At 72.4% G+C, this 57117-nt stretch carries 48 protein-coding genes, 1 tRNA gene and 1 pseudogene (1 of these 50 only partly in view); 37 read left to right on the plus strand and 13 right to left on the minus strand.

Going from position 1 to position 57117, the window contains the following annotated elements:
* The 3 genes from ACIPSE_RS25140 to ACIPSE_RS25150 all read left to right on the plus strand — a co-directional run.
* Positions 1-298, plus strand: a 298-nt coding sequence (locus ACIPSE_RS25140; RefSeq protein WP_401666109.1) for a CoA transferase, incomplete at its 5' end; no start/stop codon positions are given.
* A gap of 65 nt (positions 299-363) precedes the next feature.
* Positions 364-969 carry a beta-class carbonic anhydrase gene (locus tag ACIPSE_RS25145; RefSeq protein ID WP_401666111.1) on the plus strand — a complete coding sequence of 202 codons (606 nt, stop codon included), beginning with the start codon at positions 364-366 and terminating at the stop codon, positions 967-969.
* Between the two features lie 96 nt (positions 970-1065).
* The gene (locus ACIPSE_RS25150) at positions 1066-1884 is read left to right on the plus strand and encodes an acyl-CoA dehydrogenase family protein (RefSeq protein WP_401666113.1); all 819 of its coding nucleotides are present in this window, start codon (positions 1066-1068) and stop codon (positions 1882-1884) included.
* Positions 1885-1923: 39 nt separating this feature from the next.
* Here ACIPSE_RS25150 and ACIPSE_RS25155 read toward each other — a convergent pair whose 3' ends face one another.
* A complete protein-coding gene (locus ACIPSE_RS25155; RefSeq protein WP_401666116.1) occupies positions 1924-2604 on the minus strand; it encodes a GntR family transcriptional regulator in 681 nt (226 codons plus the stop codon).
* A 226-nt stretch (positions 2605-2830) separates the two neighbouring features.
* On the opposite strand from ACIPSE_RS25155, the gene ACIPSE_RS25160 reads away from it, so the two are divergent.
* The 5 genes from ACIPSE_RS25160 (at position 2831) to ACIPSE_RS25180 (ending at position 9033) form a co-directional block, all read left to right on the plus strand.
* Positions 2831-3310 (plus strand): formate dehydrogenase subunit gamma, encoded by a 480-nt coding sequence (locus ACIPSE_RS25160; protein ID WP_401666118.1) that lies wholly within the window; start codon positions 2831-2833, stop codon positions 3308-3310.
* Complete coding sequence (locus tag ACIPSE_RS25165) at positions 3307-4911, plus strand: formate dehydrogenase beta subunit (RefSeq protein ID WP_401666120.1); 1605 nt, start codon at positions 3307-3309, stop codon at positions 4909-4911. The genes ACIPSE_RS25160 and ACIPSE_RS25165 overlap by 4 nt, the downstream gene beginning before the upstream one ends.
* The gene (fdhF, locus tag ACIPSE_RS25170; protein WP_401666123.1) at positions 4908-7730 is read left to right on the plus strand and encodes a formate dehydrogenase subunit alpha; all 2823 of its coding nucleotides are present in this window, start codon (positions 4908-4910) and stop codon (positions 7728-7730) included. Before ACIPSE_RS25165 ends, fdhF begins: the two co-directional genes overlap by 4 nt.
* Positions 7727-7939 (plus strand): formate dehydrogenase subunit delta, encoded by a 213-nt coding sequence (locus tag ACIPSE_RS25175; RefSeq protein ID WP_401666125.1) that lies wholly within the window; start codon positions 7727-7729, stop codon positions 7937-7939. Before fdhF ends, ACIPSE_RS25175 begins: the two co-directional genes overlap by 4 nt.
* Before the next feature lie 161 nt (positions 7940-8100).
* Entirely contained in the window at positions 8101-9033 is a 933-nt protein-coding gene (locus ACIPSE_RS25180; protein WP_401666128.1) for a LysR family transcriptional regulator, read from the plus strand.
* Between the two features lie 286 nt (positions 9034-9319).
* Here the strand turns inward: ACIPSE_RS25180 and ACIPSE_RS25185 are convergent, their stop codons facing one another.
* Positions 9320-10930 (minus strand): FadD7 family fatty acid--CoA ligase, encoded by a 1611-nt coding sequence (locus ACIPSE_RS25185; protein ID WP_401666130.1) that lies wholly within the window; start codon positions 10928-10930, stop codon positions 9320-9322.
* 256 nt (positions 10931-11186) lie between these two features.
* Between ACIPSE_RS25185 and oxc the strand changes: the two genes are divergently transcribed.
* Positions 11187-12935 (plus strand): oxalyl-CoA decarboxylase, encoded by a 1749-nt coding sequence (gene oxc, locus ACIPSE_RS25190; protein WP_401666132.1) that lies wholly within the window; start codon positions 11187-11189, stop codon positions 12933-12935.
* Positions 12936-13005: 70 nt separating this feature from the next.
* Positions 13006-14262 (plus strand): formyl-CoA transferase, encoded by a 1257-nt coding sequence (frc, locus tag ACIPSE_RS25195; RefSeq protein WP_401666134.1) that lies wholly within the window; start codon positions 13006-13008, stop codon positions 14260-14262.
* 89 nt (positions 14263-14351) lie between these two features.
* Here frc and ACIPSE_RS25200 read toward each other — a convergent pair whose 3' ends face one another.
* The gene (locus tag ACIPSE_RS25200) at positions 14352-14747 is read right to left on the minus strand and encodes a PAS domain S-box protein (RefSeq protein WP_401666137.1); all 396 of its coding nucleotides are present in this window, start codon (positions 14745-14747) and stop codon (positions 14352-14354) included.
* A 486-nt stretch (positions 14748-15233) separates the two neighbouring features.
* Here ACIPSE_RS25200 and ACIPSE_RS25205 point away from each other — a divergent pair, with 486 nt between their 5' ends.
* The 3 genes from ACIPSE_RS25205 (at position 15234) to fusA (ending at position 18546) form a co-directional block, all read left to right on the plus strand.
* A complete protein-coding gene (locus tag ACIPSE_RS25205; RefSeq protein ID WP_401667224.1) occupies positions 15234-15908 on the plus strand; it encodes a GntR family transcriptional regulator in 675 nt (224 codons plus the stop codon).
* A 138-nt stretch (positions 15909-16046) separates the two neighbouring features.
* A tRNA-Leu gene (locus ACIPSE_RS25210) sits at positions 16047-16131 on the plus strand.
* A gap of 351 nt (positions 16132-16482) precedes the next feature.
* Positions 16483-18546, plus strand: a complete 2064-nt coding sequence (gene fusA, locus ACIPSE_RS25215; RefSeq protein WP_401666140.1) for an elongation factor G — start codon at positions 16483-16485, stop codon at positions 18544-18546.
* A gap of 70 nt (positions 18547-18616) precedes the next feature.
* Here the strand turns inward: fusA and ACIPSE_RS25220 are convergent, their stop codons facing one another.
* Positions 18617-20362, minus strand: a complete 1746-nt coding sequence (locus ACIPSE_RS25220) for a coagulation factor 5/8 type domain-containing protein (protein WP_401666142.1) — start codon at positions 20360-20362, stop codon at positions 18617-18619.
* 208 nt (positions 20363-20570) lie between these two features.
* On the opposite strand from ACIPSE_RS25220, the gene ACIPSE_RS25225 reads away from it, so the two are divergent.
* The 7 genes from ACIPSE_RS25225 to ACIPSE_RS25255 all read left to right on the plus strand — a co-directional run bounded on the left by ACIPSE_RS25225 (position 20571) and on the right by ACIPSE_RS25255 (position 30423).
* A complete protein-coding gene (locus ACIPSE_RS25225; RefSeq protein WP_401666145.1) occupies positions 20571-21887 on the plus strand; it encodes an ABC transporter substrate-binding protein in 1317 nt (438 codons plus the stop codon).
* Between the two features lie 4 nt (positions 21888-21891).
* Positions 21892-22884, plus strand: coding sequence for a carbohydrate ABC transporter permease (locus ACIPSE_RS25230; RefSeq protein ID WP_401666147.1), 993 nt, complete (start codon positions 21892-21894; stop codon positions 22882-22884).
* Complete coding sequence (locus tag ACIPSE_RS25235) at positions 22877-23731, plus strand: carbohydrate ABC transporter permease (protein WP_401666150.1); 855 nt, start codon at positions 22877-22879, stop codon at positions 23729-23731. The genes ACIPSE_RS25230 and ACIPSE_RS25235 overlap by 8 nt, the downstream gene beginning before the upstream one ends.
* A 94-nt stretch (positions 23732-23825) precedes the next feature.
* On the plus strand, positions 23826-25184 hold the full coding sequence (locus tag ACIPSE_RS25240; RefSeq protein WP_401666152.1) for a GH1 family beta-glucosidase: 1359 nt from the start codon (positions 23826-23828) through the stop codon (positions 25182-25184).
* Positions 25185-25334: 150 nt separating this feature from the next.
* Positions 25335-27209 carry a discoidin domain-containing protein gene (locus ACIPSE_RS25245; RefSeq protein WP_401666155.1) on the plus strand — a complete coding sequence of 625 codons (1875 nt, stop codon included), beginning with the start codon at positions 25335-25337 and terminating at the stop codon, positions 27207-27209.
* 97 nt (positions 27210-27306) lie between these two features.
* A complete protein-coding gene (locus ACIPSE_RS25250) occupies positions 27307-28149 on the plus strand; it encodes an alpha/beta fold hydrolase (protein WP_401666158.1) in 843 nt (280 codons plus the stop codon).
* Between the two features lie 69 nt (positions 28150-28218).
* A complete protein-coding gene (locus ACIPSE_RS25255) occupies positions 28219-30423 on the plus strand; it encodes a DUF4132 domain-containing protein (RefSeq protein WP_401666160.1) in 2205 nt (734 codons plus the stop codon).
* Here the strand turns inward: ACIPSE_RS25255 and ACIPSE_RS25260 are convergent.
* Both ACIPSE_RS25260 and ACIPSE_RS25265 read right to left on the minus strand, forming a co-directional pair.
* Positions 30410-30802, minus strand: coding sequence for an SCO5389 family protein (locus tag ACIPSE_RS25260; protein ID WP_401666162.1), 393 nt, complete (start codon positions 30800-30802; stop codon positions 30410-30412). The genes ACIPSE_RS25255 and ACIPSE_RS25260 overlap by 14 nt on opposite strands.
* Positions 30803-30854: 52 nt before the next feature.
* On the minus strand, positions 30855-31796 hold the full coding sequence (locus ACIPSE_RS25265; RefSeq protein ID WP_401666165.1) for an ATP-binding protein: 942 nt from the start codon (positions 31794-31796) through the stop codon (positions 30855-30857).
* Positions 31797-31961: 165 nt separating this feature from the next.
* Between ACIPSE_RS25265 and ACIPSE_RS25270 the strand changes: the two genes are divergently transcribed.
* Genes ACIPSE_RS25270 through ACIPSE_RS25285 form a run of 4 tightly spaced genes read left to right on the plus strand, consistent with a single transcriptional unit; the run spans position 31962 to position 37002 of the window.
* Entirely contained in the window at positions 31962-32507 is a 546-nt protein-coding gene (locus ACIPSE_RS25270) for a GNAT family N-acetyltransferase (RefSeq protein WP_401666167.1), read from the plus strand.
* On the plus strand, positions 32504-33988 hold the full coding sequence (locus ACIPSE_RS25275) for an ABC transporter substrate-binding protein (RefSeq protein ID WP_401666170.1): 1485 nt from the start codon (positions 32504-32506) through the stop codon (positions 33986-33988). The genes ACIPSE_RS25270 and ACIPSE_RS25275 overlap by 4 nt, the downstream gene beginning before the upstream one ends.
* Positions 33989-33991: 3 nt before the next feature.
* Positions 33992-35776 (plus strand): ABC transporter permease subunit, encoded by a 1785-nt coding sequence (locus tag ACIPSE_RS25280; RefSeq protein ID WP_401666172.1) that lies wholly within the window; start codon positions 33992-33994, stop codon positions 35774-35776.
* On the plus strand, positions 35776-37002 hold the full coding sequence (locus ACIPSE_RS25285; protein ID WP_401666174.1) for an MDR family MFS transporter: 1227 nt from the start codon (positions 35776-35778) through the stop codon (positions 37000-37002). The genes ACIPSE_RS25280 and ACIPSE_RS25285 overlap by 1 nt, the downstream gene beginning before the upstream one ends.
* Before the next feature lie 85 nt (positions 37003-37087).
* On the opposite strand, the gene ACIPSE_RS25290 is transcribed toward ACIPSE_RS25285, so the two are convergent.
* Positions 37088-37852, minus strand: coding sequence for a CDP-alcohol phosphatidyltransferase family protein (locus ACIPSE_RS25290; protein WP_401666177.1), 765 nt, complete (start codon positions 37850-37852; stop codon positions 37088-37090).
* A gap of 107 nt (positions 37853-37959) precedes the next feature.
* On the opposite strand from ACIPSE_RS25290, the gene ACIPSE_RS25295 reads away from it, so the two are divergent.
* The 5 genes and pseudogenes from ACIPSE_RS25295 to ACIPSE_RS25315 all read left to right on the plus strand — a co-directional run.
* Positions 37960-38943, plus strand: a complete 984-nt coding sequence (locus ACIPSE_RS25295) for a zinc-binding alcohol dehydrogenase (protein ID WP_401666179.1) — start codon at positions 37960-37962, stop codon at positions 38941-38943.
* A gap of 117 nt (positions 38944-39060) precedes the next feature.
* Positions 39061-39459 (plus strand): 6-pyruvoyl trahydropterin synthase family protein, encoded by a 399-nt coding sequence (locus tag ACIPSE_RS25300; RefSeq protein ID WP_401666181.1) that lies wholly within the window; start codon positions 39061-39063, stop codon positions 39457-39459.
* Complete coding sequence (locus tag ACIPSE_RS25305; protein ID WP_401666183.1) at positions 39456-40655, plus strand: glycosyltransferase family 4 protein; 1200 nt, start codon at positions 39456-39458, stop codon at positions 40653-40655. The genes ACIPSE_RS25300 and ACIPSE_RS25305 overlap by 4 nt, the downstream gene beginning before the upstream one ends.
* Positions 40652-41665: a class I SAM-dependent methyltransferase gene (locus tag ACIPSE_RS25310; RefSeq protein ID WP_401666185.1), complete on the plus strand. Its 1014-nt coding sequence runs from the start codon at positions 40652-40654 to the stop codon at positions 41663-41665. Before ACIPSE_RS25305 ends, ACIPSE_RS25310 begins: the two co-directional genes overlap by 4 nt.
* Positions 41662-42918: pseudogene (locus ACIPSE_RS25315) on the plus strand (YbhN family protein); the annotation flags it as partial. The gene ACIPSE_RS25310 and the pseudogene ACIPSE_RS25315, both read left to right, overlap by 4 nt.
* Before the next feature lie 80 nt (positions 42919-42998).
* Here the strand turns inward: ACIPSE_RS25315 and ACIPSE_RS25320 are convergent.
* Positions 42999-43778: a creatininase family protein gene (locus tag ACIPSE_RS25320; protein WP_401666187.1), complete on the minus strand. Its 780-nt coding sequence runs from the start codon at positions 43776-43778 to the stop codon at positions 42999-43001.
* A gap of 48 nt (positions 43779-43826) precedes the next feature.
* Between ACIPSE_RS25320 and ribA the strand changes: the two genes are divergently transcribed.
* The 4 genes from ribA to ACIPSE_RS25340 all read left to right on the plus strand — a co-directional run bounded on the left by ribA (position 43827) and on the right by ACIPSE_RS25340 (position 47907).
* Entirely contained in the window at positions 43827-44486 is a 660-nt protein-coding gene (gene ribA, locus ACIPSE_RS25325) for a GTP cyclohydrolase II (protein WP_401666190.1), read from the plus strand.
* Positions 44487-44556: 70 nt separating this feature from the next.
* A complete protein-coding gene (locus ACIPSE_RS25330) occupies positions 44557-45696 on the plus strand; it encodes an NAD(P)/FAD-dependent oxidoreductase (RefSeq protein WP_401667226.1) in 1140 nt (379 codons plus the stop codon).
* The gene (locus tag ACIPSE_RS25335; protein WP_401666192.1) at positions 45693-46754 is read left to right on the plus strand and encodes a saccharopine dehydrogenase; all 1062 of its coding nucleotides are present in this window, start codon (positions 45693-45695) and stop codon (positions 46752-46754) included. Before ACIPSE_RS25330 ends, ACIPSE_RS25335 begins: the two co-directional genes overlap by 4 nt.
* Positions 46747-47907 (plus strand): saccharopine dehydrogenase family protein, encoded by a 1161-nt coding sequence (locus tag ACIPSE_RS25340; protein WP_401666194.1) that lies wholly within the window; start codon positions 46747-46749, stop codon positions 47905-47907. Before ACIPSE_RS25335 ends, ACIPSE_RS25340 begins: the two co-directional genes overlap by 8 nt.
* A 6-nt stretch (positions 47908-47913) precedes the next feature.
* On the opposite strand, the gene ACIPSE_RS25345 is transcribed toward ACIPSE_RS25340, so the two are convergent.
* Positions 47914-49143, minus strand: coding sequence for a serine hydrolase domain-containing protein (locus ACIPSE_RS25345; RefSeq protein ID WP_401666196.1), 1230 nt, complete (start codon positions 49141-49143; stop codon positions 47914-47916).
* 202 nt (positions 49144-49345) lie between these two features.
* Between ACIPSE_RS25345 and ACIPSE_RS25350 the strand changes: the two genes are divergently transcribed.
* Both ACIPSE_RS25350 and ACIPSE_RS25355 read left to right on the plus strand, forming a co-directional pair.
* Positions 49346-49783: a PPOX class F420-dependent oxidoreductase gene (locus ACIPSE_RS25350; protein ID WP_401666199.1), complete on the plus strand. Its 438-nt coding sequence runs from the start codon at positions 49346-49348 to the stop codon at positions 49781-49783.
* A 284-nt stretch (positions 49784-50067) separates the two neighbouring features.
* Positions 50068-50478, plus strand: a complete 411-nt coding sequence (locus ACIPSE_RS25355) for a VOC family protein (protein ID WP_401666201.1) — start codon at positions 50068-50070, stop codon at positions 50476-50478.
* An 83-nt stretch (positions 50479-50561) separates the two neighbouring features.
* On the opposite strand, the gene ACIPSE_RS25360 is transcribed toward ACIPSE_RS25355, so the two are convergent.
* Positions 50562-51920 (minus strand): MFS transporter, encoded by a 1359-nt coding sequence (locus ACIPSE_RS25360; protein WP_401666203.1) that lies wholly within the window; start codon positions 51918-51920, stop codon positions 50562-50564.
* Between the two features lie 221 nt (positions 51921-52141).
* Positions 52142-52807: a TetR/AcrR family transcriptional regulator gene (locus ACIPSE_RS25365; RefSeq protein WP_401666206.1), complete on the minus strand. Its 666-nt coding sequence runs from the start codon at positions 52805-52807 to the stop codon at positions 52142-52144.
* A 156-nt stretch (positions 52808-52963) separates the two neighbouring features.
* On the opposite strand from ACIPSE_RS25365, the gene ACIPSE_RS25370 reads away from it, so the two are divergent.
* On the plus strand, positions 52964-53839 hold the full coding sequence (locus ACIPSE_RS25370; RefSeq protein WP_401666209.1) for a shikimate dehydrogenase: 876 nt from the start codon (positions 52964-52966) through the stop codon (positions 53837-53839).
* 53 nt (positions 53840-53892) lie between these two features.
* Positions 53893-55689 carry a bifunctional sugar phosphate isomerase/epimerase/4-hydroxyphenylpyruvate dioxygenase family protein gene (locus ACIPSE_RS25375; RefSeq protein WP_401666212.1) on the plus strand — a complete coding sequence of 599 codons (1797 nt, stop codon included), beginning with the start codon at positions 53893-53895 and terminating at the stop codon, positions 55687-55689.
* A 46-nt stretch (positions 55690-55735) separates the two neighbouring features.
* Here ACIPSE_RS25375 and ACIPSE_RS25380 read toward each other — a convergent pair whose 3' ends face one another.
* Positions 55736-56323: a histidine phosphatase family protein gene (locus ACIPSE_RS25380; protein ID WP_401666214.1), complete on the minus strand. Its 588-nt coding sequence runs from the start codon at positions 56321-56323 to the stop codon at positions 55736-55738.
* A gap of 7 nt (positions 56324-56330) precedes the next feature.
* Positions 56331-57117, minus strand: the 3' portion of a protein-coding gene (gene gnd / locus ACIPSE_RS25385; RefSeq protein WP_401667228.1) for a phosphogluconate dehydrogenase (NAD(+)-dependent, decarboxylating). It continues 92 nt past the right edge of the window; only the last 787 of its 879 coding nucleotides appear in the window; the start codon falls outside the window, past its right edge — the gene reads right to left on this strand; its stop codon occupies positions 56331-56333.

Genomic DNA, 57117 nt, shown 5'->3' on the forward strand with positions numbered 1-57117 from the left:
CCCCAAGTGGCAGGTCCTCGCGGAACTCAACGCCCACAACATCCCCTGCGGGCCGATCCTCTCGACCAAGGAGATCATCGAGGACGCCTCCCTGGTCGCCAACGAGATGGTCGTCGAGGTGGACCACCCCGAACGCGGCACGTTCGTCACGGTCGGCAACCCCATCAAACTCTCCGACTCCCGCGCGGAGATCACCGCCTCGCCGCTCCTCGGGGAGCACAACGAGGACATCTACGTCCGGGAACTGGGGCTGTCCAGCGCCGAGTTGCCGGGTCTCAAGGAGGCGGGCGTCATCTGAGAGGGCGACGGCCCCGCCCTGCTTGAGGCATGCGTCAGCGACCACCGACCGGAGAGGCAGCCACCATGTCGACGTCAGCACCCCGTCTCGACCGACCAGCCCGGAGCGCGTCGGAGGAGTCCCGTTCGGTCATCGACCGTCTCGTGGAGTCCAACCGGGCCTACGCCACCGACTTCTCCGACCCGGGCATGGACGCCCGCCCGGTGCTCCGGGTCGCGGTCGTGGCCTGCATGGACGCCCGGATCGACCTGCACAAGGCGCTCGGCCTCGAACTCGGCGACTGCCACACCGTCCGCAACGCGGGCGGTGTGGTCACCGACGACACGATCCGCTCCCTGGCGATCAGCCAGCGGGCGCTCGGTACGCGCAGCGTCGTGCTGATCCACCACACGGGCTGCGGACTTCAGGCACTCACCGAGGACTTCCGGCACGAACTGGAGCTGGAGGTCGGCCAGCGCCCGGCCTGGGCGGTCGAGTCGTTCAGCGACGTCGACCAGGACGTGCGGCAGTCCATCCAGCGGGTGCGCACCTCGCCGTTCCTCCCGCACACCGACGACGTGCGCGGGTTCGTCTTCGACGTGACGACGGGCCTGCTGCGGGAGATCACCCCGCCGGAACGCCCGCTGCCGGGCCGTGGACCGGCCCCCGCGCCGGGAACTCCCGGAAACTGACCGCCCGTTCCCTCTGGCGCACAGCTTCGAATGCAGAATACTGTATGCAATCATTGCTCGACCGTGGACGAGAAGCCGCTCCCAGGGGGTCGCCCCGTGCCGTACCGCTCCGCTCTCTCAGAAGTCCTGACCGACGCCGTTGTCCCCGCAGCCCCGAAGGCCCGTGCGCAGGGCCGGTTCCCTCGTGGTGCCGTGACCGCCCTGGGGCGCTCCGGGCTGCTGGGGCTCACCGTCTCCACCGAGTTCGGCGGAGGAGGGCTGGGGCTGCCGGAGGCCGCCGAGGTGGTCGCCCGGACCGCGCGGGTCTGCCCGGCGACGGCGGCCGTGCTCCAGTCGCACTACGCGGCCGTCGCCGTCATCGAGGCGTACGGCGGCCGGTGGGTGCGCGGCGAGATCGGCGCAGGCCGCCACCTGAGCAGCCTGGCCCTGGCGGAAACGCCCGGGGAGGCGGCCGAGGGGGCCGCGGGTGCCTGGCCCGGCGTCGAGGCGCAGCTCCTGATGCCCCGCGCCGGCGCGGCCCGCTCGCTCGACGTGGTCGCCCTGCGCGGGCGCAAGCGCCAGGTGGTCGCGGCGGGGGAGGCCGACAGCTACGTCTGGTCCACCCGGCCGCTGGCCGCGCCCGGCGGGCTGACGCTGTGGCTGGTCCCGGCGCACGCTCCCGACCTGTTCGTACCGGCCCGGCCGGACGGCGCGGGGCCGGACGGCAGTGCGACGTCCACGGTGTGCGCCGACCCGGTGCTGGTGCCGTCCGACGCGATGCTGGGCGAGGACGGCGCCGGACTCGACGCCGTCCTGCGCAGGGTGCTGCCGTGGCTGCTCGAACTGCGGGCCGCCGCGGGGCTGGAGACGCCGCGCCGGGCGGCCGTGGAGGTCGACCCGGCCCGCAGGCCCGCGGATTCGCTGGCCGCGTCGTGAACGGCGCCCGGAGCGGGGGGTCTTGGCGAGGCCGCCGGCTCAGTCCTTGGCGGCGAGCCGGCGGCGGTAGAAGTCGGTCGTGCGCTCGGTGTGCTTGCGCATCACGTCGGCCGCGCGGTCGGCGTCACCCCTGGCGATGGCCTTGATGAGCTGCGCGTGCTCGTTCCAGGCCTCCTTGCCGCGGGGCTTGGCGATCGGCGTGTAGTACCAGCGCACCTTCTGGCCCACCTGCGCGAGCATCTCGGTGAGCACGTCGTTGGCGGCCAGCGAGGTCAGGAAGGAGTGCAGGGCGGTGTTGGCCGTGACCAGACCCTCCCCGTCCCCCGTGGTGAGCGCGTCGACGCCGTTCTGCTGGAGCTCCCACAGGCGCTCGACGTCCTCGGGCTTCGCGTTCTGCGCGGCGAGCCGGGCCGAGTAGGTCTCCAGGACCGAGCGGACGCCGAGGAGCTGGGCGGCCTCCTCCTCGGTGGGGGAGTGCACGAAGGCGCCCTGGGCGGGCCGCAGATCGACCCAGCCGTCGGTCTGGAGCCGCTGGAGGGCCTCGCGGACCGGCTGGCGGCTGACCCCGAGGTGCTCGGCGAGCTCGGCCTCGACCAGATGCTGGCCGGGCTTGAGCGAGCCGCTGACGATCAGTTCGGTCAGGGCGTCGTACACGGCCTGACGCAGTGGTGCCGGGCGGGCGACGCGTCGGGTCGCCGCGGCGGTGAGTGCCTCGCGCATGGTCTTCCCGTTCCGCCGCCCGGCCGGGGAGCCGACGGCTTTGCCAAGTGAGGCCGCCGGGAGGGTTGCGGACGGCGCCGTCAGCATACAGGTTTTGGTATGCAACATGGCGTGAGGCCCCCTCCGTCCTCGCGTCTGACTACTGTATACAGAAGCCTGTATGGGGTATCGTTCCAGTCTCCTGCACCCCTCGCCGGGGACCCGTGTGACGGAAGGCGAAGCGATCATGACGACCAGCGGGAGCGATGTGACGGTCGAGAGCGTGGTCCGAAGAGTGGTGGCCGAGCACCACGGCCACCGAGGTCCCCTGCTCCCCGTACTGCACGCGGTGCAGGCCGAGTTGGGCCATGTGCCCCAGGAGGCGATACCGGTCCTGGCCGACGCGCTCAACCTCTCCCGCGCGGACGTCCACGGCGTCGTGACCTTCTACCACGACTTCCGCCGCGAGCCCGCGGGCCGCACCACGGTGCGCATCTGCCGCGCCGAGGCCTGCCAGGCCCAGGGCGCCGACGGCCTGTTGAAGCACGTGCGCGAGTCGGGACTCTCCCTCGGGGAGACCACGGCCGACGGCGCGCTCACCGTGGAGCAGGTCTTCTGCCTCGGCAACTGCGCGCTGGGACCGGCGGTGGAGGCGAACGGGCGGCTGTACGGCCGCGTGGGCCCGGCCCGGCTGGGCGCGATCCTCGACGGGACGGTCTCCTCATGAACAACTCCCCGCACACCAGGGCCACGATCTACGTCCCCCGGGACTCCGCGGCCCGCTCCGTCGGCGCGGACGAGGTGGCGCAGGCCCTCCGACAAGCTTCCGAACAGGGCGATGTCGACCTCGACGTGGTGCGCAACGGATCACGCGGCATGCTGTGGCTGGAGCCGCTGGTCGAGATCGTCACCCCCGAGGGCCGCGTCGGCTACGGACCGGTCGCCCCGGAGGACGTCGACGGCCTTCTCGCCGCCGGACTCCTCGACGGCGCCGACCATCCGCTGCGCCTCGGCCTCGTCGACGAACTGCCCTGGCTGGCCCGCCAGAACCGGGTCACCTTCGCCCGGGTCGGCGTCACCGACCCCCTGTCGACCGACGACTACCTCGCCCACGGCGGCCTCACCGGCCTGCGCGCCGCGCTCGCCCTCGCACCCGCCGACGTCGTCGCCGAGGTCACCGCGTCCGGACTGCGCGGCCGGGGCGGCGCCGGATTCCCGGCCGGCATCAAATGGAAGACCGTCCTGGACTGCCCGGACGAGCTGAAGTTCGTCTGCTGCAACGCCGACGAGGGCGACAGCGGCACCTTCGCCGACCGCATGGTGATGGAGGGCGACCCGTTCCTCCTCATCGAGGGCATGACGATCGCGGCGTACGCGGTCGGCGCGCGCGAGGGCTATGTGTACGTCCGCTCCGAGTACCCCGACGCCATCGCCACCCTGCGCACGGCCATCGACATCGCCCGCGCCCACGGCTGGCTCGGCGAGGACGTCCTCGGCTCCGGCCTCGACTTCGACCTGCACGTACGCGTCGGGGCGGGCGCGTACATCTGCGGCGAGGAGACCTCCATGCTGGAGAGCCTGGAGGGCAAACGCGGCATGGTCCGGGCCAAGCCCCCGATCCCCGCGATCGAGGGCCTGTTCGGCAAGCCGACCGTCGTCAACAACGTCCTCACCCTGACCACCGTCCCCGTCGTCCTCGCCGAGGGCGCGAAGGCGTACGAGAACCTCGGCGTCGGCCGCTCCCGCGGCACCCAGGTCTTCCAGCTCGGCGGCAACATCGCCCGCGGCGGCATCGTCGAGACCGCGTTCGGCATCACCCTGGGCGAACTCGTCGAGGAGTACGGCGGCGGCACCCGCTCGGGACGCCCGGTGCGCACCGTCCAGGTCGGCGGCCCCCTCGGCGCCTACCTGCCGACGTCGATGTTCGAACTCCCCATGGACTACGAGGCGTTCGCCGAAGCCGGCGCGATGCTCGGGCACGGCGGCGTGGTGGTCTTCGACGACACCGTCGACATGGCCGCGCAGGCCCGCTTCGCCATGGAGTTCTGCGCCGAGGAGTCCTGCGGCAAGTGCACCCCCTGCCGCGTCGGCGCCGTCCGCGGGGTCGAGGTCATCGACCGGATCGTCGCCGGAACCCACCGGGACGAGAACCTGGCGCTCCTCGAAGATCTCTGCGACCTGATGACCGACGGCTCGCTGTGCGCGATGGGCGGACTGACCCCCATGCCCGTGCGCAGCGCGCTCAGCCACTTCCCCGACGACTTCCTCGGCGGGCGCACACTCCTGGACATCCACCCCGTGAACACGAGGACGGAGGGCACGGTATGACGCTCCTCAAGGAACCCGACTTCGGCACACCGGAGCGACCGGGCCCGGCCACGGTCTCGGTCGAGATCGACGGCCTGCCGGTGACCGTGCCCGAGGGCACCTCGGTGCTGCGCGCCGCCGCCGAGGCGGGGGTCGACATCCCCAAACTCTGCGCCACCGACAGCCTGGAGGCGTTCGGGTCCTGCCGGCTGTGCGTCGTCGAGATCGACGGCCGGCGCGGCACCCCCGCCTCCTGCACCACCCCCTGCTCCGACGGCATGAAGGTGAGCACCCAGACCCCCAAGGTGGAGAAGCTCCGCCAGGGCGTCATGGAGCTCTACATCTCCGACCACCCCCTGGACTGCCTCACCTGCCCCGCCAACGGCGACTGCGAACTCCAGGACATGGCAGGGGTGGTGGGGCTCCGCCAGGTCCGCTACGGCTACGAGGGCGAGAACCACCTCGACGCCGAGAAGGACACCTCCAACCCCTACTTCGACTTCGACCCGGCCAAGTGCATCGCCTGCTCCCGCTGCGTGCGGGCCTGCGGCGAGGTGCAGGGCACGTTCGCGCTCACCATCGAGGGCCGCGGCTTCGACTCCAAGGTGTCGCCGGGCGCGGGGGAGTCGTTCATGGACTCCGAGTGCGTCTCCTGCGGCGCGTGCGTCCAGGCCTGCCCGACCTCCACGCTCCAGGAGCGCTCGGTCGTCGAACTCGGCATGCCCACCCGGTCCGTCGTGACCACCTGCGCGTACTGCGGTGTCGGCTGCTCCTTCAAGGCCGAGCTGCGCGGCGACGAACTCGTGCGCATGGTCCCCTACAAGGACGGCGGCGCCAACGAGGGCCACTCCTGCGTCAAGGGCCGCTTCGCCTTCGGGTACGCCACCCACCCCGACCGCGTCCTCAAGCCGATGGTGCGGGACCGCATCACCGACCCCTGGCGCGAGGTCGAGTGGGACGAGGCCATCGGCACCGTCGCCCGCCGGATGCGCGAGATCCAGGACCGGCACGGCTCGGGCGCGGTCGGCGCGATCACCTCCTCGCGCTGCACCAACGAAGAGGTGTACGTCGTCCAGAAGATGGTCCGCGCGGCCTTCGGCAACAACAACGTCGACACCTGCGCCCGGGTCTGCCACTCCCCGACGGGCTACGGACTCAAGCAGACCTTCGGCGAGTCGGCCGGCACCCAGGACTTCCGCTCGGTCGCCGAATCCGACGTCATCATGGTCATCGGAGCCAACCCCACCGACGGGCACCCGGTGTTCGCCTCTCGGATGAAGCGCCGTCTGCGCGAGGGCGCCGAGCTCATCGTCGTCGACCCGCGCCGCATCGACCTCGTGCGCTCCCCGCACATCGAGGCCGCGCACCATCTCCAGCTCCGCCCCAGCACCAACGTCGCCGTCGTCAACGCCATGGCGCACGTCGTCGTCACCGAGCGCCTGGCCGACCGGGAGTTCGTGGACGCCCGATGCGAAGGCTTCGACGAGTGGGCCGAGTTCGTCGCCCGCCCCGAGAACAGCCCCGAGGCCGTCGAGCCGGTCACCGGTGTCCCGGCGGCCGAACTCCGCGCCGCCGCACGGCTCTACGCGGGGGCCCGCAACGGCGCCATCTACTACGGCCTCGGCGTCACCGAGCACAGCCAGGGCTCCACCATGGTGATGGGCATGGCGAACCTCGCGATGGCGTGCGGCAACATCGGCCGCGACGGCGTCGGGGTCAACCCGCTGCGCGGCCAGAACAACGTCCAGGGCTCGTGCGACATGGGCTCCTTCCCGCACGAACTCCCCGGCTACCGGCACGTCTCCGACGACGCGGTCCGCACCGTCTTCGAGGACCTGTGGGGCGGAACCCTGCTGGCCGAGCCGGGACTGCGCATCCCCAACATGTTCGACGCGGCCATCGACGGCACCTTCCGCGGCCTGTTCGTGCACGGCGAGGACATCGCCCAGTCCGACCCCAACCTGAAGCACGTCACCGCCGCCCTCGCGGCCATGGAACTCGTGGTGGTCCAGGACCTGTTCCTCAACGAGACCGCCAAGTTCGCGCACGTCTTCCTGCCCGGCGCCTCCTTCCTGGAGAAGGACGGCACCTTCACCAACGCCGAGCGCCGCATCAACCGGGTCCGCGCGGTGATGAAACCGAAGACGGGCAAGCACGAATGGCAGATCGTCGCCGAGATCGCCACCGCCATGGGCTACCCGATGGCGTACGACCACCCCGGGCAGATCATGGACGAGATCGCCTCGGTCACCCCCACGTTCACCGGCGTCTCCTTCGACCTGCTCGACAAGCTCGGCAGCGTGCAGTGGCCGTGCAACGAGGAGGCCCCCGAGGGCACACCCATCATGCACGTGGACGAATTCGTGCGCGGCAAGGGCAAGTTCGTCGTCACCGCGTACGTGCCGACCAACGAGCGCAGCACCCGGCGCTTCCCGCTGGTCCTCACCACGGGGCGCATCCTCAGCCAGTACAACGTCGGCGCCCAGACCCGCCGCACCGGCAACGTCGCCTGGCACCCCGAGGACATCCTCGAACTCCATCCCCACGACGCCGAGGACCGCGGCATCGTGGACGGCGACATGGTGACCCTCGCCAGCCGCGTCGGGCGGACCACGCTGCGCGCGCAGATCTCCGACCGGATGCCGACCGGGGTCGTCTACACGACCTTCCACCATCCGGTGACCGGCGCCAACGTGGTGACCACGGAGAACTCCGACTGGGCGACCAACTGCCCCGAGTACAAGGTCACCGCCGTCCAGGTCGGCCTGGCCCGCCCGGACCGGGGCGCCGACGCCGAACGGGAGCACGACGGGCTCGTCACCGCGGTGGAGCGGTCATGACGGCCACCGTGCCGTCCGAGCTCAGGATGGCGAACGACATCGCGGCCAACCTCCGCCACCTGCCCGAGCAGGAGGCCGTGGAGGCGATCGCGGGCCACATCGGCAGATTCTGGGACCCGCGGATGCGGGCGCGGCTGTACGCGTTCACCGACGCCGGAGCGGAGGGCCTGGACCCGCTCGTGGCCGACGCGGTGAAACTCCTGCGCTGATCGTCCTCCCGTACTGATGGTCCTCCCGCACTGATGGTCCTCCCGCACTGATGGTCCTCCCGTACTGATCGCCGCTCGGCAGCGAAGACGACTGTTCTCCCTCTGTACAACTCCAAATACTGCATACAGTATGGAGATGTTCGGAGGGAGAGGAGTCGCGCATGCTGTTCCGGCAGCTGGAGTACTTCGTGGCCGTGGCGAGGGAACGTCACTTCGCCCGGGCGGCCTCGGCCTGCTACGTGTCCCAGCCCGCGCTCTCGGCGGCCATCGCCAAGCTGGAGCGGGAGCTGAACGTCACCCTGATCAACCGGGGGCACACCTACCAGGGCCTGACCCCCGAGGGGGAGCGCCTCGTCGTCTGGGCGAAACGGATCCTCGCCGAACAGGACGCCTTCAAGGCCGAGGTGGCCGCCGTGCAGTCCGGCATCACCGGAACCCTGCGCCTGGGCACCGACCCCACCGCCTCCACGACCCTCGCGCTCCCCGTCGCCGCGTTCTGCGCCGCCCACCCGCTCGCCAAGGTCCAGGTCCGCTCCCGGCTGTCGACCAAGGAACTCCACCGCCAGCTGCGCGACTACGAACTCGACGTGGCCATCGCCCACTTCGACCCCGACGACCAGGAGGGCCTCCAGATCGTCCCCCTCTACCAGGAGCGGTACATGCTCCTGGTCTCGGACGACCATCTGGCCGCCCAGTCCGCCACCGTCAGCTGGGCCGACGCCGCCGAACTGCCGCTCGCGCTGCTGACGCCCGACATGCGCATCCGGCAGATCGTCGACACCGTCTTCGCCGAGAAGGGCTTCGTGGTGACCCCGCAGGTGGAGACCGACTCGATCGCCTCCCTGTACGCGCACGTCGGCGGCGGCGAGTGGGCGAGCATCGTGCCCCACACCTGGCTGCGCGCGATGCCCGTGGTCGGCCGCATCAGGGCGCTGCCGCTGGTGGACCCCGAGGCCGGCGCCCAGGTGTCGGTCGCGATCCACGCCGCCACCCCGGGCCCCGTCGCGGCCCGCGCCTTCGTCAACGCGGCGACCGGCCTCTCCCTCGACGACTTCTTCGCCCGTCCGCTGCCCGCGGGCCACGGGGTGCGCTGAACCGGGCGGCCGGGCCCTTCGGGCATGCCCGGCGAAGTCCCGCCCGCCCCGCGCCGCCGTTCCCGCGCACCCGGCGCGGGACGTTCGGCCCGGACATGCGGACGGACACCCAACTCGGGGCCGCCCTCCATGCGGACGGACACCCAACTGGGGGCCGCCCTCCATGCGGACGACGGGACTCCGCGGTCACACTTGTGCCCGCGTTCCGGTTGCCCTCCGACGGGCCCGGGGGCCGTGTCTGCCAAGTCACACCGGCCCGGGGGCGGCGGGGCTTCGCGGACGCGACCTAGCCCGGAGGGTCAGGTGCGTGCCCCGCATCCGGCCCCGGCGCGTACCGCGCCTGGAGTGCCTTGCGGTCCAGGCCGCCCTTCGCCGTGTACGGCAGCGCGGCGACCAGCTCCAGACGGTCCGGGACCTCGAAGGGGGCGAGGCGGTCGCGGCAGTGCCGCAGGATCTCCCCGGTCTCGACGCCCTCCCCGTCCCGCAGGACCACGGCGGCCCCGACCCGCTGCCCGTACACGGCGTCCGGCAGCGCGTACACGGCGGCCTGCGCGACCCCCGGGCAGCCCACGAGGACGTCCTCGACCTGCTCGGGGGAGATCTTCTCGCCGCCCCGGTTGATGAGGTTCTTGATCCGCCCGGTCAGCGACAGATACCCGTCCTCGTCCAGGATGCCCAGATCGCCGGTGCGCAGCCGGTCCCCGACGAACGTGGACGCCGTCGCGTCCGGGTCGGCGAGATAGCCGCGGGCGACCGTCGGCCCCGACACCCACACCTCGCCCTCGACGCCCGGCGGGCACGGCACCCCGTCCCGGTCCACGACGCCGACCTCCACGCCCGTGGCCCGGCCGACCGAGCCGTGCTTCAACGCCCCCCGCCCGGGCGGCGGTTCACTGGTCGCCTGGTGCGAGGACTCGGTCATCCCGTACGCCGACAGCAGCGGCGCGCCGAACGTGCGCTCAAGGGCCCGCTGGGTGGCCGGGTTCAGCGGCGCGGAGCAACTGCGCACGAACCGCAAGGGCGCCGACCGGGCGTCCGGGCACTCCCGCTCCGACCGGTCCAGGAGGATCTCGTGGATGGCGGGCACGGCCGTGAACCAGGTCGCCGACACGGCCCGCATGTCGGGCCAGAACGTGCCCGCGGAGAACCGCCCCCGCTCCGGCAGCAGCACGCAGCCGCCGCTCGCGAGGGACGCCAGCAGCGCCGCGAACAGCCCGTGCCCGTGGAAGAACGGCATCACCGCGACCGTCGCGTCGCCGGGCCCCAACTCGTAGGTGGCGCAGATGGTTCGCACGGAGGCGGCGACATTGGCGTGGGTCAGCGGCACCATCTTCGCGCGGTCCGTGGTCCCGGCGGTGAACAGCACGAGCGCGTCCCGCTCCGTCAACTCGCCCGCAGCGCCCCGCGACCGCGCGACCGGCCCCGGCCGCAGCGTCACCGTCGCCGTCCCCGCGCGGGAGGCGGCCACACGCAGCGGCCACACCGGCACGTTCAGCGGACCTGTGGCAGCGGATGGCCCGGCCAGCACCGCCCCCACCCCCAAGGCCGCCGCACGAGCCGTCAGCTGGGACCCGGGGAGCGCCGGATCCAGCGGCGCCACCACCAGCCCGGCCCGCGCCGCACCCAGCAACGCGACGACGAACTCCGCGCTGTTGGCCGCGAGCAGCCCCACCGCGTCCCCGCGCCGCAGCCCGCTCCCGCGCAGCCGCACGGCCACGTCGTCCGCCAGCCGCGCGAGCGCCCCGTACGACAGCGGCACCCGCTCGCCGGTCACCACCAGGGCCCGGGCGTACGGGCGTTCGCGGACCTGCCGGTCGAGCAGATCGGCCAGGCCGGTGAGCGCCGGAGGCCGGTACGGGTCCGTGCCGCGCACGGGCCGCGCCGCCACAGCGGCCATGTCCCCACCCCCCAGCGCCGGTTTCGATGAAGCGGTCCTCTGCGAGCGTGGGGCGGCCCGTCGGGCCCGTCCAATACCCACTGGCGAACGGCCGATAGCGAGCGTCTATCAAGCGAGCCGGGAGGCCCCTCACCTGCCGTCGATAGACGCTGGTTATCGGCTGGTCGCCGATGGGTCTTGGACGCGGTCCGGCGCGCTGCGGATGGTGAGAGAAGTAGCCGCTCCGGCAGGACCTGCCCAAGGAGGACCTCGGACCATGACCGCACCCTCACCCCTGGAGACCGCGGCAGCAGCCGACGTACCGACCGAGCTCACCGACGGCTACCACCTGGTCGTCGACGCCCTGAAGATGAACGACGTCGACACCATCTACGGGGTGGTCGGCATCCCCATCACGGACCTCGCCCGCCTCGCGCAGGCGCAGGGCATCCGCTACATCGGCTTCCGGCACGAGTCCAACGCCGGCCACGCCGCAGCGGCGGCCGGATACCTCACCAAGAAGCCCGGCATCGCGCTGACCGTGTCCGCGCCGGGCTTCCTCAACGGCCTGGTCGCCCTCGCCAACGCGACCACCAACTGCTTCCCCATGGTGCAGATCTCCGGCTCCAGCGAGCGCCACCTCGTCGACCTCAAGCAGGGCGACTACGAGGAGATGGACCAGCTCGCCGCCGCGCAGCAGTTCTGCAAGGCCGCCTACCGCGTCAGCCGCGTCGAGGACATCGGCCGCGGTATCGCCCGCGCCCTGCGCACCGCGATCTCCGGGCGCCCCGGCGGTGTCTATCTCGACATCCCCGCCGCGGTGCTCGGCGCCATCATGCCCAAGGAGGAGGGCGCGCGGACGCTCAGCCGGCTCGTCGACCCGGCCCCGCGCCAACTGCCCGCCCCCGAGGCCGTGGACCGTGCCATCGAGCTCCTCGCGGGCGCCGAACGCCCGCTGGTCGTGCTCGGCAAGGGCGCGGCGTACGCGCAGGCCGACGACCGGGTACGGGAGTTCATCGAGTCGACCGGCATCCCCTACGTGCCGATGTCGATGGCCAAGGGCCTGCTGCCCGACGACCACCCGCAGTCCGCGGCCACCGCCCGCTCGCTGGCGCTGAAGAAGGCCGACGTGGTGATGCTCGTCGGCGCCCGCCTCAACTGGCTGCTCAACCACGGCCAGACGGGCTGGAACCCGGACGCCAAGTTCATCCAGGTGGACATCGACCCGCGCGAGATGGACAGCAACCAGCCCATCGCCGCCCCGCTCGTCGGTGACATCGAGTCGGTCCTAGACGTGCTCGCCGAGCGCACCAAGCCCGGCCGCATCCAGGCTCCCTCGGCCTGGCGGGACGAACTCGCCGCGCGCTCCGCGCAGAACGTCGCCAAGATGGCCGAGCGCCTCAAGGCCGACCCGCACCCCATGCAGTTCATGGGTGCCCTGAAGGCCGTGCGCGACGTCCTCCACGCGCGCCCGGAGACGTACCTCGTCAACGAGGGCGCCAACGCCCTGGACATCGCGCGCAACGTCATCGACATGCACGTGCCGCGCCACCGCCTCGACAGCGGCACCTGGGGCGTGATGGGCATCGGCATGGGGTACGCCGTCGCCGCCGCCGTGGAGAGCGGACAGCCCGTCGTGGCCGTCGAGGGCGACAGCGCCTTCGGGTTCAGCGGCATCGAGATCGAGACGATCTGCCGCTACGGACTCCCCGTCGTCACCGTGATCATGAACAACGGCGGTGTCTACCGGGGTGTCGACGAGAACCCCTACGACGACGACCCCTCGCCCACGACCCTGATGGCCGCCGCCCGGCACGACCTGCTCATCGAGGCGTTCGGCGGCAAGGGCTACCGGGCCACCACCCCCGCCGAGGTCACCGCCGCCCTCACCGAGGCCCTCGCCTCCGGCGGCCCCGCCCTCATCGACTGCGTGATCGACCCCTCCGCCGGCACCGAGAGCGGCCACATCGCGCACCTCAACCCCAAGGGCATCACCGTCGGCAACATCACGCCGGCCAAGAAGTGACCCCGGCCCGCACCCGTACCGACCTCGAACTCCCGCTCCGTACGCGTACGTTCACGAAAAGGAAGCAGACATGAGTGAAAAGCCGCTCGCCGGAATCAAGGTGATCGACTTCACCGGGGTGCAGGCCGGCCCCGCCTGCACGCAGATGCTCGCCTGGTTCGGCGCCGACGTCCTCAAGGTCGAGCGCCCCAACGGCGGCGATGTGACCCGCCGTCAGCTGAGGGACATCGAGGACCTGGACGCCCTCTACTTCACGATGCTCAACAGCAACAAGCGCTCCCTGGCCATCAACACCAAGACCCCCGAGGGCAAGGAGGTCCTGGAGAAGCTGATCGCCGACGCGGACGTCCTGGTGGAGAACTTCGCCCCCGGCGCCCTCGACCGCATGGGCTTCTCCTGGGCGCGCATCCAGGAGCTCAACCCGCGCCTGATCTTCGGCTCGGTCAAGGGTTTCAACGACGAGTCGTCCTGGAACGACCTCAAGGTCTACGAGAACGTCGCCCAGTGCGCCGGCGGCGGCGCCTCCACCACCGGCTTCTGGGACGGCCCGCCCACCATCTCCGGCGCCGCGCTCGGCGACTCCAACACCGGTATGCACCTGGCGATCGGCATCCTCACCGCGATCATCGACCGGGCCAAGACCGGCAAGGGCCAGAAGGTCTCCGTGTCCATGCAGGACGCCGTCCTCAACCTCTGCCGGGTCAAGCTCCGCGACCAGCAGCGCCTGGAGAAGGTCGGCTACCTGGAGGAGTACCCGCAGTATCCCAACGGCGAGTTCACCGACGTCGTCCCGCGCGGCGGCAACGCGGGCGGCGGCGGCCAGCCCGGCTGGGTCCTGAAGTGCAAGGGCTGGGAGACCGACCCCAACGCCTACATCTACTTCACCGTCCAGGAACAGAACTGGAAGCGCACCGCCGAGGCCATCGGCCACCCCGAGTGGGCCGACGACCCCGAGTACGCCACCGCGCGCGCCCGCCAGCCGCACATCTTCGAGATCTTCGAGGAGATCGAGAAGTGGCTGGCGGACAAGACCAAGTACGAGGCGGTGAACATCCTGCGCGAGTGGGAGGTCCCCTGCGCGCCCGTGATGAGCATGAAGGAGATCGCCTACGACGAGGACCTGCGCCGCAGCGGCACCGTCGTCGAGGTGGAGCAGAAGGGCCGCGGCACCTACCTCACGGTCGGCAGCCCCGTGAAGTTCTCCTCCTTCAAGCCGGACGTCGTCGGCGCCCCGCTGCTCGGCGAGCACAGCTCCGAGGTCCTGGTCGAACTCGGCTACGACGAGGAGACGATCGGGCGGCTGAAGGAGAGCGGCGTCATCGTCTAGCGGGCGGCGCGAGCGGGAACGGGAGAGCGGCGGCCGGGGCTTCCAAGCCCCGGCCGCCGCTCTCCCGTTCGCCGGCGGAACGGCCCGGCTCAGACGGTGGTCGCCTCGGCCCGCCGCCGCATCAGCTCCCGCTCGCGCTCACGGCGCGCCGTGACGTCCCGGATGACCGCCCCGCAGTACATCGTGCCGTCGGCGGCCGGCACCATCAGCACGCTGAACTCGATGGACAGCCGGCGCCCGTCCGCCGCCAGCGCCGGTACGGCGAGCAGGTCGGCGTCTCCGTACTTGGAGGATCCGCGTGCCAGCGCCTCCTCGAATCCGTCCCAGTGACGCTTCCTGTGCTTCTCGGGGATGATCACGTCCAGACTGCGGCCTGCCACGTCGTCCGCCGCGAACCCGAAGATGCGCTCCGCACCCCGGTTCCAGTAACGGATCAGTCCCTCGCCGTCGATGATCACTATGCCGTCGGGTGCCTGGGCTGCCATGCCCAGTACCACCGCTGGATCCAGAGCTTCCATGTCGCCTCCGAGCCGGGGCCATCGGACGCCGAGAGTATACAGACTGAGTGTATACAGAATCCAGAGAAGTGCATGGGTGGCGGGGGCGGGGTGGCGGGTGGCAGAGGCGGGACCCCCGCGGCGCAGGGGGCGCTCCCCGCCGCGTAGGGGTCCCGCCGCCGTGCAGCGGGTGGCCCGGTCAGCCCTCAGGTGGCCGCTGCCCTCGGGGCCATGCGGTCCTGTCCCGCGTGCACGTTCATGGCGCGCCTCGGGGAGGCCCCGAGATCTGTCGACGAAATATTGTCTACAGGATGGGAATGATGCCAGCAAGAGTCCTGACGTACCCCTGTCCGCAGTCCGGCGTCCCCAACTCCCGCGTATCCGGGCGTTTGTGCGCCGTAGACTGTAGGCGAAAGCCAATTCATAATTGGGTCCCCGCGTACCGCGACGATGTTGCCGAGGAGGGCCGTGATGTTGTCGACGACAGGCCTGCCGCAGGGCGCCGTGCCCAAACTCGAACGCCCCGGCCCGCTGCGCGACCGCGTCTACGAGGCTCTCCTCGAACTCATCACCACCCGCGCCCTCCAGCCCGGCCGCCATCTCGTGGAGAGCGAGCTCGCCGGCCATCTCGGGGTCTCCCGGCAGCCCGTGCGCGAGGCGCTCCAGCGGCTCAGCACCGAGGGCTGGGTCGATCTGCGCCCGGCCCAGGGCGCGTTCGTGCACGAACCGACCGAGGAGGAGGCCGACCAGCTCCTCACCGTGCGCACCCTCCTGGAGGCCGAGGCGGCCCGGCTCGCCGCGGCCACCGCGGGCGCCTCGGCGATCAAGGCGCTGGAGGAGATCTGCGAGGAGGGCGAGCGCGCGGTCGCGGCCGACGACGTGGACGGCGCCGTCGCCATGAACGCCCGCCTGCACGCCAAGATCATGGAACTCGCCGGGAACACGGTCCTCGCGGAACTGGCCGCCCAGGTCGACCGCAGGGTCCGCTGGTACTACACCCCCGTCGCCCGGCAGCGCGGCCGTCAGTCCTGGATCGAGCACCGCGAGCTGATCGCCGCCATCGCCGACCGCGACGAGCGGCGCGCCACCGAGGTCATGCGCGCCCACACCGAACAGACGCGGAAGATGTACCACGAGCGCGAGAAGTAGCCGTCCGGTCACCCAGCGCGCGAAGGCCACGCGGCGCCCTCCCGGCCAGCGGATATGCAGGTGAAAGGCGCTCCGAAAGCTTGGTATTGTTGTCCATGTCGCCGCGGGGAACACCCCCGGCCGGGCGGCGGACACCTTGTCCGGGTGGCGGAATGGCAGACGCGCTAGCTTGAGGTGCTAGTGCCCTTTATCGGGCGTGGGGGTTCAAGTCCCCCCTCGGACACAAGACGCGAGGCCCCTGCGGAAGCAGGGGCCTCGCGCGTTTCCCGCGTCGGTCCCGCGCGCGGTCCCCGGTTAATTCGCGTGCTGACCCCGCCCCCCTCTCCCTACACTCGCCAGGCATCGATCAGTGACCAGTGAGGGGAGCCCGGCCGTGTGTGAGCGCACCGTCGCCGTCGTTCCCCCTGCCCGCTACGAGGTGATCCTCGTGTCCTGGTCCGTCCGGTGCCCGCCGCGCGGCCGGTACCGGATGCCCGTGATGCGCCACCGATCCGTCTGACGTTCCGTCACCTGCGGTGTGCCGTACGGGAATCGCGCTGCCCTGTTCACCGAACAGCTCGAAAGGCCACAGGCCGTGCGCACCCACACCAACCCCCTTGCCGCCGTCCGCAACCTGGGCATCCTCGCCCATGTCGACGCGGGCAAGACCACCGTCACCGAACGCATCCTGTACCTCACCGGCGCCACGCACCGGCGCGGCGAGGTCCACGACGGCACCACCGTCACCGACTTCGACCCGCAGGAGCGCGACCGGGGCATCACGATCTTCGCGGCGGCGGTCAGCTGCGCCTGGGACGGCCATCGCGTCAACCTGATCGACACTCCGGGGCACGTCGACTTCGCGGACGAGGTCGAGCGGTCCCTGCGCGTGCTGGACGGGGCGGTCGCGGTGTTCGACGCCGTCGCCGGCGTGGAACCGCAGAGCGAGTCGGTCTGGCGTCAGGCCGACCGGCACGGCGTCCCGAGGATCGCCTTCGTCAACAAGCTCGACCGGGCGGGCGCCGACCTGGACGCTGCCGTCGCGTCGATCCGGGAGCGGCTGCACCCGGCGCCGCTGGTCGTGCAGTGGCCCATCGGGACCGAGGACGGCTTCCGTGGGCTCGTCGACCTGGTCCGGATGCGGGCGCTGACCTGGACCGACGGGGGCGACCTCGTCGTAGGGGAGGTTCCGGGGGAGCTGCTGGAGGAGGCCGTGCGGCGGCGTCGGGTGCTGGAGGAGGCGGTGGCCGAGCTGCACGCCGGAGCGCTGGAGGAGTTCTGCGCGCGGTCCACGCTGTCGCCGCGGTCGCTCGCCGGCGCTCTGCGCGACCTCACCCTGACCGGGGACGGCGTGGTCGTCCTGGCCGGGTCCGCCTACCGGGACCGGGGCGTCGAACCGCTGCTGGACGCGGTCGTGGCGTACCTGCCCTCGCCCCTCGACGTGCCCGCCGTGCGCGGCACCGGCGAGGGCGACGGGCAGGAGCGGCCCGCCGATCCCGCGGCGCCCTTCGCGGGGCTGGTGTTCAAGGTCAACGCCACCCCGACCGGGCGGCTCACCTGCCTGAGGGTCTACTCGGGCACGATCGAGAAGGGGGACACCGTGTGGGACCCGGGCGCGCGGCGCACCGAACGCGTCGGCCGCATCGTGCGCGTCATGGCCGACCGGCACGTCCCGCTGGAGCGCGCGGTCGCCGGGGACATCGTGGCCGTCGTCGGGCTGAAGTCGGCCCGCGCCGGTTCGACCCTGTGCGCGCCGGACGCCCCGATCGTCCTGGAGCCTCCGGGTGTCGCCGATCCGGTCGTCTCGGTCGCGGTCGAGGCCGTGCGGTCCCTGGACACCGACCGGCTGGCCACGGCGCTCGCCCGGCTGGCCGAGGAGGACCCGTCGCTGGTCGTGCGGACGGACCCCGAGACCGGTCAGACGGTGCTGTCCGGCCTGGGTGAACTGCACCTGGAGGTGGCGCTGGAGCGGATGCGGCGCGACCACGGGCTGGACGTCAACGCCGGTGCGCCGAGGGTGACCTACCGGGAGACGGTCCTGCGCGGGGTGAGCGGGCTGGTGTTCCGGCACGTCAAACAGGACGGCGGGGCAGGGCAGTTCGCCCATGTCGTGCTGGACGTCGAACCCCTCGGTCCCGAAGCGGGGTTCGAGTTCCGCTCGGCCGTCGTCGGCGGCCGGGTGCCGCAGGAGTACGTCCGCGCGGTCGAGGCCGGGTGCCATGAGGCGCTGACGCAGGGCCCGTTGGGCGGTCACCCGGTGACCGGGCTGCGCGTCACGCTCACCGACGGGGCGACGCATGTGAAGGACTCGTCCGACACGGCGTTCCGCACCGCGGGCCGGCTCGGGCTCCGTGAGGCCCTGCGTGCCTGCGCGTTGGGCCTGCTGGAGCCGGTCGCCGAGGTCACGGTCACCGTGCCCGAGGCAGCCGTCGGCGGGGTGCTCGGCGACCTGGCGGCACGCCGCGGCCGGGTCACCGCGTCCGCCGCGCGCGCCGGTTCGGCGGTCGTCACCGCGACCGTGCCGCTGGCCGAACTGTTCGGCTACGCGACCCGGTTGCGCAGCCGCACCCAGGGCCGCGGCACCTTCACGGCCCGCCCGGTCGGCTACGCGCCGGCACCGGCGTCGACGCCCGCGCCGGCACCGGCCAGGCGGCGGTAGCACGGTCGGTGGCTCCTCCCCGCATGCGGGGAGGAGCCACCATCCGGTCAGGGGCACCGCACGCCTGTCGTCACGGGTACGAGACGATCGTCGACGGCACGGTCGACGTGCCCGACGTCGGCGACCCGATGTCGTTGATCACGCGTTCGTACTGTCCCTGGCCGCCCAGGGAGACCACCAGCAGGTCGTGGAACCTCACCCCCGACCGGTTCGGCGCGGCGAAGCCGTGGTGCTGCACGATCGTCGGGTCGACGTTGTAGTAGCAGTAACTGCCCAGTCCCCAGCCCTCGTGGGTGGTGACCGCGTCGCCCACCCGGTAGGCCGCGTAGCCCTTGACCGAGCCGTTCTGGATCGCCGCCTGGTTGGGCGCGTCGTACGCCTTCTCGTTCTGGAAGAAGATCGTGCGCCCGCGCTCGCCGAACCACTGGACGTCGTACTTGTTGAAGTGCTCGACGAACAGGCCGGTGGCCAGGACGTCCGCGCCGTTGACGACGACGCCGTAGTCGGCCCGGTTGGTCTCCCAGCCGACGCCCGTGCCGTGGTCGGCGCGCCACACCCAGGTGTGGTCGACGATCGTGTGGCGGCTGTTGACGACGATCGAGGTGGTGGCCTTTCCGGCGCCGGCCCCGCCGATCCGGACGAACACGTCCTGGACGGTGGTGGGGTTGGCCGAGTGGCTGCGGGAGGCTCCGGTCGGCCCGACCTCCAGCAGGGTGGGGGAGTTGACCGGTCCGGCGTCGATGAGGAAGCCGGCCAGGCGCACGCCGTCCACGTCGGCGACCTTCATCGCGGTGACGCCGTTGTCCGGGATCAGGGTCGCGTACCCCAGGCCCAGGACGACGGTGTCGGCGCGGTTGACCTGGATCGGCTGGTCCAGGTGGTAGATGCCGGGCGTCAGGAGCAGATGCAGCCCCTGGGCGAGGGCCTGGTTCAGGGTGGCGGCGGAGACGCCGGGCTTGGCGACGTAGAACTGGGTCAGCGGCAGCGAGGAGCCGCGCGGGGTGCCGTTGCCCCAGGTGACACCGCGGGCGTTGGTGCGCAGCGCCGGGAGGAAGACCCGGTACTCGCTGCCGTTGAGGTACAGGAACGGCTTCTCGCGGGAGACCGGTGTCGTGGCGAGGGTCGTGTACGGCGGGTTCGGGAAGCTCTGCGCGGGGGCGCCCTCGACGCCGGAGAACACCATGTTCCAGACGCCGTTGAGCCAGCTTCCGATCGAACTGTCGCGGGTGTACCACTGCTGCTGGGAGTAGGGGCCGACCTGGCCGTCGATGCGGCTGTCGGCGATGTAGCCGCCGCTGGCCCAGCCGTAGCCGTCGGGGGAGAGGTTGAGGCCGCCGCGGACGTGCATCCGGCGGAACGGGGCGGCCTGAGCCACCGCCCAGCGGTTGGTGCCGTTGACCGGGACCAGGGCCAGATTCTCCGCCGAACGCCAGAAGTTCTGGGTGGCGTTGCCGTTGAACCAGCCCGCGTCGACCGTCACGTCCCCGTTGATGGTCGTGTCGTCGGGGGACAGGCCCAGGCCGGCGATGGAGGTGTAGAAGCCGAGCTGGGCGTTGAGCCCGTTGTAGGTGCCGGGCTTGAACAGCAGGGCGTAGCGGCCGGTGCCGAACTGGGCCGACTCCTGCTGGGCGAAGACGGCGTCCAGCCGGGCCTGGATCCCGGGCGTGCCCGGGTCGAAGACGATGACGTTCGGGCCGAGGTCACCGCCCCCGGGGAGGGCCTGGGGGCGGCTGAAGGCGGGCGTCGCGGACAGGGCGAGGGCTGCGGGAACGGCGGCGCCGAGGACCGTTCTGCGGCGAAGGTGCTTCGAGGTCATGCGCGGCTCCTTGTTCAGGAAGTGAACGTGCGGGGGGATGGGAGCGCTCTCTGCGGAGGGATGCTTCAGTGTCGTGAACGCACTCGTCAAGAGGTGCGGCCCGAGTTCAACAAGTGCTGTTCAACCCCTTGACGAGTCGGAGCCGCCCCGTTTAACTCACGTCCTAAATTAAGTCATGAGTGCATTCCCTGAAGGGACACCAGGAGCCATGCGCAGCATCCGAGCCGCGGCCGTAGGCGCCGTCACCATGTCTCTCGCCCTGGCCGCGACGGCCTGCGGAGGCGGTTCGTCGACGGAGGGCGGGTCCAACGACTCCCCGAAGACCCTCACCTACTGGGCCTCCAACCAGGGGGCGAGCGTCGAGATCGACAAGAAGGTCCTCCAGCCCGAACTCGACAAATTCAAGAAGCAGACGGGCATCGAGGTGAAGCTGGAGGTCGTGCCCTGGTCCGACCTGCTCAACCGCATCCTCACCGCGACCACCTCGGGCCAGGGCCCCGACGTCCTCAACATCGGCAACACCTGGAGCGCCTCCCTTCAGGCGACCGGCGCGCTGCTCCCCTGGGACGCCAAGAACTTCGAGGCGATCGGCGGCAAGGACCGCTTCGTGGACTCCGCCCTCGGTTCGACGGGCGCGGCAGGCCAGGACCCGGCGGCGGTGCCGCTGTACTCCATGTCCTACGCGCTCTACTACAACAAGAAGATGTTCGCCGACGCGGGCATCAGCCAACCGCCCGCCACCTGGGACGAGTTCGTCGCGGACGGCAAGAAGCTGTCCAAGGGCGGCAAGTGGGGCATCGCCGTCGAGGGCTCCAACCCGTCGGAGAACATCCACCACGCGGTCGTCTTCGCCAAGCAGCACGGCGGCGACTTCTTCACCGCCGACGGCAAGGCCGACTTCACCAACGACGGTGCCGTCGCGGGCGTCAAGCAGTTCGTCGACCTGATGGCCAAGGACAAGGTCATCGCCCCCGGCAACGCCGAGTACGCGCAGAACCAGTCCGTGAGCGACTTCGCCAAGGGCAAGACGGGGATGCTGCTGTGGCAGTCGGCGTCCGCCAACCTCGTCTCGCAGGGCATGAACGAGGACGACTTCGGGATCGCCCCGGTGCCCGTCCAGTCCGGTACCCCCGGCACCGGCACCGGCGTCAACTCGATGGTGATGGGCATCAACCTCTCCGTCTTCAAGAACTCCGACAACCTCGACGGCGCCAAGAAGTTCGTGAAGTTCATGACGAGCGACGCCGAGCAGAAGATCCTCAACACCGCCTACAGCTCCATCCCGCCGGTCAAGGGCGCCCAGTCCGACGCCGCCTTCAACACCCCCGCGAACGGTGTCCTGAAGAACACCCTCGCCACCAGTGCCGTCGCAGCCCCCCAGGTCGCCGACGAGTCGCAGTTCGAGACGGCGGTCGGCACCGCCATCAAGGAGCTGTTCGCCGACGCGGCCGCCGGCCGCGCGGTGACCACGGACTCGGTGAAGGCGGCCCTGGAGAAGGCCCAGGCGCAGATGCCGGCGGCGTGACCAGATGACCAGCACTGTCGAACTCCCGGTGCGCAAGGGAGAGTCGGACACGGCGTCGGCGCGCGGACCGCGCCGCCGCCTGCCCGGCCGGCTGCGCCGCATCGGACTGCCCTACCTGCTCCTGCTGCCCGCCCTGATCCTCGAACTCCTCGTGCATCTCGTGCCGATGGTCATCGGGATCGTGATGAGCTTCAAGAAGCTCACCCAGTTCTACATCCGCGACTGGGGCGCCGCCCCGTGGGCCGGCCTCGACAACTTCCGTATGTCGGTGGACTTCGACGCCCCCGTCGGCGAGGCGCTGCTCCACTCGTTCCTCGTCACGGTCGCCTTCACCCTGCTCTCGGTCGGCCTGTGCTGGCTGATCGGCACGGCCGCAGCCATCTGCATGCAGGACATGTTCCGCGGCCGGGGCCTGCTCCGCGCCCTGTTCCTGGTGCCGTACGCGCTGCCCGTCTACGCGGCCGTCATCACCTGGGTGTTCATGTTCCAGCACGACAACGGCCTGGTGAACCACGTCCTGCACGACCAGCTCGGCATCACCGACAAGCCGTCGTTCTGGCTCATCGGCGACAACAGCTTCATCGCGCTGCTCGTCGTGTCGGTGTGGAAGGGCTGGCCGTTCGCCTTCCTCATCGTGATGGCCGGACTCCAGAACATCCCCAAGGAGCTGTACGAGGCGGCAGCCCTCGACGGCGCCGGGGTGTGGCAGCAGATCCGCCGCATCACCCTGCCGTCGCTGGGCGCCGTCAACCAGGTGCTGATCCTGGTGCTGTTCCTGTGGACGTTCAACGACTTCAACACGCCCTACGTGCTGTTCGGCAAGACCGCCCCGGCCGCCGGGGACCTCATCTCGGTCCACATCTACCAGGCCTCCTTCGTCACCTGGAACTTCGGCACCGGCTCCGCCATGTCCGTGCTCCTGCTGCTGTTCCTGCTCCTGGTGACCGGCGTGTACCTCGCCGTGACCTCGCGCGGACGGAGGACCCCCCATGTCTAGCTCCCCGATGGCCCCGCCCAAGTCCTTCGTCTGGACCCGGCGGATCTTCCTCACCCTCCTCGCCGGGTTCGTGCTGCTGCCCGTCTACGTCATGGTCTCCAGCTCGCTGAAGCCGCTCCAGGACGTGACCGGCAAGTTCCGCTGGATACCGAGCGAGGTGACCTTCCGGCCGTACATCGACATCTGGTCGACGGTCCCGCTCGCCCGGTACTTCGTGAACTCCCTGATCGTGGCGGGCGCGGCGTCGATCTGCTCGGTCGTCATCGCGGTGTTCTCCGCGTACGCGGTCAGCCGCTACACCTTCCGCGGCAAGCGCGTCTTCACCGTCACCGTGCTGTCCACGCAGATGTTCCCCGGCATCCTCTTCCTGCTCCCGCTGTTCCTCATCTACGTCAACATCGGCAACGCCACCGGGATCGCGCTGTTCGGCTCGCGCGGCGGGCTGATCCTGACGTATCTGACGTTCTCGCTGCCGTTCTCGATCTGGATGCTGATCGGGTACTTCGACTCGGTGCCGCGCGACCTGGACGAGGCGGCGCTCGTGGACGGCTGCGGGCCGCTCGGGGCCCTGTTCCGGGTCGTCGTGCCGGCCGCGATCCCCGGGATCGTCGCGGTCGCCGTCTACGCCTTCATGACGGCCTGGGGCGAGGTGCTCTTCGCGTCGGTGATGACCAACGACACCACCCGCACCCTGGCCGTCGGACTCCAGGGCTACTCCACGCTCTACGACGTGTACTGGAACCAGATCATGGCCGCCTCACTGGTGGTGAGCGTGCCCGTGGTCGCCGGCTTCCTGCTGCTCCAGCGCTTCCTGGTCGCCGGGCTGACCGCCGGAGCCGTCAAGTGAGCATCACGGCAAGGCCGTTCGAGACCCCACCCGCACCGCCGCTCGACAACTTCCCCCACACGAGCACGACATGCTCAGGATTGAAGGGACATCTGTGACCATCGACCTCGCCGCACTCCCGCACGACTTCCTGTGGGGCACGGCCACAGCCTCGTACCAGATCGAGGGAGCCGTGGCGGAGGACGGCCGTTCGCCCTCGATCTGGGACACCTTCTCGCACACCCCCGGCAAGGTGGCGGGCGGCGACACCGGCGACATCGCCTGCGACCACTACCACCGCTGGCGCGAGGACATCGACCTCATGCGCCGGCTCGGCACCAACGCCTACCGCCTGTCCATCGCCTGGCCCCGGGTGGTCCCCGGCGGCGACGGACCGGTCAACGCCAAGGGCCTCGCCTTCTACGACCGGCTGATCGACGCCGTCCTGGAGGCCGGGATCACCCCGTCCGTCACCCTCTACCACTGGGACCTGCCCCAGGTGCTCCAGGACCGCGGCGGCTGGCCCGAGCGCGCCACCGCCGAGCACTTCGCGGCGTACGCCTCGGTCGTCGCCGAGCGGCTGGGCGACCGCGTCGGCCACTGGACGACGCTCAACGAGCCGCTCTGCTCGGCGTGGATCGGCCATCTGGAGGGCACGATGGCCCCGGGTCTCACCGACCTGACGGCCGCCGTCCGCGCTTCCTACCACCTGCTCCTCGGCCACGGCCTGGCCACCCAGGCGATCCGCGCCGCCGCCCCGGACGCCCAGGTCGGCATCGTCACCAACCTCTCCACCGTCCACGCGGCCACCGACCGCCCCGAGGACGTCGAGGCCGCCCGGCGGGCCGACGGGCACACCAACCGCTGGTGGCTCGACCCGGTCTACGGGCGCGGCTTCCCGCAGGACATGCGCGAGGTCTACGGCGTCGAACTCCCGGAACGGCCGGGCGACCTGGAGACCATCGCCGCCCCGCTGGACTGGCACGGCCTGAACTACTACATGCCGCAGACCGTCGCCGACGACCCGAGCGGCCCCGCCCCCCACGCCCGTTCGGTCCGCCGCATCGGCGTCCCGCGCACCGGCATGGACTGGGAGATCGACGCGAGCGGCATCGAGACCCTGCTGCTGCGCCTCACCGAGGAGTACGGGGCGCGCCGCCTGTACGTCACCGAGAACGGCTCCGCCTTCCCGGACGTCGTGCGCCCCGACGGCACGATCGACGACCCCGAGCGCCAGGAGTACCTGGTCCAGCACCTCGCCGCCTGCGCCTCGGCGGCCCGCAAGGGCGCCCCGCTGGCCGGGTACTTCGCCTGGTCGCTGCTCGACAACTTCGAGTGGGCGTACGGCTACGAGAAGCGGTTCGGCCTGGTCCACGTCGACTACGACACCCAGGTCCGCACCATCAAGGGCACCGGGTACCGGTACGCGGACATCGTGCGCGAACACGGCAACCGGGTCCGGCGCGCCGCCTGATGTCAGGGGGCGGCGCGGTGTGACAGGTGGACGCGGGTGAGGGCCCGCGTCCACCTCCCGGGCGCCTCGGGACGCACGCCCGTCCGGAGAGCGCTCTCATTCCATGAATGTCATGACCATGCCATTCCGGACTCCCGTCAGGAGAGCCGCATGAAGACCCGCACCCGCACGTACCTGGCCGCTCTGGCCGGCCTCGCCCTGCTCGCCGCCACCCCGGCCCTCGCCGCGCCCGCCGCCGCGGACGTCTCGGCGGCGGCGACCTGGGACACCGACCGGGCGGGCGGCGCCTGGGCCGCAGACCCGGCCGCCGTCACCGCCTCCGGCTCCGAGAACGCCGGCACCGCCCCCGGCCTCGCCTTCGACGGCAACGGCGCCACCCGCTGGTCCAGCGACTTCGCCGACGACGCCTGGATCCGCGTCGACCTCGGCGCCACGATCCGCATCGACCGGGTCACGCTCGACTGGGAGGCCGCCTACGGCAGGCGCTACGTCCTGGAGGCGTCGAGGAACGGCACCGACTGGACCCCCTTCTACACCGAGACCGCGGGCGCCGGCGGCTCGGTCACCGCGCACACCTACCCCCAGGAGGTCACCGGCCGCTACGTCCGCCTGCGCGGCCTCGAACGCGCCACGCCCTACGGCTACTCCCTGTGGAACTTCAAGGTCTACGGCGGTGAGCCCGCCCCCGCCTCCACGACCCGCGCCAACCTCGCCCTCAACCACCCGGCCTACTCGAACGTCTACCAACACGCCGGGAACTCACCGGCGTTCGTCACCGACGGCGGCTACCCCGCCAACCTCAAGGACGACGTCACCCGCTGGTCCAGCGACTGGAACGCCGACCGCTGGGTCTCCGTCGACCTCGGCGCGACCTCCACGATCTCCTCCGTCGACCTGTACTGGGAAGCCGCCTACGCCGTCGACTACCAGCTCCAGGTCTCCGACGACAACGCCACCTGGCGCACCGTGTACCAGCCCTCGGCCGCCGAGGTCGCCGCCCGCCGCGCCGACGTCAGGTCACCGGCCGAGGCGACGGGCCGCCACGACACCGTCACCCTCGCCACCCCGGCCACCGGCCGCTACGTCCGTATGCTCGGCAAGGAACGCCGCAGCTTCCACAACCCGGCGCCCTACACCGCCCAGTTCGGCTACTCCCTCTACGAGTTCCAGGTGTGGGGCACGGGAGGCAGCGCGAACGCCGCCTATCGCGCCCTCCCCGGCGAGCAGTCGGGCACGTACCGGACCACGTTCTTCGACGACTTCACCGGCACCGCCCTCGACCGCTCCAAGTGGCGTGTGGTGCGCACCGGAACGGAGATGGGCCCGGTCAACGGCGAGTCGCAGGCGTACGTCGACTCCACGGACACCGTCCGCACGGAGAACGGGAACCTGGTCCTCGCCGCGAAGTACTGCGACAACTGCACCCAGGCGGGCGGCGGGACGTACGACTTCACCTCCGGGCGCATCGACACCAACACCAGGTTCGACTTCACCTACGGCAAGGTCAGCGCCCGTATGAAGCTGCCCGTCGGGGACGGCTTCTGGCCCGCGTTCTGGCTGCTGGGCAGCAACGTCGACGACCCGTCCGTGTCCTGGCCCGCGTCCGGTGAGACCGACATCATGGAGAACATCGGCTACGCGGACTGGACGAGCACCGCCCTGCACGGCCCCGGCTACTCGGCCGACGGCAACATCGGCGCCCGCCGGACCTTCCCGAACGGCGGCACGGCCGACCAGTGGCACACCTACTCCGTGGAGTGGACGCCCACGGGCATGCGGTTCTCCGTCGACGGCGTCCTCGTCCAGGAGACGACCCGCAACAAGCTGGAGTCGACGCGCGGCCAGTGGGTCTTCGACCACCAGCAGTACGTGATCCTCAACCTCGCTCTGGGCGGCGCCTACCCGGCCGGCTGGAACCAGGTGACCAGCCCGTACTGGGGACTGCCGCAGTCCAGCGTGGACAAGGTCGCCGCCGGGGGAGCGCGGGCGGAGATCGACTGGGTGCGGGTGGAACAGAAGCAGTAGCGGGGCCGCGCCGAGCGGTCCGCGACGGCCCTCCACGCGCGCGTGGAGGGCCGTTAATGCGTTGCCGGGCGACCCCGCCCGCTGCGAGCCTCCGGGGATGCCCACCTTCAGCGCCCCCGACGGCACCCGCCTCGCCTACCACGTCACCGGCGAGGGACCGCCCCTGATCTGCCTCCCCGGCGGCCCCATGCAGGCCTCCGTCTACCTCGGCGACCTGGGCGGCCTGACCGCGCGCCGCACCCTGGTCCGCCTCGACCTCAGGGGCACCGGCGACTCCGCGACCCCGGCAGACGTGTCGTCGTACCGCTGCGACCGGCTCGTCGACGACGTCGAGGCCCTGTACGGGGAGCTGGGCCTGGAGCGCGCGGACGTCCTCGCCCACAGCGCCGGCGCGAACCTCGCGGCCCTGTTCGCCGCACGGCACCCCGCGCGCGTGGAGCGTCTCGTCCTGGTCACCCCGAGCGTCTTCGCGGTCGGCATCCCGATCACGCCCGAGGACCGTCTCGCCACCGCGCGTCTGCGCAAGGGCGAGGAGTGGTTCGAGCGGGCGTACGCGTCCCTCGAAGCCGTCACCGAGGGCCGCGCGACCCCCGACGCCTGGGAGGACATCGTCCCCTTCTGGTACGGCCGCTGGGACGACACGGCACGCGCCGTCCACGCGGCCGAGGCCGAGCAGCGCAACGACGAGGCGGCGGCGCTCCACGCCTCCGACGGCGCCTTCACCCCGGACGCCACCCGCACCGCCCTCGCCGCGTTCCCCGGCCGGGTGCTGGTCCTCGCCGGGGAGACGGACGTGGCGGCCCCGCCACGCGCGACAGCGGAGTACGCCGGCCTGTTCCCCCACGCGAAGGCTCTCGTCCAGCCCGGCGCGGGCCACTTCCCCTGGCTGGACGACGGCCCGCGCTTCACGGCGGCGGTGGAGGCGTTCCTCGAGGGCTGACGGGCCCGGACCCAGGGGCGTTCCCGGCGGCGGACCGTGATGTCAGTGGCGCCTGGCATGCTCCGAAGCATGGTTCACGACGACGTGCCGCAGACGCCCGCCGATCCGGGACGCTCCGGGGCCCATGCCCCGGACCCGGCGGCCCCGGAGGCGTGCCGCCGGGCCTTCGAGGACGTCGTGCGGGACAGTGCGCACAGTGGGTTCACGCCCGATCTGCCGCGCGTGACCGACGCGTTGGCGCGCTGCGGGGAACCCTGGCCGGAACTGTCCGGACCCGCCGCCGCGCTGACCGCCGCGGCACTGGCGGCGCAGCGCGTCCCGCACCCGTACGCGTTGCTCACCGTCGCCGGGCTCGCGGGTGACGAGACCCTGCGCATGGTCGTCGGGCGACTCGCGGACGGTTCGATCGCGGCGGCCGAACTCGATGTCGTCCTGGCGCTGCCGCCCGCGCGGCGGATGCTGTTCGCCGGGCTGGACCGGCTCAACTCGTTCGCCCCGGAGGAGACCGCCCCGGACGTGTGGTGGAGGCTCGCGGAGCTGCCCGCCTACGTCGGCTTCGCCCGCCGCGCGCTGGAGGAGGCGGCCGACCGGGTCGACGCGATCGGGGCCGGCCGGATCCCGTACCGGGCCGACAAGGCGTTCACCGGGCGGGAGGTCGCCGTCCTCGGGCAGGCGGCCCGGGTGGCGCTGCTGCGGGACGAGCCGTGGCTCCCGGAGGTGTGCGACCGGCTGCTGCCCGGTACGGCGGTCGCGCCGACGGCCGCGAAGACCGTGCCGTCGCAGGCGCTCCTGTACGAACTGGTCCGCGCCGCCCGCGACTTCCCGACCCCCGAGGCCGTCACCGCGATCCGCGCGGCACGCCGGGCCGCTCGCAACGCCGCCGTGCACAAACAGCTCGACAAGCAGCTCAAGCAGGTCGAGGCGGCGCTCGCCCAGCGCACCGACGTGGCCCTGCGCCTCCCGTCCCTGGGCTTCGACGACCACGGCGTCCTGCGCCGGGACACCGGCGACGGCTACACGGCCGTCGTCACCGTCACCGAGACGGCCGAACTGATCTGGGAGAAGGACGGCCGCGCTCTTCGCGGCACTCCCGCGCCCGTCCGCCGCGACCACGGCGGCCTGGTCAAGGAACTGCGCGACCTCGTCAAGCGGGTGGACGCACATCTCTCCACACTCGCGCGGGCGTTGGAGGGCGGCCTCGCCGTGGACACCGTCCACCGACACGACCGGTGGCGCGAGCGGCTGGCCCGTCATCCCCTCGCCCGGACCGTCGTGCGCCGGCTGATCTGGGAGCTGGAGACGGCGCCGGGCCAGTGGCGGGCCGTCCTCCCGGTGGCCGACGGCGACACCGGGCCGGACGTGCCCGACGACACCCGCGTACGGCTGTGGCATCCGATCCGCGCCGAGGCGGAGTCGGTGCGGGCCTGGCGGGACCGGCTGGTCGACGCCGAGATACGGCAGCCGTTCAAGCAGGCGTTCCGCGAGATCTACCGGCTCACCCCGGCCGAGGAGGAGACCCGGCTGCACTCGAACCGGTTCGCCGCGCACCTCGTCCACTACCGCGGACTGTCGGGCCTGTTCCGGGCCCGCGGCTGGACGAGCAGGTTCCTCGGCCCCTGGGACGGCGGCGACAGCGAGGACGCCACCCGGACACTGGTCGCGGGCGGCTGGCGGGCCCGCTTCGCGCACGCCTACGTGGACGGGGCGGACGGCGACGCGGTGGCCGCGACGGACCGGGTGCGCTTCGACCGCCGGACGGACACCGGCTGGACACCGGCCCCGCTCGCCGAGGTGCCCCCGCTGGTCTTCAGCGAGGCGATGCGCGACGTGGACCTGTTCGTCGGCGTCACCTCCCTCGCCGCCGACCCCGACTGGACGGAGGAGGGACCGGCCCATGCCTACCGGCGCCGCGCCGGGTTCGGCGACCTCACGGAGACCGCCGAGGCCCGCCGCGACGCCCTCGCCCGCGTCCTGCCCCGGCTGGGCATCGCCGACCGCTGCACCCTGGACGGCCGTTTCCTCGTCGTCCGCGGTGACCTGCGCACGTACCGCATCCACCTCGGCTCGGCCAACATCCTGATGGAACCAGACGACTCCTACCTCTGTGTCGTCGCCACCCGGCCCAAGGTGACGCCCAGGATCTTCCTGCCGTTCGAGGACGACCGCCTGTCCGTGATCCTCAGCAAGGCGATCCTGCTGGCGGACGACACGGGGATCACGGACAGGTCGATCCGTGCGCAGATCGAGCGGGCGGTGCCGGTCAGCAGTCCCTGAACTCCGGGGACTGGTTGAGGATCTGGGAGCGGACCGAGGTGAACCGGGCGTAGCTGGCGCCGTCCGTGGCCTCGGGGCGGAAGGCCGCCACCCGGTGGCAGTTCTGGAAGGCGAGGCTCACGCCGAAGTGACGCTCCAGGCTGCCGCGGATCGCGTCACTGGCGAGGGCGCGCAGCAGCTGACCGCGCTCGCGCTCGGACGGGGGAGGGGTCTGGTTGTCGGTGAACTCGGCGGTGCCGTCGCGCAGTTCGGCGGCGAGGGAGGCGACGAGGTCGTAGGCGTAGGGCAGGGACGTGCGGACGGTGTCCACGAAGTCCGCCTCGCTGATGTCACCCTGCTGGGCTTCGGCGAGCAGCTTCGGGGAGACGTCGAGAGACATGACGGTGCGGTTCCTGTCTGTGCGGTGAAAGGGGAAGGGGGGAGAGGGGCGTTCAGTCGGCGGACTGCGGCTGTGGGCCCGGTACGTACTCCGGGTCGATCTGGGACGCCAGGTCCGCGCCCGCCCAGGCGCGGGCGTTGCGGAGGTGGAATTCGACGGCGTGGGCGTGCAGTCGCGCCCAGTCGCGGGGGACGGCGTCCACGGCGTCGCGCATCACGTCCAGGGCGTGGACGTTCTCCCGTTCCAGCGCGCCGCTGTCCCGGCCCTGTTCGGCGGCGCGGACCCAGGAGGAGTGGCCGACGTGGGTGAGCAGGTCGTCTCCCACGGCCTCCTTGAGGAAGAGCAGGTCGTCCTCGCCCGTCACCTTGTTGCCGATCACCGCGATCCGGATGCCGAACTCCCGGGCGTGGTCGCGGTACTGGCGGTAGACCGAGACGCCCTTGCGGGTCGGCTCCGCCACCAGGAACGTCACGTCGAAGCGGGTGAACAGCCCGGAGGCGAAGGCGTCCGCGCCGGCCGTCATGTCGACCACGACGTACTCGCCGGGGCCGTCGACGAGATGGCCGAGGTACAGCTCCACGCCGCTGAGCTTGGAGTGGTAGCAGGCCACCCCGAGGTCGCTCTCGTCGAACTCGCCGGTCACCATCAGCGGGACGCCGCCCACGCGGCGGACGTGCCGGGTGTGCAGTTCGTCGTCGTCCAGCAGGGTCAGCAGGCGCGAGCCGCGGCCCGGCGGCGTGGTCTTGATCATCGCCTCGGCCGAGGCGATCCGCGGGTTGGCGCCCCGCAGGTAGTCCTTGATGCCGGTGAGGTGCGCGCCCAGGGGAGGGGCGGCCGGCGGCGGACCGTCGTGGCCCAGCGCCTCGGCGAGATGCTGGTTGATGTCGCCGTCGATCGCGAGGACCGGGGCGCCGGACTCCGCGAGGCGGCGGGAGAAGAGGGCCGACAGCGTCGTCTTGCCGCTGCCGCCCTTGCCGACGAAGGCGATGCGCATCAGCACCCCGCCCGTCGTCGCCGTAAGGGCTTTTTGAAAATGGATGTCATGTCGGTAGGTTTTAGGGGTGTCGCCGATCACTGTCAAATCGCCCCGCCGCCGTCCTCGTTCCCCAGGTCGGGCCCCGGTGATCGACGGGTTCCTCTTAATGCATATGATGTGCAAGTGCGTGAATACAGCATCAGGGCCGCGGGCCCGGACGACCTCGAAGGTGCGCGAGCCGTGATGCTCGACACCGTCTACCGCGACTTCGGGTCCGGGTACGTGCCCCGCTGGCACGGCGACATCATCGACCCGGCCGCCGCCTACCTGGCCCCGGCCCGGCACACCCTCCTCGTCGCCCTCGACCCCGGCACCGGCTCCGTCGTCGCCACCGCCGCCCTCGACTCCCGGGGCCCGGCCCACCCGCCGAACCCGCGCCATGTCGCCGAGCGCTACCCCTCCGGCGAGACCGCGCAAGTGCGCCGCGTGTACGTCCGGCCCGAGCACCGCAGGCGCGGCCTCGCCCGCCGGATGGTCGCCGACCTCCTCGCGTTCGCCGCCGCCGACGGCGGATACCGCTCCGTCTATCTGCACACCGACCCGGCCGTCCCCGGCGCCGAGGCCTTCTGGCGCTCGCTCGGCACCGTCGTGCACGACGAACGCGCCGACGCCGACAGCGGCAACGGCGTCCTCCACGTCGAGCTGGCCCTGGGGGCGATGACCGGATGAACCGCGCCCGCCTCCTCGCCGCCCTGCTGCTCGCCCCGCTCCTCACCGGCTGCTTCGCCTCGGGCGGAGGCTCCGCCGACGACGCCGGGGACGGCACCCGGCTGCGCGCCGCCCTCGCCTTCCCGCCCGCCGAGAACCTCTCCCCGTACGGCGCCGACGCCACCATCCTCAGCCGCCTCGGCGTCACCGAGGGCCTGACCGCACTCGACGCCAACGGCAGCGCGGCCCCGGCGCTCGCCGCCTCCTGGCAGCGCGAGAACGACCGGACCTGGCTGTTCACCCTGCGCGAGGCCACCTTCCAGGACGGCACCGCCGTCACCCCGGCCACCGTCGTCACCGCCCTCACCCGCGCCACCGCGGCCAAGCCCGCCCCGGCCGCCCTGTCCGGCGTGACCCTCACCGCGCGGGCCGACGGCGACACCGGCGTCCGCGTCACCACCGAGGACCCCGATCCCGTCCTGCCGCTGCGCCTGTCGAGCCCGAGCCTCGCGATCCTCTCCGCGAAGGCGTACGCCGACGCCGACCGCGTCGATCCGGTCGGCCACGCCACCGGACCCTTCGCCCTCACCAAGGTCATGGGCGCCACCGCCGTCACCCTCGACCGGTACGACGACTACTGGGGCGGACGCGCCCAGGCCTCCGGCATCGACGTGAAGTTCATCGCCGACGGCACCGCCCGCGCCAGCGCCCTGCGCACCGACCAGGTCGACCTCGCCGAGGCCGTCCCCGTCGCCCAGGCGGCCGGCCTCGACAAGGCCGTCCGCAAGGCGACCGCCACGACCCGCACCACGAGCCTCCAGCTCAACACGGGCTCGGGGCCGTTCAAGAGCGCCGCCCTCCGGGCCGCCGCCCGCGAGGCCATCGACACCTCCGCACTCGCCGACGACGTCTACGAGGGGTACGCCGACCCGGGCGCCGGCCTCTACGGACCCGCCATGACCTGGGCCGACGGCAAGCGGACCGCACCCGTCGGACGCGCCGCCGCCGGTGACCCGGACGGCACCACGATCACCCTCGCCACCTACGACAACCGGCCCGAACTCCCCGAGGTCGCCCAGGTGCTGAAGCAGCAGCTGGAGAAGGCCGGGTTCGAGGTCGAACTCCAGGTGCGCGAGTACTCACGGCTGGAGAGCGACGTCCTGGCGGGGAAGTTCGACGCGTTCGTCGGCGCCCGCAACAGCCTCGTCGACACCGGCGACCCCGTCTCCGTCCTCGCCAGCGACTACACCTGCCAGGGCAGTTACAACCTCGCGCGGCTCTGCGACAAGAGCGTCGACGCGGCCGTCGAGAAGGCCGAGAGCACGACCGACACCGACGAGCGGCGGGACGCGGCCATGGCCGCCGAGGCACGGATCCTCGGCACCGACGCCGTCGTCCCCCTCGTCCACCAGGAGATCATCACCGGCGTCGGCACCGGCGTGCGCGGCGCGCTCCTCGACCCGTACGAGCGCACCCTCGTCGGCACCGGCACCCGGCGCTGACCCGTGCGGTACCGAGCGGCCACGCTCCTGTGGCGCGCCGGGATCGCGGGCGCCCTCCTGTGCGGCATCGGCCTGCTGCCCTGGCTGACCCGCACCGACCCGGCGCTGACGATCCTCAAGGCGCGCTCCGCCGACCGCAACCCCGACCCGCGGGTGCTGGCCGACATCCGGGACGGACTCGGCCTGGACGACGGCCCGTTCCACCTCCTCGGGACCTGGCTCGGCGGGCTGTGGCGCGGCGACGCGGGACGCTCCTGGATCTCGGACACCGAGGTCACCCCCGCCGTGCTCCAGGCGCTCGGCGCGTCCCTGCTGCTGATGGCGGCGGCCCTCACCGTCGCCGCCGTCACCGCCGCGCTGATCTGCGCCCGCACCCTGTGGCTCGGCGCGCGCCGGCGCCTCGGCGGGCGGCGCGCGGGCGGCGCCGTCTCCGCGATGCTCGCCGCGCTGCCCGAGTTCCTCACCGCGTCCGTCCTCGCCACCGTCGTCGGCGTCCAGCTCGGCTGGCTGCCCGCCCTCGGCTGGTACGGCCCCCGGTGGACGGTCCTGCCCGCCCTCGCCCTCGGCGTGCCCGCCGGCGCCGTCCTCGGCCGCCTCCTCGGCGACCTGCTGCCCGGCGCCTTCGCCGAACCCTGGGCGCTGGCCGCCGCCGCCCGCGGACTGCCCGGCCGGACCGTCGCCCGCCACGCCGTCCGCCGCTGCCTGCCCGCACTGCTGCCCAACACCGGCCTGTTCGCCGTCGGACTCACCGGCGGCTCCGTCGCCGTCGAGCAGATCTTCGACATCCCCGGCCTCGGCCGCACCACCCTCCAGGCCGCCCTCGCCCAGGACCTGCCCGTCCTCCAGGCCGGCACCCTCGCCCTCGTCCTGCTCGCCGCCGCCTTCGCCGCTCTCGCCGCCCTCACCACCCGCCTGGTCGTCGGCACCGCCCTCAAGGACGGCGCCCTGCCCTCCCCGCACGGCCCGAAACCGCCCGCCCCCAGCACCCAGCCGTTCGTGTACGGCGGTCTGCTCGCGCTCGTCGTCGCCCTCGGCCTGCCCCGCGACCCCCTCGCCCTCGACACCGGCGCGCGTCTCCAAGCCCCCTCCCTCACCCACCCGTTCGGCACCGACGCCCTCGGCCGGGACGTCCTCGCCCGCGTCGCCCACGGCGCGCTCGACACCCTGCTCCTCGCCCTCGCGATCGGTGCCGCCGCCCTCGTCACCGGCGTCCTGCTGGGCCTCGCGCCCCGGCTGTCCGGGCCGCTCGTCGACACCGTGACCGCGCTGCCGCCCGTCCTCGTCGCGCTCCTCGTCACCGCCGTCGCCGGGGGCGGCGCGGCCACCCCGGCGCTCGCCGTGGGCGCGGTCGCCTGGGCGCCCCTGGCCGCGCACACCTCCGCGCTCCTGCGCCAGGAACGCGCCGCGCTCCACATCACCGCCACCGTCGGCCTGGGCGCCGGACCCCGGTACCTGCTCCGGCACGAACTCCTGCCCGCCGTCCTGCCGCCCGTCGTGCGCCACGCGCTGCTGCGGCTGCCCGGCATCGCCCTCGCCCTCGCCTCCCTCGCCTTCCTCGGCCTCGGCGCCCAGCCGCCCTCCCCGGAATGGGGTCTGCTCCTCGCCGAGAACCAGCCCTACGCCGAACGCGCCCCCTGGGCCGTCCTCGCCCCCGCGGCACTCCTCGCCCTCCTCGGCGCGCTGGCCGTCACGGCGGCGGGCGGGGTACGCCGGTCGAGGCGCAGGCGAGGGCCGGTCGACAGGCATCAACAGGCTTTGCGTGCAAGGGAGTTGGTGAGATCCGGATGATGAGCGGGCCGGTGACCTGTCCACCACGCCCGGCCGGCGTCCGGCTCACGCCCCTGCTCCGGCTGCTGATCCTCACCCAACTCGCCTTCAACATCGGCTTCTTCGCCGTGCTGCCGTTCCTCGCCGAGCATCTCGGCCGGGCCGTGGGCATGGCGGGCTGGCTCGTCGGGTTCGTCCTCGGGCTGAGGACCTTCAGCCAGCAGGGGCTGTTCGTGGTCGGCGGCGCCCTCGCCGACCGCTACGGCATCCGGCCCGTCGTCCTCGCCGGCTGCGCCCTGCGGATCGCCGGGTTCGGCTGGCTCGGACACGCGACACGGACCTGGGCGGTCATCGGGGCGGTCCTGCTCATCGGGTTCGCCGCCGCGCTGTTCTCGCCCGCCGTCGAGTCCGAGGTCGCCCGGCAGGCCGTCCTCCACGAGGAGTCCGGCGGCGGCCCCCGTACCCGGGTGCTGGCGCTGTTCACGGTGGCGGGCCAAGCGGGCGCGTTCATCGGCCCGTTGCTCGGCGCGCTGCTGCTGACGGTGGACTTCCGCACGGTCTGTCTCGCCGGCGCCGGGATCTTCGTCCTCGTCCTCGCCGGACACGCGTGGCTGCTCCCGCAGCGCGTCCCGGGGCGCGAACGGGTCCGACTCAAAGGCGGGGCCGGGGAGTTGATCCGCAACCGGCGCTTCCTCGGCCTGTGCGGTGCGTACGGCGCCTACCTGCTCGCCTACAACCAGCTCTACCTCGCCCTGCCCGCCGAGGTGGACCGCGCGACCGGCTCCCAGGCGCCGCTGGCCTGGCTGTTCGCCCTGTCCTCGCTGCTCGTGGTGACCGCCCAACTGCCCGTCACCCGCTGGGTGGGCGACCGGTTCTCCCCGCGCCGCTCCATGGCCGCCGGACTGTCCCTCGTCTCGGGCGGGTTCACGGTCGTGGCACTGGCCCGGCCCGCCCACTGGACCGGAACGGCGGGGCTGCTCCCCGCGGCCGGCTTCGTCGTCCTGCTCACCCTCGGCCAGATGCTCGTCGCCCCCGTGGCCCGCGCCTGGCTTCCCGACCTGGCCCCCGCGAACCGTCTCGGCCTCTACACCGGCGCCCTGTCCTCGGTCTCCGGCCTCATGGTCCTCATCGGCACCTCGGCCACCGGCACCCTCCTGGCCCCCGGCCTTCCCCCGGCCCTTCCGTGGCTGATCCTGGCGGCGGTACCGCTGGCGGCGATCGCCTTGCTGCCGAGGCCGAGGCCGTGACGGGAGCGAGCCGCCGACGGGTTCCGCCGCGACGGGGGTGCGCGGTGGGGGAGTCCGCGGGGTGCCGCAGGGCGTCCGCCGGGGTTCAGGACGCCACCAGCTCGCGGACCTCGGGCTCCGCGACCTCGGTCTCCCAGGTGCGGGAGGTCCGGAACAGCCACAGCACGTCACGGCCGAACGACCAGACCAGTGCCGCCAGCGCCGTCGCGACGACTGCGAACTCCAGTGCGAATGGAAGCAGGCCCGAAGCCGCGAGCAGCAGGAAGACACCCTGGAGCGCGGCCACCGTCTTGCGGGCGGTGCTCGGCGGCAGCGGGGCGTTCAGCCAGGCCCAGACCCGGGCGGCGGCGACGAACGCGTACCGCATGCCGCCGATCAGCAGCACCCACGGGCCGTGCGACATCGACACGTACACGCTCAGCACCAGGATCAGGAACGCGTCGACCTCCATGTCGAAGCGCGCGCCGAGCGGCGTCGAGGTGCCGGTGGCGCGGGCGACCTTGCCGTCGACGCCGTCGAGGATCAGCGCCACGGCCGTCAGCCCGACGAAGACCGTGACCGGCGGGGCGCTCTCGAAGGAGTCCGCGACCAGCGCGGTCACCCCGCCGACGAGGATGGAACGGCCGAGCGTCACCCGGTTGGCGGGCCCGAAGGAGCACGGCCGGGTGCGGTGCAGGGCCCGGGAGAGCACCGCCCAGGTCGCCACGGCGAAGGCGAGCCCGGTGAGCCAGCCCGCCGGGCCGAGGCCGATCGCGGTGCCGAGCAGGGCCAGCAACAGGATCTGGACACCCGCTCCGACAGCGGTCTCCTGCTGTACCAGCCTTGCGTCGTAAGTGTTGTTCAGGGCCACCGAACATCCTCCGGCCGTGTGACAGAGTCGATCAACGCCGCGTACTGTGCGCGACCTGTGCACACCTCGGTACGTGAACCACTTCCCGATCGTTCAGGAGGATGCCGATGAACCGCACGGCGAACGCGTTCTGGCTCAGCAGTCCGGGTGAAGGCGAGATACGGGAGGTCACCCTTGTGGCCCCCGCGGAGGGTGAGGTCCTCGTCCGGGCCCTGTACTCCGGAGTCAGCCGCGGGACCGAGACCCTCGTCTTCCGCGGCGGCGTCCCCGAGAGCCAGCGCGAGGTGATGCGGGCCCCCTTCCAGGAGGGCGACTTCCCCGCCCCCGTGAAGTACGGCTACCTCAGCGTCGGCGAGGTCGAGGAGGGCCCCGCCGACCTCGTCGGCCGCACCGTCTTCTGCCTGTACCCCCATCAGACGCGGTACGTCGTGCCCGCCGCCGCCGTGACCGTCGTACCGGACGGCGTGCCCGCCTCCCGGGCGATCCTCGCCGGCACCGTCGAGACCGCCGTCAACGCGCTCTGGGACGCGGCGCCGCTGGTCGGCGACCGGATCGCGGTGGTCGGCGGCGGGATGATCGGCTGCTCGGTCGCCGCGCTGCTGGCCCGGTTCCCCGGAGTGCGGCTGCAACTGGTGGACGCCGATCCGGACCGGGCCAGGACCGCCGAGGCGCTCGGCGCCGACTTCGCGCTGCCCGGCGACGCCCTCGGCGACTGCGACCTCGTCGTGCACGCCAGCGCCACCGAGCAGGGCCTGGCCCGCGCGCTCGAACTCCTGCGCCCCGAGGGCACCGTCCTCGAACTGAGCTGGTACGGCGACCGGCAGGTCGCTCTGCCGCTCGGCGAGGCCTTCCACTCGCGCCGTCTCGTCGTGCGCAGCAGCCAGGTCGGGACCGTCTCCCCGGCCCGCGCCGGCAGCCGCAGCTACGCCGACCGGCTCGCGCTCGCCCTCGAACTCCTCGCCGACCCGGCGCTCGACGCACTCATCACGGGGGAAAGCGCGTTCGAAGAGCTTCCGGAGGTGCTGCCGCGCCTCGCGGCGGGCGAGATTCCGGCCCTGTGTCACCGCGTCAGGTACGGCGCGAGCGCCTGACCTGAGAAAAGAGTGAGAGACGACTGAACACGGGGAACCGGACAGCCGTATTACTGCACACACCCGCCGACGATCAGCCGGAGGGAAAGAGACGTGCCGCACCTGGAGGGTCGTCCGTTGTTCAGTGTCACCGTCCGCGATCACCTCATGATCGCCCACAGCTTCCGCGGTGAGGTCTTCGGGCCCGCGCAGCGCCTCCACGGAGCGACGTTCCTCGTGGACGCCACCTTCCGGCGCCAACAGCTGGACGACGACAACATCGTCGTCGACATCGGACTGGCCACCCAGGAACTCGGCGCCGTCGTCGCTGAGCTGAACTACAGAAACCTGGACGACGAGTCGGACTTCGACGGGATCAACACCTCCACCGAGTTCCTCGCCAAGGTCGTCGCCGACCGGCTCGTCGAACGCATCGAGAAGGGCGCGCTCGGCGAAGGCGCCCGGGGCATCGCCCAGATCGCCGTCACGCTCCACGAGTCGCATGTCGCGTGGGCGAGTTACGAGCGTGCGCTGTGACCGAGGTGACCCTGGAGAAGGCCCCCCGGCGGTCCGGGCTCGGCTATGTGCCCGTGCAGCACTCCGCGCTGAAGAACGCCGGAATCATCCCCATGTCCTTGCGCTCCGTGCACTTCGTGATGCCGGGCGGCGTCGACGACCCGGCCGCCCCCAGCGGCGGCAACGCCTACGACCGGCGCGTCAGCCTGGACCTGTCCGGCTTCGGCTGGCAGGTGCACAAGCACGCCGTGTCGGGCGAGTGGCCCCGCCCCGGGACCGGCGCCCGTGACGAACTCGCCCGCGTGCTGCGGGAGTTGCCCGACGACACGGTGGTCCTGATGGACGGCCTCGTCGCCTGCGGGGTGCCCGAGATCGTCGTACCCGAGGCGCAGCGGCTGCGGCTCGCCGTGCTCGTGCACCTTCCGCTGGGCGACGAGACCGGACTCGACCCCGTCCTCGCGGCCGAACTGGACGCCAAGGAGCGCGCGGTGCTCCGCGCGGTGCCCGCGGTGGTCGCCACCAGCGACTGGGCCGTGCGACGGCTCGTCTCCCACCACGGCCTGGCCCCCGAGCGGGTCCATGTCGCCGCCCCCGGCGCCGACATCGCCCCCCTCGCCTCCGGCACCGACGGGGTCTCCCGGCTGCTGTGCGTGGCCGCCGTGACCCCCCGAAAGGGGCAGCACCGGCTGGTCGAGGCGCTCGCCGCGGTGCGGGACCTGCCCTGGAGCTGCGTCTGTGTCGGCGGTCTCGGCCACGACCCGGAGTACGTCGGCGAACTGCGGTCCCTGATCGCGAGGTACGGCCTTCAGGACCGGCTGGAGCTGGCCGGACCCCGGGCCGGCGCCGCACTCGACGCCAGCTACGCCGCCGCCGACCTGATGGTCCTCACCTCCTACGCCGAGACGTACGGCATGGCGGTCACCGAGGCCCTCGCCCGCGGCATCCCGGTCCTCGCGACCGACGTCGGCGGGCTCCCCGAGGCCGTCGGCCGCGCCCCCGACGGCGGGGTGCCCGGCATCCTCGTCCCGCCGGAGGACCCCGCCGCCCTCGCCGCCGAACTCCGCGGCTGGTTCGGCGAGGCGGACGTACGACGCCGGCTCAAGGCGGCTGCCAGGGGCCGGCGGGCCGCCCTGGACGGCTGGGCGACCACGGCCCGCAGCCTGGCCGGAGTGCTGGGCCGGCTGCCGAGCGAACCCGAACCCAGGAGGGTGGCATGACCAGGACCGCAGAGCAGGTCGGGGGCAAGGTTCCGGCCCAGCCGGGACCGCAGGCCGCGGCGGAGCGGACCACGGTGCCGCTCCCCGCGCCGGACGACTCCGTGATCCCCGGCGCGGGTCCCGCCGCCGTACGGCCCGGCGAACGCCCCACCGTCCGGCTGCGCGAGGACGGACCCGAGGAGCAGCCCCGGTACGCCCCCGAGTGGCTGGAGCTGAGGGAGGGCGCGGACGCGGACGCCCGCTCGCTCGACCTGCTCGACCCGCTGCGGATCCGGCTCGCGAACCTGCCGGGCAGGGCCGGGCTCGTCATCCACGACCTCGGCTGCGGCACCGGCTCGATGGGCCGCTGGCTCGCCCCCCGCCTCGACGGCCCCCAGCACTGGGTGCTGCACGACCGGGACCCCTATCTGCTGCACTTCGCGGCCGTCGCCTCCCCGCGCTCCGCCGCCGACGGCAGCCGTGTCACCGTCGAGACCCGGCGCGGCGACGTCGCCCGGCTCACCCCGGACGCCCTCGCCGGCGCGTCCCTGGTGACGGCGTCCGCGCTGCTGGACGTCCTCACCCGCGCCGAGCTCGACATCCTCGCCGCCGCCTGCGCCGGCGCAGGCTGCCCCGCCCTGCTGACCCTGTCGGTCGCGGGCCGGGTGGAACTGACCCCCGAGGACCCGATGGACGCGGAGATCGCCGACGCGTTCAACGCCCACCAGCGCCGCTCGGGCCTGCTCGGCCCGGACTCGGTCACGGCGGCCTGCGAGGCGTTCTCCGAGCGCGGCGCGACGGTACGGCTGAACCCGAGCGCCTGGCGGCTCGGGCCCGCCGAGGCCGCGCTCACCGCCCAGTGGCTGCGCGGCTGGGTCGGCGCCGCCGTCGAGCAGCGCCCCGACCTGCGCGAGCGCGCGGACCGCTACCTCCGTGAGCGGCTGGAGGCGTGCGAGGCGGGCGAGCTGACGGTCGTCGTCCACCACACCGACCTGCTGGCACTGAGCCGGCCGACGGGCGGGGCGTCATGAGCGTGGAGACGGTACCGGCGCACGTGGCGCGGGTGCCGGCGGGGAACGGCAAGCGGCCCGCGGGCCGTCCCGCCCGGGTACGCGCGTCCGCCGTGCCGGTGGAACTGGTTCCGGCCGGGGTGGGCAGGGACGTTTCTGCGCCGACCGGTGCGACCGGACCCGCGCCCGCCTCCGCCGCGGGACCCGCGCCCGCCCCGACCGGAGGGCCCGCTGCCGTCTCCGGCCAGGGGCCCGCCGGGGAGTCCGCCCCCGTCGCCGCGCCCTCCGCCGGGCTCGCGGTCCTGCCGCCCGCCAAGGCCGTTCCGCCGCCGCCCGTCGCCGTCTCCGGCTCCCGCATCGGTGTGATCGTCTCCGCCCCGCGCACCGGGGCCGCCTCCTGCCCAGGCGCGGCCTCGCGCGCCGCCGAGGGCGCCGGCCGGTCCCGCCGGACACGGCTGTTCAAGGCGCCGGGGCTGCGCAAGCACCTGGGCAGTGCCGTCGGGGTCGTCATCCTCGCCGTCCTGCTGTGGCGGCTGGGTACGGGTGTGTTCCTGGACGGACTCAGCCGGATCGACGGCGCGTCGGTGGCCGTGGCGCTGGCGATCGGTGCCGTCACCACCGTACTGAGCGCCTGGCGCTGGCAGTTGGTGGCCCGCGGCCTGGGCATCCGGCTTCCGCTGGGGCCCGCCGTCGCCGCCTACTATCGTTCCTTGTTCCTCAACGCGGCGCTGCCCGGCGGCGTCCTCGGCGACGTGCACCGGGCGGTGCGGCACGGGCGCAGCGCCAAGGACCTCGGGCGCTGCGTCCGCGCGGTCGTCCTGGAACGGGTCGCGGGACAGCTCGCGTTGGCCGTCGTCGGCGTCGTCGTGCTGCTGGCCATGCCGTCACCGGTGCAGGACCGGGCCCGGACCCTCGCGGCGCCCCTGCTGTTCGCGGCGGTCGGCGCGGTGGCCGTCGTCGTCGCGGTGCGGATGAACCGCGCCTCCCGTCGGCCCTCGCGGTACGGGCGGCTGCTGGGCGAGATGCGCGAGGGGCTGATGTCGCGGCGCAACGGGCCCGGTGTCGCCCTGTCCTCGCTCCTCGTCCTCGCCGGGCACATCGCGATGTTCGTTGTCGCCGCCCGGGTCGCCGGATCGGGCGCCTCCGTCGCCGTCCTGCTCCCCATCGCCGTCCTCGCGCTGCTCGCCATGGGGCTGCCGCTCAACGTCGGCGGCTGGGGTCCCCGGGAAGGCGTCACCGCCTGGGCGTTCGCCGCGGCCGGACTCGGCGCGGGCAGCGGGCTGGCCGTCGCCGTGGTGTACGGGGTGCTCAGCCTCGTCGCCAGCCTGCCCGGGGTACTCGTCCTCCTCGCCCGCTATCCGCGGGCGGAATCGTCCGCGGACCCGTCGGAGGTGAGCAGCGAGAAATACGCGCCGAAGGAATCCGCGAGGCTCGCCAGCAGTGCCTTGCCCTTTTCCGCCGAACCCAGCGAAGGACGCCCGATGACACCCGAATCGGTATAGCCGGACATACCGAGGGTGAGCAGATGACGACGGTCGTCGGCGACGAAATCGGAGGTCTCGTAACCGGGTCGGACGAATTCGGGATGAGCGTGCAGAAGGATGGAGGTCTCGATTTCTCCCGCGTGCATGTCGGTCAGGAGCGAGGTCTCCACCCCCGCCCGTTCCCGCGCCGACTCCCAGTCCTCCGGCGCCGGGAACAGCGCCATGTGCTCACCACGGGAGGAGGATTCCTGGACGACGTTGCCCAGCACGTAGTTCCCGCCGTGACCGTTGACGACCACCAGGGCGTCGACCCCGGACCGGCGCAGGGAGCGTGCTATGTCACTAATCACCGCGTGAAGGGTCACCGAGGAGATGCTGACGGTTCCCGCCCACCCCGCGTGCTCGTGCGAGCAGGAGATCGTCACGGGAGGAAGGAGGTGCACCGGGTACGCCGCCGCGATCTCCCGGGCCACGGCACAGGCGACGAGGGTGTCCGTCGTCAACGGAAGGTACGCGCCGTGCTGTTCGAAGCTCCCGACGGGAAGCACCGCCACCTGTCGTGAGAGATCCGCGCCGCGCGCCCGTACGTCCTGTGTGGTGTCCGCCGGCAATGGACCGTGTGCCGCCGACCGCGTATCCGAACCGCTCATTCTTTCCCGGCCTTTCGTCTCTGCATAGGAAATCAGGACTCAGGAATCATGACAGACAACATTGGCGTACTTGGCAAGAAGTCCTCGCAGCGCACCGGTGTGGAACGCGTCGTGAATGCCCCGCTGCCCACCGTGTACGGGGAATTCCGGGCGATCGGCTACCTCGACCACGACCGCGGGGACGAGCAAGTCGCCCTGGTCTACGGGGAGATAGGCGCGGAAGAGGTCCTGACCCGGCTGCACTCGGAGTGCCTCACCGGTGACGCCTTCGGCTCCCGGCACTGCGAGTGCGGCGAGCAGCTCGACTCGGCGATGAGGGCCGTCGTCGCCGAGGGCCGCGGCATCGTCGTCTACCTGCGCGGCCACGAGGGCCGCGGCATCGGACTGCTGGCGAAGCTGCGCGCGATGGCGCTCCAGGCGGAGGGCCTGGACACCGTCGAGGCGAACCTCGCGCTCGGCCTGCCGGTCGACGCCCGCGACTACGGTGTCGCCGCCGGGATGCTGCACGACCTGGGCGTGAAGAGCGTACGGCTGATGTCCAACAACCCCGACAAACGGGCGGCGTTGGTGCACCACGGGATCGAGGTGGCGGAGACGGTGCCGCTGCTGATCACGCCGTGCGCGTCCAACATCACCTATCTGCGCACCAAGAAGGAGCGCCTGGACCACCACCTGCCGCACCTGGACGCGGTGGGGCAGCTGTCCTGATTAGGGGCGCCTGAGGGGGGACAGGAACAGGTGACCGACCCAACCCCCCACCGGAGGTCCCCGCGTGAGAATGCAGGCAAGTGTCGTCGTGATCGGCGGCGGAGTGATCGGCACGAGCATCGCCTTCCACCTCGCCGCCGCCGGTGTCCGTGACGTCGTGCTCGTCGAGCGCGGCGAACTGGCCTCGGGGTCGACCTCCAAGGCGGCCGGCGGGGTACGGGCCCAGTTCTCCGACGAACTCAACGTCCTGCTCGGCGCGCGCAGCCTCCAGAGCTTCGACCGGTTCGAGCAGGACACCGGGTACGACATCGGCCTGCACCGCGTCGGCTATCTCTTCCTGCTGTCGACGCCCGAGGACGTAGCCTCCTTCGAGGCGAGCGTGCGGATGCAGAACGCGCTCGGGGTGCGCAGCCGCATGCTCACCCCGAAGGAGGCCCGCAAGCTCTCCCCGCTGATCAGCACCGACGGTCTGCTCGCCGCCGCCTACTCGCCCGACGACGGCCACTGCACCCCCGAGGCCGTCGTCCACGGCTACGCCGCGGCGGCCCGCGCGCTCGGCGTCCGCGTCCTGCGCCGCACCGAGGTCACCGGCGTCGAACGGCACGGCGACACCGTCACCGCCGTGGCGACCACCCTCGGCCCCATCGCCACCAGCACGGTCGTGTGCGCGGCGGGCCCCTGGTCGCGCGCGGTCGGCGCCATGGTGGGCGTCGATCTGCCCGTGCAGCCCCTGCGCCGCCAGATCGCCGTCACCGAGGCCGTCCGGGGCCTCCCGCCGAACCTCCCGATGACCATCGACTTCTCCAGCAGCCTCTACTTCCACGGTGAGGGCCCCGGCCTCCTCGTCGGCATGTCCGACCCCGACGAACGGCCCGGCTTCGGCACCGACACCCACGACCGCTGGATCCCGCGGCTCACCGCCGCGATGCAGCGGCGCGCCCCCGCCCTCCTCGACCTGCGCCGCACCGGCGGCTGGGCGGGACTGTACGAGGTCACCCCGGACCACAACGCCCTGATCGGCGAGGCGCCGGCCGTGTCCCGCTTCCTGTACGCGACCGGCTTCTCCGGGCACGGTTTCCTCCAGGGCCCGGCCGTCGGCGAGGTCGTCCGCGACCTGTACCTGGGCCGCGTACCCTTCGTGGACGTCAGCCCGTTGAACGCCGGCCGGTTCGCGGCCGACGCCCCGCGCCCGGAGGCCAACCGCGTATGACCGAGCTCCGTCTGTGGCTGCGCCACGAGGTCCGTCCCACCGAACGCCGCACCCCCGTCGTCCCGGCCGACGCCCGCCGCCTCGTGGAGAGCGGGGTGACCCTCACCGTCGAGGACTCCCCGCAGCGGATCTTCCCCGTCGAGGAGTACGAGGCGGCCGGCGCCCGCATCGCGCCCGCGGGCTCCTGGACGACGGCACCGGAGGACGCCGTCGTGCTCGGCCTCAAGGAACTCCCCCCGGAGCCGCGCCGGTTGACGCACCGGCACATCTTCTTCGGGCACGCCTACAAGGGCCAGCCGGGCGCCGCCGGCCTCCTCGGCCGGTTCACCGCCGGGGGAGGGACGCTCCTGGACCTGGAGTACCTGGAGGACGAACGGGGGCGCCGCCTGGCCGCCTTCGGATACTGGGCGGGTTATCTGGGCGCCGCGCTCGCCGTCCTGCACCACCGGGGCCGGCTCACCGCCCCGCTCACCCCCACCAGCAAGGACGAACTCGACGCCCTCCTGCGGCCCGTCGCCGGGGACACCGGGTTCGACGCCCTGGTGATCGGCGCCCTGGGCCGCAGCGGACGCGGCGCCGTCGTCGCCCTGGAGGCAGCCGGCGTCGCGCCCGCCCGCTGGGACCTGGACGAGACGCGGAACCTGGACCGCAAGGCCCTCCTCGGCCACGACGTCCTGGTCAACTGCGTCCTGGCCACCGGCCCCGTCCCGCCCTTCCTCCGCGAGGAGGACCTCGACGACCCCGCCCGCCGCCTGCGCACCCTCTCCGACGTCACCTGCGACGTCGGCTCACCCCTCAACGTCCTGCCGGTCTACGACCGCACCACCGAGTGGACCGCCCCCGTGCGCCGGCTGCGCGAGGAGCCCCCGCTCGACCTGATCGCCATCGACAACCTGCCGTCCCTGCTCCCCGGCGAGTCCAGCACCGACTTCTCGGCGGCCCTGCTGCCCCTGCTGCTCGACTTCGGCACCGGCGGGCCCTGGGGACGCTCGCTGGACCGGTTCCACCAGGCGTGCCGTGAACACGGCCTCGCGGAAAGGGAGTCGACCCATGGCTGAACCCGGGGCGAGGGCGGCGAGCGGCACCGTCCACTGGATCGGCACCGGCCTGTCCACCGGCAGCGGCCTGGCCCGCCTGTGCGACACGGCCGGACGGGTACGGGTCTGGCACCGCACCGAGGAGCGCGCGGCCGGCGCCCTGGACCGCCTCGGCCTCACCGGGCGCGCCGAACCCCGCGCGTACACGCTCGACGCCCTCCGGCGCGAACTCGCCCCCGGTGACGTCGTCGTGTCGATGCTGCCCGCCGCCGAACACGCCGCGATCCTCGCCGTCTGCGTGGCCGGGCGGGCCCACTTCGCCTGCTCCAGCTATGTGTCCGACGCCGTCCTCGCCCACGTGCCCGCGGCCGTTCGGGAGGGGACCGTCGTCCTCACCGAGGCCGGTCTCGACCCGGGCATCGACCACCTGTTCGCGCACGGCCTCGTCGCCCGCGCCCGGGACGCGATCGGCGCGGACACGGCGGCCACGTACGCCCTCACCTCCTACTGCGGCGGGATCCCCGCGGTCCCCAACGACTTCCGCTACCGCTTCAGCTGGGCACCCGCCGGTGTCCTCAACGCCCTCCGCTCGCCCGCGCGTTACATCGAGGACGGCGCCGAGACCACGGCGCCGCGACCGTGGGAGGCCACCCGGACGCAGGCCGTGGGCGCGGAGCGTTTCGAGGTCTACCCGAACCGCGACAGCCTGCCGTTCGTCGCCCAGTACGGCCTGCCGGACACCTGGAAGCCGTCGGCGTTCGTACGGGGCACCCTGCGCCTGGACGGCTGGCTGCGCGCCTGGGACGCCGTCTTCGCGGAGCTGGAGCGGGGCGACGACGAGCGGATCACCGCCCTGGCGCACGAGTTGGCCGCCGCCCACCCCACCACGGACGCCGACCGCGACCGGGTCGTGCTCGTCGTGTCGCTGGACGTGCGCGGCCCGGCGGGACGGACCTGGGCGGGCCGCTGCCTGCTCGACATGACGGGCGAGGCGCGGGAGAGCGCGATGGCCCGCTGCGTCTCCCGGACGCTCGCGCTCGGCGTACGGCACATCCTGGACGGTTCGCTGCCGGCGGGCCTGTCCCGGGCCGCGGAGACGGCGGCCCGGTCGCAGGAGTGGCTCGGTGAACTCGCCGCGGAGGGGATCGGGTTCACGCTGGACGAGGGCTCCTGAGGCGCCTCACTCCAGCACCGCCTCGTGCACGAGGCGCTTGAGCTCCGGGATCGTCGTGTGCGAGCCCTTCGGTCGCAGCTGCGTCATGAACTGCACCGTCAGATCACGGCTCGGGTCGACCCAGAACGTGGTCGTCGCGACACCGCTCCAGCCGTACGAGCCGAGGCCCGCCGGGGCCTTGGTGCGGCTGGGGTCGATCACCACGGAGACGTTCAGGCCGAAGCCGACGCCGTCATGGGCGGACTCCGCGTGCGCGGGACGGCTGGCGAAGGCGGCCAGATCGGTGCCGCCGGGCAGGAGGTTGGACCGCATCAGGTCGACGCTGCCGGTGGACAGCAGCCGGGTGCCGTCCAGTTCGCCGCCGCGCCGCAGGAACTCCATGAACCGGTGGTAGTCGTGGGCGGAGGCCACCATGCCGCCGCTGCCGGACAGGAACCGGGGGCGCCCGAACAGCGGCAGACCGGCGATCGGCCTGATCCCGCCGTCGTCCGCGTCACCGTACAACTCGGCCAGCCGGTGCGCCTGTTCGTCGTTCACCTGGAACCCGGCGTCGGTCATCCCGAGCGGGCGGAAGATCCGCTCGGCGAAGAACTCGTCCAGCGGCCGGCCCGACACCACCTCGATGACCCGGCCGAGCACATTGGTGGCCACCGAGTAGTTCCACTGCGTGCCCGGCTCGAACTGGAGCGGCAGGCTCGCGTACACGTCGACGGTCTCCGCGAGCGTCGAACCCGGCACCACCGACGAGTCCAGGTTCGCCTCCCGGTACAGCGCGTCGACCGGATGCGCGTGGTAGAACGCGAACGTCAGCCCGGCGGTGTGGGTCAGCAAGTGCCGTATCAGCAGAGGCTGTTCGGCGGGCCGGGTGACGAGGTCGGCGCCCGTGCCGCGCACGTGCACCCGCGGCTCGGCGAACGCCGGGAGGTGACGGCCGACGGGGTCGTCCAGCGACAGCCTGCCCTCCTCGACCAGCAGCAGCGCGGCGACCGCGGTGACCGGCTTGGTCATGGAGTAGACCCGCCACAGCGTGTCGGGCTCGACGGGCAGCCCGGCGGCGACGTCCCGGCGGCCGTAGCCGGACAGGTGCGCGACCCGGCCGCCGCGCGCGACCGACACCAGGAAGCCCGGCAGCCGTCCCTCGTCGACGTCGTGGGCGAAATGCTGGTCGAGACGGTTCAACGCCTTCGGGTCCAGCCCCACTTCACCCGGATCGACCTGTTGTCGCAGCTCTGCCATGGCTCTCCTCCGATCGCTTGCGGCGAGATGCGATCCGGCATACCCCGTCGGACCCACCTCAGACCTCATCGTCGCTCAGGAATACGCTCACGTTTCACCGTCCTGCCGGAATCGACACCTGCGGGGCAGAAACGTCCCGGCGCAGCCCCGCCCGCGACGGCCCCGGGAATGCCCGTGCCCCTCGGGCCGGTTGACGCGGAACATGACTCAGGACGCGAACCAGAACGCTCTGCTCGCCCTGCTCGGCACGGGGCACGGCGGAGTCCTCGTGACCCTCAAGCGGGACGGCCGCCCCCAGCTCTCGAACGTGAGCCACGCCTACGACCCCGACGAGCGCGTCCTGCGCGTCTCGCTCACCGACGACCGCGCCAAGACCCGCAACCTGCGGCGCGACGCGCGGGCCTCGTACCACGTCACCAGCGCCGACCGGCGCGCGTACACCGTCGCCGAGGGGAGCGCCGACCTCACGCCCGTGGCCCGGGACCCCTACGACGAGACGGTCGAGGAACTCGTCCGGGTCTACCGCGCGATCCTCGGCGAGCACCCCGACTGGGACGACTACCGCGCCGCGATGGTCCGCGACCGCCGCCTGGTGCTGCGCCTGAAGGTGGACCGGGCGTACGGGATTCCCCAGGGCTAGGGGTGCTGCGCAAGTCCTGGGCGGCGGCCGGGCGGCCGTACCGCGCGCACCGGCCGCCCCTGAAATCGGCCGGTACGCGCGGGGGCCGCCCCCCGGTCGGTGCCGTGTTGGACGTCGTACCACGGACAGGGCGGCAGGTGAATCTCCCAGGAGGGTGAACCACGACGCCGGTTTCGGCGCGGGCGGTCCTAGGACCCGGGGCGCAGGACGGACGGCCGATGGTGGCGGGAGGGGGCGCTGCCTAGGCTGCGGAGGGCAGAGCCGCTGGTGAGAAGAGGTTTCCGATGCCCGTGAACGGCCGTAGTCATATCCGTGTCGCCCGTCCGTCCCGCGATCTCGCGGCGGCGGAGCGTTTCTGGGCCGGCGGCCTCGGACTCGGGGTGGTGTGGCGGACCGGGGAGCGTCCCGGGCCCGGTGAGCACCACCTCCTCATGGTCGGGTGGGCGGAGGCCGACTGGCATCTCGAACTCGTCCACGAACCCGACCGTCCCGTCGAGCCGCGCCCGACGGAGGAGGACCTCCTGGTGATCTACGTCGACGGGCCGGTGCCCGGCGAGCTCGTCGCCCGTCTGGAGGAGCACGGCGGGCGGCGCGTGCCGTCGCCGAACCCGTACTGGAACGAGTGGGGGGTCACGGTCGAGGACCCGGACGGGTACCGGCTGGTGCTGTGCGAGCGGGCGTGGTCCAACCGCTGAGCCCGAGGCGGTCCGGCACGAGAAGGCGGGTCCCCGCCCGCCTCGGAGGCGGACGGGGACCCGGGGGACGCGCGGGGGTGAGGTCAGACGGCGACGGTCGCCCGCTCGGCCGGGGTCTGCGCTTCGCGCTCGCCGAGCAGCTCCGTGGGGACGCGGTGCGTCTCGCGGGCGGTGAGGGCGGCGACGACCGGCGGGACACACAGCGCCGCGGTGAACAGGGCGACCGCGAACCAGTCGTCGCCGTCCGGGCCGGCGATCTGCGCGGCGAAGGTGACCGCGAAACCGGCGACGGCGAAGCCGATCTGGGTGCCGATGGCCATGCCGGACAGCCGGACGCGGGTGGAGAACATCTCGCCGTAGAAGGACGGCCAGACACCGTTCGCGGCGCTGTAGACGACACCGAAGGCGACGATCCCGAGGACCAGGATCAGCGGGTAGTTGCCGGTGGAGATCGCCCACAGATAGGCGACCATCGCGATCGCGCTGCCCACGGCGCCGATCAGATAGACCGGGCGGCGGCCGATGCGGTCGGACAGGGTGGCCCACAGCGGGATCGCGGCGAGCGCGGCGACATTGGCCAGGGCGCCCACCCACAGCATCGAGGAGCGGCTCATGCCGACCGCGTCGCTGGTCGCGTACGCCAGCGCCCACACCGTGAAGATCGTCGAGACGGAGGCGATGAGCGCGCCGCCGACGACCCGCAGGACGTCCGCCCAGTGGTGGCGCAGCAGGATCGCGAGCGGAAGTTTCACGACCCCCTCGGTCGCGGTCTGCTGCTCGAACGCCGGCGTCTCGTCCAGCTTGCGGCGGATCACGTACCCGACGACGGCGACCGCGATGCTCAGCCAGAACGGCACCCGCCAGCCCCACGACAGCAGCTGGTCCTCGGGCAGCGCGGCGATCGGGATGAAGGCGAGGGTGGCGAGGAGCTGGCCGCCCTGCGTGCCGCTGAGGGTGAAACTGGTGAAGAAGCCGCGCCGGTCCGCCGGCGCGTGTTCGAGTGTCATGGAGTTCGCGCTGGCCTGCTCACCGGCCGCGGAGATGCCCTGGAGCACCCGGCACAGGACGAGGAGCACCGGGGCGAGCGTGCCGACCTGGTCGCGGGTGGGCAGACAGCCGATGAGGAACGTCGACACACCCATCAGGATCAGCGTGAAGACCATGATCTTCTTGCGGCCGAGCTTGTCGCCGTAGTGCCCCAGGAAGAGCGCGCCGACCGGGCGGGCGGCGTAGGCGACGCCGAAGGTGGCCAGCGACAGCAGGGTCGCGGTGGCCGGATCGGACTCGTCGAAGAAGATCTTCGGGAAGATCAGCGCGGCCGCGCTGCCGTAGATGAAGAAGTCGTAGTACTCCAGCGCGCTGCCGATCCAGGCGGCGGTGGCCGCCTTCTTCGGCTGCCCGACGGCTTCGGCAGGGTCGCGGGGCGTGACACTTTCAGCCACGGCGTGCTCCTTCGAGGGGAACGAACTCCAACGTAAGCGGAGTGAGCGGCGGGGAGGGAGACCTGCCGGATCTCATCTCGTGAGCCCGGCTAATTAACCCACTGGGTAGTTAGTCCCGATGGGTAGGGATGTTGCGTGCGCGTTTCCCCGCTGTCAAGAGGTTCGTCGTCGGCGGATGCGTCGAGGGGCCCGTCGGGCGAGGCCGGTCCGGCCCGGCCGGCTCAGTGCGCCGCGCGGTCCGCCGTCAGGTAGGCGATCACCATGTCGCCCAGCATCGCCCGGTAGTGCGCGCGCCGGTCGGCGGCGACCAGGTCGCGGCCGAACAGGGCGCCGAACGTGGCCCGGTTGGAGACCCGGAAGAAGCAGAACGAGCTGATCATCGCGTGCAGGTCGACGGCGTCCACGTCGGCCGTGAACAGGCCCGACTCCTGGCCCGTGGCGAGGATGCGGCGGATGACGTCGAGGGCGGGCGAGCCGATCTTGCCGAGCCGTTCGGAGGCGGCGATGTGCACGGCGCCGTGGATGTTCTCGATGCTGACCAGGCGGATGAAGTCCGGGTGCTGCTCGTGGTGGTCGAAGGTGACCTCGGCCAGCCGCCGGATCGCCGCGACCGGGTCCAGGTGCTCCACGTCGAGCTCCTGCTCGGCCTCGCGGATCACGCCGTACGCCCGCTCTAGGACGGTCGTGAAGAGCTGCTCCTTGCCGCCGAAGTAGTAGTAGATCATCCTCTTGGTGGTGCGGGTGCGGGCGGCGATCTCGTCGACGCGCGCCCCGTCGTAGCCGGCCCGCGCGAACTCCTTGGTGGCGACGTCGAGGATCTCGGCCCTGGTGCGTGCCGCGTCGCGGATCTTCCCGCCGTTGTGTGCCGGTTCTTCGACGCTGGTCATCGCTGTCCTTCGGGCCGTGGGTCGGTTCCGGTGATTTTAGAAGCCGCGCCCGCGGTGTTCCGGTCAGGTCTTCCCAAGCCTCGGGCACGGGTGTTATGACTAACTCACCAGTTCGTACATTAGCTCTCCGGGGATGACCCGCCAGGAGGTCCCGTCGTGGCCAAGGACTCGTATCTCGTCGGTCTGATCGGCGCGGGCATCGGCCCGTCCCTCAGCCCGGCACTGCACGAGCGGGAGGCCGACCGGCAGGGCCTGCGCTATGTGTACCGGCTCATCGACATCGACGCCCTCGGCGTGGAGCCGGAGGCCGTCGGCGACCTGGTGCGCTCCGCCCGCGACCTCGGCTTCGACGGGCTGAACATCACGCACCCGTGCAAGCAGCTCGTCATCGGGCACCTGGACGCGCTCTCCCCGCAGGCCGAGGCGCTCGGCGCGGTCAACACGGTCGTCTTCGAGGACGGCCGGGCCGTCGGCCACAACACCGACGTCACCGGCTTCGCCGCCTCCTTCGCCCGGGGCCTGCCCGACGTCCCCCTGGAGCGGGTCGTGCAGCTCGGCGCGGGCGGCGCGGGCGCGGCCGTCGCCCATGCCACGCTCACCCTCGGCGCGGAGCGGGTCACCGTCGTGGACGCCCTCGCCGACCGGGCCGCCGACCTCGCCGGGGCGCTGAACCGGCACTTCGGCGCGGGCCGCGCCGCCCACGCGACCCCGGACCGGCTGCCCGAGCTGCTCGCCCGCGCCGACGGAGTGGTCCACGCGACCCCGACCGGCATGGCCGCGCACCCCGGGCTGCCGTTCCCCGCCGCGCTGCTGCGCGCTGACCTCTGGGTCGCCGAGGTCGTCTACCGCCCGCTGGAGACCGAGCTGCTGCGCACCGCCCGCGCCCTCGGCTGCGCCACGCTCGACGGCGGCGGCATGGCCGTCTTCCAGGCCGTCGACGCCTTCCGGCTGTTCACCGGGCGGGAACCGGACAGCGCCCGCATGCTCGCGGACATCGCCGAACTGGCGGGGGCCGTGGGGACGCGGAAGTAGCCGACCGGCGACGGCCGGCCGAGAGGCGGCCGTCCAGACAGAGAGGTACCGACGTGCGCACGTCCATCGCCACCGTCTCCCTCAGCGGATCGCTCACCGAGAAGCTCACCGCCGCCTCCCGGGCCGGGTTCGACGGTGTGGAGATCTTCGAGAACGACCTGCTGGCCAGCCCGCTCACCCCCGAGGAGATCAGGGGACGCTGCGCGGACCTCGGGCTGACCATCGACCTCTACCAGCCGATGCGCGACATCGAGGCGGTGCCCGCCGGGGAGTTCGCACGGAACCTGCGCCGGGCCCGCCGCAAGTTCGAGCTGATGCGGCGGCTCGGCACGGACACCGTCCTCGTCTGCTCCAGCGTCCACCCGCTGGCCGTGGACGACGACGCGCTCGCCGCCGCCCAGCTCACCGAACTGGCCGACCTGGCGAGCGACTTCGGGATCCGCGTCGCCTACGAGGCGCTCGCCTGGGGACGGCACGTGAGCACCTACGACCATGCCTGGCGCATCGTCGAGAGCGCCGGCCACCCCGCGCTCGGCACCTGCCTGGACAGCTTCCACATCCTTTCCCGGGGCAGCGACCCCAAGGGTGTCGAGGACATCCCCGGCGAGAAGATCTTCTTCCTCCAGCTCGCCGACGCCCCGCTCCTCGCGATGGACGTCCTCCAGTGGAGCCGCCACTACCGCTGCTTCCCCGGACAGGGCGGCTTCGACATCACGGACCTCGTCCGCCGCGTCCTGCGCACGGGGTACGACGGCCCGCTCTCCCTCGAAGTCTTCAACGACGTGTACCGCCAGGCCGACGCCGGACCCACCGCCGTCGACGCGCACCGCTCGCTGCTCGTGCTGGAGGAGGCCGTCGGAGTCCGGGACCTGCCCGCGCCGGTCGTCCCCTCCGGCATCGCCTTTGCGGAACTGGTCACGCCCGACGCCGCGCCCCTCTCGTCGCTGCTCGGCGCGCTCGGCTTCGTCCGCGCGGCACGGCACCGCAGCAAACCGGTCGACCTCTGGCAGCAGGGTGAGGCCCGCCTCCTGGTGAACACGGGCCCGGCCGGCCGCCGCGACGGCACCGTCCTCGCCGCGATCGGCCTGGAGTCACCGGACCCCGAGGGCGCGTCCCACCGCGCGGAGGCCCTCCTCGCACCGGTGCTGCCGCGCCGCCGGGCCACCGAGGACGCGCCCCTGGACGCGGTCGCCGCCCCCGACGGCACGGAGCTGTTCTTCTGCGCCACGGACCGACCCGGCCGCCCCAACTGGCGGGCCGACTTCGAGGACGTGCCCCACGACCCGTCCGCCGGGACGGTGCGGCGCGTCGACCACCTCGCCCTCGTCCAGCCCTGGCACCAGTTCGACGAGGCCGCTCTCTTCCACCGCAGCGTCCTCGGCCTGCACGCCCAGGAGAGCGTCGACGTCGCCGACCCGTACGGCCTGATGCGCAGCCGCGCCGTGACCAACGCCGACGGCACCGTCCGTGTCGCCCTGTCCGTCGGCGCCGCCCCGACCGACGACACGGTCCACGCCCAGCACATCGCGCTCGCCACGGACGACGTCGTCGGCGCCGCCCGGCGCTTTCGCGAGGCCGGCGGGCGTCTGCTGCCGATGCCGGCCAACTACTACGACGACCTCGCCGCCCGGTTCGACCTCACCGACGAGGAACTGGACGCCTACCGCGGTCTCGGCATCCTCTACGACCGTGACGCGCACGGCGAGTTCCGGCACTGCTACACCCGTACCGTCGGCCGTGTCTTCTTCGAGCTCGTCCAGCGCGACGCCGGCTACCGCGGCTACGGGGCCCAGAACGCGCCGGTCCGGCTCGCCGCGCAGCACGCGGTGAACTCGGTCACCGGAGGATGACGGAAGGAGGCGGCGGGGTGTCCGCCGCCTCCTTCCGTCCGCTTCCCTACGGTCGCGCGTTCCACTCCGCGATCACCGGGCGGTCGTGCTCCGTCGACAGACGGCTGATCGTGGCCGTGGCGAGCTGGAACAGACGGCCGTCCGCGGGCGGCAGGCCGAGGCGGCGTGCCGTCAGGACGCGCAGGAAGTGGGCGTGCGCCACGAGGACGACGTCCCCGTCCGCGAGAGCGGAGTCGACATGGGCGAGGACCCGGTCGGCGCGGGCGCCGATCTCCTCGGGCGACTCACCGGGGTGCCCCTCGGGGCCGGGCGGCACCCCGTCGCTCCACAGGTCCCAGCTCGGGCGGGAGCGGTGGATGTCGACGGTGGTGACGCCCTCGTAGCCGCCGTAGTCCCACTCGTGGAGGTCGGCCCAGGGCGTGACCCCCGTCAGGCCGGCCAGGTCGGCGGTGCGTATCGCGCGGTCCAGCGGGCTGGACAGCGCCCGTGCGAAGGTCCGGCCCGACAGGAGCGGAGCGAGTGCCTTGGCCTGCTCCTCACCATGTGTGGTGAGGGGCAGGTCGGTCCAGCTGGTGTGCCGGCCCGACACGCTCCACTCCGTCTCGCCGTGGCGGACCAGCAGAAGATCCCCCACGGCGCGCCTACTTCGCGGACTCGACGGCGTGGCCGCCGAACTGGTTGCGCAGCGCGGCGATCATCTTCATCTGCGGGGAGTCGTCCTGACGGGACGCGAACCGCGCGAAGAGCGAGGCCGTGATCGCGGGCAGCGGCACCGCGTTGTCGATGGCGGCCTCGACCGTCCAGCGGCCCTCGCCGGAGTCCTCGGCGTAACCGCGCAGCTTGTCCAGGTGCTCGTCGTCGTCCAGGGCGTTCACGGCCAGGTCGAGGAGCCAGGAGCGGATGACCGTCCCCTCCTGCCAGGAGCGGAAGACCTCGCGGACGTCGGTGACGGAGTCGACCTTCTCCAGGAGCTCCCAGCCCTCGGCGTAGGCCTGCATCATGGCGTACTCGATGCCGTTGTGGACCATCTTCGCGAAGTGGCCGGCACCGACCTTGCCCGCGTGGACGAAGCCGAAGTCGCCTTCGGGCTTGAGGGCGTCGAAGACCGGCTGGACCTTCGCGACGTGCTCGGCGTCGCCGCCGACCATGAGCGCGTAGCCGTTCTCCAGACCCCACACACCGCCGGAGACACCGGCGTCGACGAAGCCGATGCCCTTGGCGGCGAGCTCCTCGGCGTGCTTCTCGTCGTCCGTCCAGCGGGAGTTGCCGCCGTCCACGACGGTGTCGCCCGCGGAGAGCAGGTCGCCCAGCTCGTCCACGACGGACTGGGTCGCGGCACCGGCCGGGACCATCACCCAGACCACCCGCGGCCCTTCGAGCTTCTCGACGAGTTCGGCGAGGCTCGCCACGTCCGAGATCTCCGGGTTG

This window comes from Streptomyces sp. NPDC090106, from assembly GCF_044747265.1.
Classification (GTDB): Bacteria; Actinomycetota; Actinomycetes; order Streptomycetales; family Streptomycetaceae; genus Streptomyces.

Coding starts and splice junctions, on each gene's coding strand:
- ACIPSE_RS25145 (WP_401666111.1), top strand. CDS start 364: ATGTCGACGTCAGCACCCCGTCTCGACCGACCAGCCCGGAGCGCGTCG.
- ACIPSE_RS25155 (WP_401666116.1), bottom strand. CDS start 2,604: ATGCGCGAGGCACTCACCGCCGCGGCGACCCGACGCGTCGCCCGCCCG.
- ACIPSE_RS25160 (WP_401666118.1), top strand. CDS start 2,831: ATGACGACCAGCGGGAGCGATGTGACGGTCGAGAGCGTGGTCCGAAGA.
- ACIPSE_RS25165 (WP_401666120.1), top strand. CDS start 3,307: ATGAACAACTCCCCGCACACCAGGGCCACGATCTACGTCCCCCGGGAC.
- fdhF (WP_401666123.1), top strand. CDS start 4,908: ATGACGCTCCTCAAGGAACCCGACTTCGGCACACCGGAGCGACCGGGC.
- ACIPSE_RS25175 (WP_401666125.1), top strand. CDS start 7,727: ATGACGGCCACCGTGCCGTCCGAGCTCAGGATGGCGAACGACATCGCG.
- ACIPSE_RS25180 (WP_401666128.1), top strand. CDS start 8,101: ATGCTGTTCCGGCAGCTGGAGTACTTCGTGGCCGTGGCGAGGGAACGT.
- ACIPSE_RS25185 (WP_401666130.1), bottom strand. CDS start 10,930: ATGGCCGCTGTGGCGGCGCGGCCCGTGCGCGGCACGGACCCGTACCGG.
- oxc (WP_401666132.1), top strand. CDS start 11,187: ATGACCGCACCCTCACCCCTGGAGACCGCGGCAGCAGCCGACGTACCG.
- frc (WP_401666134.1), top strand. CDS start 13,006: ATGAGTGAAAAGCCGCTCGCCGGAATCAAGGTGATCGACTTCACCGGG.
- ACIPSE_RS25200 (WP_401666137.1), bottom strand. CDS start 14,747: ATGGCAGCCCAGGCACCCGACGGCATAGTGATCATCGACGGCGAGGGA.
- ACIPSE_RS25220 (WP_401666142.1), bottom strand. CDS start 20,362: ATGACCTCGAAGCACCTTCGCCGCAGAACGGTCCTCGGCGCCGCCGTT.
- ACIPSE_RS25225 (WP_401666145.1), top strand. CDS start 20,571: ATGCGCAGCATCCGAGCCGCGGCCGTAGGCGCCGTCACCATGTCTCTC.
- ACIPSE_RS25230 (WP_401666147.1), top strand. CDS start 21,892: ATGACCAGCACTGTCGAACTCCCGGTGCGCAAGGGAGAGTCGGACACG.
- ACIPSE_RS25235 (WP_401666150.1), top strand. CDS start 22,877: ATGTCTAGCTCCCCGATGGCCCCGCCCAAGTCCTTCGTCTGGACCCGG.
- ACIPSE_RS25245 (WP_401666155.1), top strand. CDS start 25,335: ATGAAGACCCGCACCCGCACGTACCTGGCCGCTCTGGCCGGCCTCGCC.
- ACIPSE_RS25250 (WP_401666158.1), top strand. CDS start 27,307: ATGCCCACCTTCAGCGCCCCCGACGGCACCCGCCTCGCCTACCACGTC.
- ACIPSE_RS25255 (WP_401666160.1), top strand. CDS start 28,219: ATGGTTCACGACGACGTGCCGCAGACGCCCGCCGATCCGGGACGCTCC.
- ACIPSE_RS25260 (WP_401666162.1), bottom strand. CDS start 30,802: ATGTCTCTCGACGTCTCCCCGAAGCTGCTCGCCGAAGCCCAGCAGGGT.
- ACIPSE_RS25265 (WP_401666165.1), bottom strand. CDS start 31,796: ATGCGCATCGCCTTCGTCGGCAAGGGCGGCAGCGGCAAGACGACGCTG.
- ACIPSE_RS25275 (WP_401666170.1), top strand. CDS start 32,504: ATGAACCGCGCCCGCCTCCTCGCCGCCCTGCTGCTCGCCCCGCTCCTC.
- ACIPSE_RS25285 (WP_401666174.1), top strand. CDS start 35,776: ATGAGCGGGCCGGTGACCTGTCCACCACGCCCGGCCGGCGTCCGGCTC.
- ACIPSE_RS25295 (WP_401666179.1), top strand. CDS start 37,960: ATGAACCGCACGGCGAACGCGTTCTGGCTCAGCAGTCCGGGTGAAGGC.
- ACIPSE_RS25310 (WP_401666185.1), top strand. CDS start 40,652: ATGACCAGGACCGCAGAGCAGGTCGGGGGCAAGGTTCCGGCCCAGCCG.
- ACIPSE_RS25320 (WP_401666187.1), bottom strand. CDS start 43,778: ATGAGCGGTTCGGATACGCGGTCGGCGGCACACGGTCCATTGCCGGCG.
- ribA (WP_401666190.1), top strand. CDS start 43,827: ATGACAGACAACATTGGCGTACTTGGCAAGAAGTCCTCGCAGCGCACC.
- ACIPSE_RS25330 (WP_401667226.1), top strand. CDS start 44,557: ATGCAGGCAAGTGTCGTCGTGATCGGCGGCGGAGTGATCGGCACGAGC.
- ACIPSE_RS25335 (WP_401666192.1), top strand. CDS start 45,693: ATGACCGAGCTCCGTCTGTGGCTGCGCCACGAGGTCCGTCCCACCGAA.
- ACIPSE_RS25340 (WP_401666194.1), top strand. CDS start 46,747: ATGGCTGAACCCGGGGCGAGGGCGGCGAGCGGCACCGTCCACTGGATC.
- ACIPSE_RS25345 (WP_401666196.1), bottom strand. CDS start 49,143: ATGGCAGAGCTGCGACAACAGGTCGATCCGGGTGAAGTGGGGCTGGAC.
- ACIPSE_RS25350 (WP_401666199.1), top strand. CDS start 49,346: ATGACTCAGGACGCGAACCAGAACGCTCTGCTCGCCCTGCTCGGCACG.
- ACIPSE_RS25355 (WP_401666201.1), top strand. CDS start 50,068: ATGCCCGTGAACGGCCGTAGTCATATCCGTGTCGCCCGTCCGTCCCGC.
- ACIPSE_RS25365 (WP_401666206.1), bottom strand. CDS start 52,807: ATGACCAGCGTCGAAGAACCGGCACACAACGGCGGGAAGATCCGCGAC.